The sequence below is a fragment of the Georgenia daeguensis genome (genome assembly GCF_039537705.1).
Taxonomy (GTDB): domain Bacteria; phylum Actinomycetota; class Actinomycetes; order Actinomycetales; family Actinomycetaceae; genus Georgenia; species Georgenia daeguensis.
On the sequence record NZ_BAABBA010000004.1, the window covers coordinates 173,015 to 229,284 of the forward strand.

Sequence of the window (56,270 nt, forward strand, 5' to 3'; positions counted from 1 at the left end):
GCCGCCCGCGGCGGGTCGCTGTGGCGCTTCTCGCTCCATCGCGACCCGCCCCGGCGGCGCGGCGAGCGGGCCCGGGCGGCGTGCCGGGGCTAGTTTGGGCACCATCATGGCTACCCGTACCACTTCTCGCGGACGGTCGGCCTCGACAGCACGAGGGTCCCAGGCGCGCGGCTCCCGGAGCGGCAAAGGAACCCGTGGTGGCGGGCGGTCGACTGCACAGTCACGCCCGAGACGCAGGTCGCTCCCGGTGCGCGCGGTCCGAGGCCTCTGGATGGGAGGAGCGCACCTGGTGGGTGGCACCGCACGCAGCGTCGGATCCGGCGCCAAGGACCTCGACCCGGCCCTGCGCCGCGACGGGCTGGCGTTCCTGCTGCTCGGCGTCGCCATCGTCATCGCGCTCCGGGAGTGGTTCGGCCTCTCCGGCATCGCCGGGGACGTCATCCACCACGTCGCGGCCGGCGTCGTCGGCGTCCTGGGTGTCCTGCTGCCGCTGGTCCTCGTGGGCATGGCGGTCCGGCTCATGCGCCACCCCGAGCGGTCCCAGGCCAACGCCCGCGTCTCCATCGGCCTGACGGCGGTCATCGCCGCCGTCTGCGGCCTCATCCACATCGGCCTCGACCTGCCGAGCCCGCGGGAGGACTTCGCCGCCGTCGAGAGCGCCGGCGGGCTGCTGGGCTGGCTGTTCGGGACCCCGCTGACCATCCTCCTCTCGGAGTGGGGCGCCGTCCCGATCCTCGTCCTCGTCGGTCTGTTCGGGCTTCTCGTGGTGACGGCCACCCCGGTCGCCGCCGTCCCCGGGCGTCTGCGCAACGCGGGTGCCTGGCTGCTGGGCCGCCAGCCGGAGGACGGCGACGGCGGGGCCGCCACCACGGAGGTGGTCGCCGCCGACGGCACGCACCGCCCGCCCGCCCCGCGCCGCCGCCGGAAGAAGGCCGAGGGCGCCGAGGCCGTGGTCCCGGGGGAGTACGCCGCCGACGAGGCCTTCACCGCCGCGGCCGAGCTGGCGCCCGCGGAGGAGGGCGGCGCGACGGCGATGCCCAAGGGCCGCCGCAGGCGCGGCGCGCCCGCGACGCCCGCCACCGCGGCCACCGCGGACTCGACGGCGGAGGCGACCGCCGAGGAGAAGGCCGAGCTCACCGCCCCGCCCACGCAGGCGCTGCCGGCCCGGGCCGAGCAGCTCGAGCTGGCGCCCGACGTCATCTACACGCTGCCGGGCGACGAGATGCTCATCAAGGGCGCCCCGCACAAGGTGCGCTCCGCCGCCAACGACCGCGTCGTCGAGGCCCTGACCCAGGTCCTCACCGACTTCTCCGTCGACGCCAAGGTCACCGGCTTCTCCCGCGGCCCGACGGTGACCCGCTACGAGCTCGAGCTCGGGGCCGGCGTGAAGGTCGAGCGCATCACCGCGCTGAGCAAGAACATCGCCTACGCCGTCGCCAGCGCCGACGTGCGCATCCTCTCGCCCATCCCCGGCAAGTCCGCGATCGGCGTCGAGATCCCCAACGCCGACCGCGAGACCGTCGCCCTGGGCGACGTGCTGCGCTCCTCTGTCGCGCGCCGCACCGAGCACCCGCTCGTCGTCGGCGTCGGCAAGGACGTCGAGGGCGGCTACGTCGTCGCGAACCTCGCCAAGATGCCCCACCTGCTGGTCGCCGGCGCGACCGGTGCCGGCAAGTCGAGCTTCGTCAACTCGATGATCACCTCGATCATGATGCGCTCCACCCCGGAGGAGGTGCGGATGGTGCTGGTCGACCCCAAGCGGGTCGAGCTGACCATCTACGAGGGCATCCCGCACCTGATCACCCCGATCATCACCAGCCCGAAGAAGGCCGCCGAGGCCCTGGAGTGGGTGGTGCGGGAGATGGACGCCCGCTACGACGACCTCTCCGCCTTCGGCTACAAGCACATCGACGACTTCAACGCCGCCGTGCGGGCCGGCAAGGTCAGGCCGCCCGAGGGGTCCGAGCGCAAGATCGCCCCCTACCCGTACCTGCTGGTGATCGTCGACGAGCTCGCCGACCTGATGATGGTCGCCCCGCGCGACGTCGAGGCCTCGATCCAGCGCATCACCCAGCTCGCCCGGGCGGCCGGCATCCACCTGGTGCTGGCCACGCAGCGCCCCTCGGTCGACGTGGTCACGGGCCTGATCAAGGCGAACGTGCCCTCCCGCCTGGCCTTCGCGACCTCCTCGCTCGCGGACTCGCGCGTGGTGCTGGACCAGCCCGGCGCCGAGAAGCTCATCGGCCAGGGCGACGCGCTGTTCCTGCCGATGGGCTCGGCCAAGCCGATGCGCGTGCAGGGCGCCTGGGTCACGGAGTCGGAGATCCACGCGGTCGTCGACCACGTCAAGGCGCAGCTGCAGCCCACCTACCGCGACGACGTCGTCGCCACCGTCGCGAAGAAGCAGGTGGACGAGGACATTGGCGACGACCTCGACCTGCTGCTGCAGGCTGCGGAGCTCGTCGTCACCACGCAGTTCGGGTCCACCTCGATGCTCCAGCGCAAGCTCCGGGTCGGCTTCGCCAAGGCCGGCCGGCTCATGGACCTGCTGGAGTCGCGCGAGATCGTCGGGCCCTCCGAGGGGTCCAAGGCCCGCGACGTCCTCGTCCAGCCCGACGACCTGCCCACCACCCTCGCCATGCTGCGCGGGGAGGAGCCGGCCGAGGCGCCGTACGACCCCGCCGACGCGGCCGACGTCGTCCACGTCGACGAGGCACCGGTGGACCGCTACGCCGACGGCGTGGCGGGGCACCTGCCCGAGGCGGCGGTGGACTACGACGACGAGGACAGCGACGACGGCGAGGACGCCTGGCAGCTCACGGGCCGCTGACCGCCCGGAGCCCCCGGGGCACGACCTCCGGCTCCGGTCCGGTGGGGTCCGCCGCCTCGCGGCGGACCCGGTCGGCGCCCATCACCTCGGTGACCCGGGCCGCGCGGGAGGCGATGGTGGCGTCGTCGAGGCGGAGTCCCGACGGGCCGGCGCCCGCCGCGAGGTCGAGCAGCGGGTAGATGCGGTGCTCGCCGTCCCGGTCCACCGTGACCGGGGCCCAGCCGAGGCCGGTGACCCGGGCCGGCCCGTCGGCCGGGACCTCGACCGTCGTCGTCGTCATGACGCCGGTGGCCGTCTCCATCGTGCAGCACTCGTCGTCCTGGTTGGAGAGGAAGTTCCCCATCGACCAGGCGACCCACATGCCGGCCCCGTCGGGGCCGCCGGGCAGCTGCTCGATCGGCTGCGGGACGTGGGAGTGGTTGCCGAGGACCACGTCGATCTGCCCGCCGTCGGCCAGTGCGGCGGCGATCTCGAGCTGCTCCCGGGTGGGGGAGTGGACGTACTCCACGCCCCAGTGGAGGCTGGCGACGACGACGTCCGCGCCGGCCTCGCGCGCGGCGCGCGCCTGCTCGGTCAGGGCGCCGGCGTCGGCCCTCGTCACCGCCCACGGCGCGGCCGCCGGGGCGGCCGGGCCGTTGAGGAGCGTCGTGGCCGCCAGGTGGGCGACGACGATCTCGCGCTCGCCCCGCCGCAGGACGTACAGCTGGGGCTGGGCCGCCTCGCCGGCGTCCCGCGCCGTGCCCACGTGGCCCAGGCCCGCCGCGTCCAGCATGTCGAGGGTGTGGCTCACGCCCGCGAGGCCGCGGTCCAGGGCGTGGTTGGTGGCCGTGGCGCAGCCGTCCCAGCCCAGCTCGGCGAGCGCCGTGACGAGCTCGCCCGGGGCGCCGAACGCCGGGTAGGCGCTGACCTCCTCGCCGGGCGGGGCGAGCGGCACCTCGAGGCTGCACAGCGCCAGGTCCGCGCCGGCGGTCCACTCCTCGACCCCGGCCATCAGGGGGACGAAGTCGTACCCGCCGCCGGGCAGCGCGGCGCTGCGGTTGACGCTGGCGTGGGGCAGGACGTCCCCGGCAGAGAGGATCGTGAAGGTGACGTCGGGAGCCGGCGTCGGGGTGGACGACGGCGCCGGCCCGGGGGTCGGCGCCGGGGTGGGGGTGAGCACCGGGGCGGGGGTGGCCGCCGGCGGGGCGTCCGGCCCGCCGTCGGGGAGCGGGCGGGCCCCGGCACCCAGCCCCGCGACCGCCGAGGCGAGGGCGACGCCGGTGAGCGCCGAGGCCAGCACCTGCTCCCGGCGCCGACGGCGGTGCGCCTCGCGCTGGCGGCGTGACGCGGACCTCATGCGCGAAGCGTATTGCGCCGCGGGGCCCGCCCGGACCACGGCGGTGACCCCGCGGCGCGGCCGGGTGCGTCCGTGCAGCCGAAGGGGCGCGCGGGTCATAGGGTGGGGGCGTGACGACCGACCCCGCGACGACGCCGGCCGGTGCCGGGCAGCCCGCCCCCGTACCGCTGTGGAACGTGGCCAACATCCTCACGATGGCCCGCATCCTCATGGTGCCCGTCTTCGTGTACCTCTTCCTGCAGGACACCACCGCCACCAGGCTGTGGGCCACCGCCGTGTTCGCCCTCGCGGCGGCCACGGACAAGCTCGACGGGTCCCTGGCCCGCAGCCGCGGGCTGGTGACCGACTTCGGCAAGATCACCGACCCCATCGCCGACAAGGCGCTGGTGATCTCCGCGCTGGTGCTGCTCTCCGCCGACGGCCTCCTGCCCTGGTGGGTGACGGTCGTGATCATCGTGCGCGAGCTCGGCATCACGGCGCTGCGCTTCTTCATGATCCGGCGCGCCGTGATGGCCGCGAGCAAGGGTGGCAAGCTCAAGACGACGCTGCAGATCGCGTTCATCCTGCTCCTGCTGGTGCCGTGGGACGGGATGCTGTCCAACGGCGTCGTGGACGCCATCGCGGTCGTGACCTGGATCGTCGTCCTCGTGGCCGTGGCGGTCACCGTGATCACCGGCATCGACTACGTCGTCCAGGCGGCCCGCATCTCGGCGGCCGCCGAGGACGACGACGCCGCGCGCCCCTGATGCGGGCGGCGGTGGCGCCGTCGCGCGGGGCCGGCGTCGGGCGCGTCGTCGCCGCGCTCCGGGGGTGCGGCGGCACGCTCGCGGTGGCCGAGTCCCTCACCGGGGGCGCCCTGACCGCCCTGCTCGTCACGGTCCCCGGGGTCTCGGCGGTGCTGCGCGGCGGCATCGTCGCCTACGCGACCGACCTCAAGCACGACCTCCTCGGCGTCGACGCGGACCTGCTGGCCGCCGAGGGGCCGGTCCATCCTGAGGTGGCCCGGCAGATGGCGCTCGGCGCGGCGCGGCGGCTCGGGGCGACCCACGCGCTGGCGACGACGGGGGTGGCGGGTCCCGGGCCCGCGGACGGGCGCGCCGTGGGGACGGTGCACGTCGCGGTGGCCGCCCCGGGCGTCGTCCGGGTCCGCTCGCTTCGGCTGGCCGGGGGACGCGCGGCCCTGCGCGCGGCGACCGTCGACGTCGCCCTCGCGCTGCTCGCCGGCACCCTGGCCGGCCCGGGCCCGGAGGGCGGGGAACAACCCGGCCCGCCCCGGCGTTGATCCGGGTGATGACCACAACCAGGTACACCTATCGGGGTGCGGAGCAGAAGCTGCGCCGCCCGCAAGGTCGTCCCGCAGCTCGATCCGGGCAGCGCCCTGCGCCCGGTGCAGGGTACGGTAGGACGACATCGCCCAGCCGGGCAGGGGAGGAGGGCAGCACGATGATCCTGCTTCGACGTGAGATCGGTGACGTGCTCCGTGACGCCCGTCAGCGCCAGGGCCGGACCCTGCGCGAGGTGTCGTCCGCCGCCCGCGTGTCGCTGGGTTACCTCAGCGAGGTGGAGCGCGGTCAGAAGGAGGCGTCCTCCGAGCTGCTCGCCTCCATCTGCGAGGCCCTGAACGTGCCCATGAGCTTCGTGCTGCGCGCCGTCTCCGAGCGCGTCGCCGTGGCCGAGGGCGTGCACGTGCCGGACACCGTGCCGGACGAGCTGCTGCGCCGGGAGAACCTCCTCACCCCGGTGGCCTGACCCACAGCCTCACGCGGCCCTCGGCCGTCCCCGCGAGCCCCGGAGAGATCCGGGGCTCGTGGTCTGTCCGGCTCCGGGCCTCACGGAGCGCGCTGGCACGACGGGCAGTAGAAGACCCGTCGCGCCGTCGGCGCCGTGCCCACCTCCGCACGGAGCACCGGGGTGCCGCACCGCGGGCACGGGCGCCGCTCGCGCCCGAAGACGTTGCTGGTACGGCGCACGTCGCCCGTGGCGGTCGGTGTCCGAGCCGCCACGGAGCGCAGCATCAGCGCCCGGGAGGTCCGCACCAGGCTCTCGGCCACGTCGTCGCCCAGCTCCCCGGCCGGCGTCCACGGCCACACGCGGTGCGCCCACAGGGTCTCCGTCATGTAGATGGTGCCCAGGCCCGCGACCACGGTCTGGTCCAGCAGGACCTCCCCGATCCCGCGGGCGCCCTGCGCGAGGATCCGGGCCCCGGCGGCGGGCGCGTCGAGCTCGGCGGCCAGGACGTCCGGACCGAGGTGGCCGATCACCAGGTGCTCGTCGCGGGTGGGGAGGAGGTCCATCAGGCCCAGGTCGAAGCCCAGGCACGTCCACCGCGCCGTGGCCAGGACCGCCCGGACCTGGGGCGAGCGGTCCGCCCGGCTGGTCCCGCCCGGGGCGAGGTCGGCGGTCCGCACCACGCGCCAGCGTCCTTCCATCCGCAGGTGCGTGTGCAGCGTGCGCCCGTCCGCCAGCCGGGTGAGGAGGTGCTTGCCGTGGGTGGCGTTGCCGACGACGGCGGCCCCGGCCAGGTCGGTCCCGCCCAGGCTCGGCCAGCGCAGCTCCCCGCGCACGAGCACCTGGCCGGCCAGCGCCGCGTCCAGGCGCCGGGCGACCCGCACCACGCTGTCGCCCTCAGGCACCTCCGGGCTCCAGGGTGGCCGGCAGCGCCGCCGGGCGCCGGGTCATGCCCCTGCGTCCGGCACGTGGGCCGCGCTGTGCGGCGCGGGTGCGGCGTCGTCCGGCACGGGTCTCGCGCCGGCGCGCTCGAGAATCTCCAGCACGGTGCGGACGTCGTCCACGTCGAGCTGACCGGGCGCCGAGGCCGTGCCCGCAGCGGCGAAGGTCGCCGCGGAGCCGAAGAGGTGACCCGCGATCCTGGACACCGCACCCAACGGTCCCATCGCCATCGTGACGATCGGGACGCGTGCGTGCTCCTCCGACATCACGCGGGTGGCGTCGAGGAGGGCGAGCACGTCCGCGAGGTTGCGGGGCATGACGGCCATCTTGGCGACGTCGGCACCGAGATCCTGCATCGCGCACAGCCGGGCGACGATCTCGTGCGCGGGCGGCGTGGCAGTGAAGTCGTGGTTCGAGGCGATCACCGGGACCGCGTGGCGGTGGGCCGTCTCGACGACGGCGCCCGCGACGTCGCCGCGCAGGTACTCGACGTCGAGGAGGTCGACCGCGCCGGACGCGGCCAGTGCGGCGAGGAGATCGCGGTACGCGCCGGGCTCCAGCTCGGCGGCCCCGCCCTCGGCGCTCGTGCGGCAGGTGACGAGCAGAGGCGTGGCGGAGAGCAGCCGGCTCAGCTCGTGCGCAGTGGCGACGACGGCGGGGGTGTCCGTCAGCGTGGCGAAGTGGTCGACGCGCCACTCGACCACGTCGGCCCGGTGCCGGCCGAGACCTGCGACCTCCTCCTGCAGCTCGGCCACGCTCGCTCCGAGGACGGGCACGATCACGGCCGGGATGCCCCCACCGATCGTGACGTCGCCGATGCTGACCGTCCGCACCGTGCTGCTGCTCACCGCTGACGCTCCTCGCCGCCGAGTCCCGTGCCCGGCTCCTCCGGGCAGCGTAGACGCCCGGCCTCAGCGCGGGCGTCTCCGGCGGCTGCGGGACCGGGTGCCGTCGCCGCCGGCGCTGCCCCGCCGGCCGCCGGTGCTTCGGCCGCCGGTGCTGCCCTGCCCGCCGCCGCTGCCCCTCCGGCCGCCGGTGCCCTGCCCGCCCCGGCCCGTGTCCTGCTTGCCGCGGTCCCCGTCCACCGCCGGGGAGCTGGCCGACGTGCCGCGGGAGCTGCGTGCGGTCCGGCCGCGGACGACGCCGACGAAGGCCTCGATCCGTGGGTCGTCGTCGTCGCTGCACCATGCGAGCCCGATGCGGGAGCCGGCGACGCCGGTCACCGGCCGGTGCACCACGTCCTTGCGGTGGTGCAGCCGCGCGACGGAGAGCGGGACGATCAGGACGCCCGACCCGGCCGCCGCCACGGCGACTGCCTCCGGCACGCTCATCCGCGGCAGCACGGGTCGCGGACGGTCGGTGGCCACGGCCTCCCACTCCGGGACCGCGCCCGGGTCCTGGAGGAGGTCCTCGTCGGCGAGATCGGCGACGTCGACCTCCTCGAAGGCCGCGACCGGGTGCTCCCTGGCCGCCACGACGACCGGGATCTCCTCGTAGAGCGGGATGACGTGCAGCCCGGCACGGTCCACCGGCAGCCGGAGGAACGCCATCGAGCACTCGCCCGCGCGCAGGGCGGCAGCGGGGTCGTCGTCCTCCTCGACCACCCGCGCGTCGATCGGGCTGTCCGGCATGCGGGCCGCCCACGTGCGCAGCCACTTGTCCGGGGTCACGCCGGGGACGAACCGGACACGGAACTCGTCGTTCATTCGGGCCCCTGGACCGCCCTGGCGGCCGCCCTCTCCGCCTCACGGATCCACCGCGTCCGCTCCTCGGTGCGTGCACGAGAGCGCTGCGCCACGGCCCGACGTTCCTCGCTCATCCGGCCATTGTGCCCCGCACGTCCTCGAACCTCTGATCCTCGCCCCCGTCGGGCGGCACGGCGGCCGCCTGAGGGCGGGCTGTTCGGTCAGAGCGCCGTCGCCGCCTACGCTGGGGCGCATGAGCGCGCCGAAGCAGCAGACCATGAAGCCCCAGACCGCGGCACGCAAGCTCGGTGTGCTGCTCGATGCCACCCCGGAGGAGTTCCGCGGCCGGGACATCAGCCGCGAGGAGTTCAACGAGCTGCAGAGCAACCCGCCCGAGTGGCTGACCGAGCTGCGGCGCAACGGGCCGCACCCGCGGCAGGAGGTCGCCCGAAGGTTGCGGGTCTCCACCTCCGGGCTGGCCCGCGGGGGCCTCACGCAGCCGCTCACGACCGAGCAGATCAAGGCGCTGCTCGAGGAGATGCCCGCGTGGCTCGAGAGCGAGCGGGCGACGGCGGCGCGGGTGCGCGCCGAGGAGGCGCGCCTGCGGGGCCGCGCCGACGAGCAGCCGAGCGACTGACGGGACCTGCGGCGGTGACCGGCGCGCCCCGGCCCGCGCGCCGCGAGCCGGCGGCGAGGACGGATGAGCCCGGCCCGGCGTGGGTCGTCCGGGCGCTCCGGTCGGCCGGCTGCGTGTTCGCCGAGGACGAGGCACGCCTGCTCCAGGCGGCGGCGCGCACGCCGGCTGAGCTCGAGGCGCTCCTGGAGCGCAGGGTCGCCGGCGTCCCCCTCGAGCACGTGCTCGGCTGGGTGGAGTTCTGCGGGCTGCGGATCCTCCTCGACGACGGCGTCTTCGTCCCGCGCCGCCGCACCGGGCTCCTGGTGCGCGAGGGTGTGGCCCACCTGCGTCGGTCCGGTGGGGCCGGGAGAGCTAGGCGCCCGGTGGTCCTCGACCTGTGCTGCGGGTCGGCCGCGGTCGGCGCCGCCGTCGCGGCCTCCGTGGGGGGCGTCGAGCTGCACGCCTCGGACGTGGACGCCGCGGCGGTCGCGTGCGCACGGCGCAACGTCGCCGGCGTCGGCGGTTCGGTCCACCGCGGGGACCTCTACGCGCCGCTGCCGAGGTCGCTCGCCGGCCGCGTGGACCTGCTGGTCGTCAACGCGCCCTACGTGCCCTCGGACGCGATCGCTCTCATGCCGCCCGAGGCCCGCCTGCACGAGCCGCGGGCCGCGCTCGACGGCGGGGCCGACGGGCTGGACGTGCACCGCCGGGTCGCCGCCGGCGTACCCACCTGGCTGAGGCCGGACGGCATCCTCCTCATCGAGACCAGCGCGGTGCAGGCCCCTGCGACCGTCGAGGCGGTCGAACGCCACGGGCTCTCCGCCACCGTGGTCACGGACGACTCGCTCGACGCCACCGCGGTGCTCGGGCGGGTGCCGGAGGACGGGCGCGGTACCGCTCCGGACCTGTCGCCCCGGTGACGGCTAGCGCCGCTGCGGCGAGGTCACGGACGTCCCGGGGTGAGCGGGCCGCAGCCGGAGCCCCCGCGGCGTGGGCCCGAACCCGGCCGCGCGAAGGGCGTCGGCCAGGGGGCCGTCCGCCTCGAGCGCGGGCAGGCCGTCGATCCGGTGCAGGGTCAAGGGCCCGAGGTCGCCCGTGCCCGCCCGCCCGGCCAGCGCGGACGCGGCCGGGCCGAGCACCGCGGCGTCGTCGCTGAACGACAGCAGGGTCCTGCCGCCCCGCTCGACGTAGAGGACGAGGTCCCCCTCCACGAGGACGACGACGGCGCCCGCCTTGCGGCCGGGGCGATGGCCCTCGCCCGCTGTGGTGGGGGGCCAGGCGAGCGCCGCACCGTACGGGTTCGCAGGGTCGGTCGCGGCCATCAGGTGCACGCGCGCCGTGGACGCCTGCCCGTGCGGCGCGGCCTGTCCGTACGGCGAGGTCTGCCCGTACGGCGAGTCCTGCCCGTACGGCGACGGCGGCGCATCACGCGCCGCGGACCGGCGCGACGCCAGATCGGCCGCGTCGGCCCGCAGGCGGTCCACCACCTCCGGCAGCGCGAACTGGGCGGCGCCGAGCCCCTCGACCAGGTAACCGCGCCGCACCTGCCCCGACTCCTCGAGGCGGCGCAGCACCTGGTAGGCGGCGCCGAACCCGCCCGGGAGGTCCTCGAGCCCCGCGGCACCGCGGACCAGCACCCCGTGGCGCTCGAGCAGCGCCGCGGTGAGCACGGCGGTCCTCGTGGTGCGCTCCTCCACCTGGTCGGCGGACGGGACCTGCCCGTCTCTCGGCAGCAGCGACCACCGGCCAGCGGCCGCGGGGAGGTTCACGTTCGTCGCCGACCGCACAGCCCCGGCGAGCCCCGCGCGCGAGAGCGCGCCTCGCCGCAGGCCGGCGCCGGTGCGGAGGGACCGCGGGCGTGCCGACGGTGCCCGCGAGGCGTGCGCCGGGCGGCCGCCCCCGAGGCGGGCACGCACCGGCGCAAGCGTGTCGTTGGTGACCAGGCCCGCCCAGACGAGCTCCCAGAGGGCCTCGAGCACCTCGGGCGGCGGCACGCGGCGGGTGGGGCGTCCGGCGTCGTCGACCTCGTCCGGCGGCAGCAGCTCGCGGAAGAACCGGCCACCGCCGCCCGCGAGCGCCTCGAGCAGGTGGGTGTGGACGGGCCCCGGGGCGTGGTCGCCGACCGGCGGGGCGAGGTCCGTGACGGCGTCGGCGGGGAGCAGGGTGACCAGGCCGTCGACACCGGGCAGGGCGCCGCCCCCAGCCCAGACGACCTCGCCGGCGGCCGTGAGCTCGTCGAGCAGACCTGGCCGGTAGTCCCGCACCCGGGCCGGCAGCACCAGCGACTCGAGCGCGGAGGCGGGGACGAGCGCACCGGCGAGCTGGTCCACGACGGTGAGCACACCGTCGGCGCCGCGCAGCTCCGGGCGCGACCCGACGGGTGCGACGTGCTGCCAGCGCGGGGTGAACACCCCGAGCGTGCGGGGCGGGACGGGCTCGACCTCGCTGCGCAGGTGGGACAGCGAGCGACGCCGGATCCGCCGCATCACCTCGGCGTCGCAGTACTCGACGGCGCCGTCGGCCGGCGGGGGACCGGGGCTCAGCCGGCCCTGGACGAGCAGGCCCGTGCGGACCAGGTCGGCCAGCACGGCATGCACCGCGCCCACGGCCAGCCCCAGACGGTCGGCGACGTCGTGCGCGGTGAACGGGCCGTGCGTGCGGGCGTGCCGCCTCACGAGGTCGCCGAGCGGGTCGGTCACCGGCTCGAGCACCGCCTCCGGCAGGCCCACCGGCAGCGCCGTGCCGAGGGCGTCGCGCAGCCGGGCGGCGTCCTCCAGGACGACCCACTGCTCGGTGCCGGCGACCCGCACGCTCAGCACGCGGCGGCTCGCCTCGAGCTCGTCCAGCCAGGCCGGGACCAGCTCGGGCGAGGTGCAGCGCTCGGCGAGCTCCGCCGTCGTGACCGGGCCCAGGCGTCGCACGAGGTCCACGAGGCCCTCGGCGTCTCTCGCCCGGGTGCTCTCGGTGCGCAGTCCCACCGCCGCCGCGACCTCCGCGAGCGCCTCCGGGTCCAGCAGGTCGGCGAGGTCCCCGAGGTCCGACCCGATCAGCTCGGCCAGCAGTGCGGGGTCCAGCGCGAGGGCGGCCGCGCGACGCTCGGCGAGCGGGGCGTCGTTGGCGTAGAGGAACTGGGCCACGTAGCCCATCAGCAGGGAGCGGGCGAACGGCGACGGCGAGGTCGTGGAGACCTCGACGATCCGGATGTCGCGCCTGGCGATCTCCGTCATGAGCCCCGTCAGCGCGGGGACGTCGAAGTCGTCCTGGAGGCACTCGCGCACCGCCTCGAGCACCACGGGGAAGTCCGGGAAGGCGGATGCGACGGCGAGGAGCTGGGCGGAGCGCTGCCGCTGCTGCCAGAGCGGCTGGCGACGGTCGGGCCGGCGCCGGGGCAGCAGCAGCGACCGCGCCGCCGCCTCCCGGAACCGGGCCGCGAAGTGCGCCGAGCCCGCCAGCGCCTCCACCACGAGCCCGGACACCTCGGCGGGCTCGAGCAGCAGGACGGCCGGGTCCAGCGGCCCGGTGCCCTCGCCGTCGGCGCCCTCGACGTCCGGGAGGCGCAGGACGATCCCGTCGTCGCTCGGCGCGGCGTGCACGTCCATCCCGGTCAGCTCGCGGAGGCGGTCGGCGAGCACCAGGGCCCACGGGGCGTGCACCCGCGCGCCGAAGGGCGAGTGCAGGACCACCCGCCAGTCACCCAGCTCGTCACGGAACCGCTCGAGGACGATGGTGCGGTCGTCCGGCAGGCGCCCCGTCGCCTCGCGCTGCTCGGCGAGGTAGGCCGTGACGTTCTCCACCGCCCACGTGTCGAGTCCCGCCGCCCCCAGGCGCTCGGCCGCGGACCCGTCGTCGAGGCCGGCGAGCAGCTCGCGCGTGGCCCGCCCCAGGGCCCGTCCGAGCTCGGCGGGGCGGCCGGGGGAGTCGCCCTTCCAGAACGGCAGGCGGCCGGGCTGCCCGGGGGCCGGGCTGACGAGGACCCGGTCGGGCGTGATGTCCTCGATGCGCCAGGTGCTGGTCCCGAGCGTGAACGTGTCGCCGACCCGCGACTCGTAGACCATCTCCTCGTCGAGCTCGCCCACCCGTCGCCCCCCGCGCCCGCGGGCGCCCGCGGTGACGCCGCCGGTGCCGCGGCCGCCGTCGTCGGTGGTCGGCCCGCCGGCGAGGTAGACGCCGTACATGCCCCGGTCCGGGATGGTGCCGCCGGAGGTCGTCGCCAGGCGCAGGGCGCCGGGGCGGGCGCTCAGCACCCCCGACGTGCGGTCCCAGACGATCCGTGGCCGCAGCTCGGCGAAGTCCTCGCTGGGGTAGCGCCCGGCGAGCATGTCGAGGACCGCGCCGAGCGAGCGCTCCCCGAGCGAGACGTAGGGGGCCGAGCGGCGCACGACGGCCGTGAGCTCCTCGACGCCGAGATCCTCGACGGCGAGCATCGCCACGATCTGCTGCGCAAGGACGTCGAGGGGGTTGGCTGGGACGTGCACCTCCTCGATCAGGCCCTCCTGCGCCCGGACGGAGGCCACGGCGGAGGGCATGAGGTCACCGCGGTGGGTCGGCAGGACGACGCCGTGGGACACCGCGCCGACCTGGTGACCTGCGCGCCCGATGCGCTGCAGCGCCGACGCCACCGACGGCGGCGAGCCCACCTGGACGACCAGGTCCACCGCGCCCATGTCGATGCCCAGCTCCAGGGACGAGGTGGAGACCACCGCGCGCAGCTGCCCGGACTTCAGGGCTGACTCCGTGCGGACCCGCTCCTCCCGGCTCATCGAGCCGTGGTGGGCGCGGGCCACGACGTCCTCGACCCCCAGCGCGGTGCCCGCCTGGCCCGGCAGGGCGGCGGACCACGTGCCGCCGGCCTCGTCGAGGACCGCGGCGCCGCCGACGCCCTCGTGGCGGGCCTGCCACTCCTCGTTGATCCGCGCGGTGAGCCGCTCGGCTGAACGGCGGGAGTTGGTGAAGACGATCGTCGAGCGGTGCTCGGTGACCAGGTCGACGATGCGCTCGGTGATGTGCGGCCACACGGAGGGCTGGCGGGGTTCGGGCGACGCGCCCGAGGCGTCCCCGGACAGGTCGAGCTCCGCGCCGTCCGCAGCCTCGCGGTCGGCGGCGCGCAGGGGCGTCGCGGAGGGGTCGGAGAGGTCCTCGACCGGGACGACGACGTCGATGCGCAGCTCCTTGCTGCTCTCCGGCTGGACCACGCGCACGTGCCGTCCGCCGTCGTCGAGCGTGCGGTGCCCGGCGAGGAACGTGGCCACCGTGGGGACGGGACGCACGGTCGCCGACAGGCCGACGCGCTGGGCCGGCCGCGGCAGGAGGGCGTCCAGCCGCTCCAGGCTCAGGGCCAGGTGGGCGCCGCGCTTGGTTCCCGCGACCGCGTGGACCTCGTCGACGATCACCGTGCGGATCCCGCGCAGCCCCTCCCGCGCGCCGGAGGTCAGCACCAGGTAGAGCGACTCCGGGGTGGTGATGAGGATGTCCGGCGGGTGGGTGGCGAACCGGCGGCGCTCGTTCGCCGGGGTGTCGCCGGTGCGCACGCCGACGCGCACGTCGTTGACCGGGGTGCCGAGGCGGGCGGCCGCCCGGGAGATCCCCACGAGCGGCGAGCGCAGGTTCCGCTCGACGTCCGCGGCCAGCGCCTTGAGGGGAGAGACGTAGAGCACCCGGCAGCGGTCGAGCGGCTCGGGCACCTCGCCGGTGAGCATCTGGTCGACGGCCCACAGGAAGGCGGCGAGCGTCTTGCCGGACCCCGTGGGCGCGACGACGAGCGCGTGCTCGCCGGAGGCGATGGCGTCCCACGCGCCGGTCTGCGCGGCGGTGGGCGCGGCGAAGGCACCCTCGAACCACGACCGGGTCGCCTCGGAGAACGGGAGCACCCTCGACATTCTGCCGCCAGCCACGGACATCCGCCCCGCGCGGGGCGGAGGGCGCCCCGGCCGTGGCACTCTTGGCGGGTGAAGCACTCGGAGTTCTGGCAGGTGCTGGAGGAGACCTTCGGGCCGGGGTACGGCCGCTCGGTCGCCGAGGACCTCGTCCTGGGCTCGGTCGGGGGGCGCACCGCCGTCCGCGCGCTCGCGGACGGGGTGCCGCCGCGCCAGGTGTGGGACGCCGTCTGCGACGAGATGGACCTCGACGAGGCCACCCGCTGGCGGCACCGGATCGATCCCCGGGAGCGCCCGCAGGGCCCGCGCCGTTCCTAGCACGGCGGGGTGCGGCGTCGTCCGGCGGACCCGTGCAGGGTGGCCCGGCGTGTCGGTGGCCGTCGAACACCCGTTCGTCGTAGTGTCATCCTCAGGCGACGACGTCGGCACCTTTCCACAGCTGTGCGGGGGGCGTCGGACGGATGTCAGTGGTCGGGCATAGCGTCGCCTGCAGGTAGCCGTCCGGCGAGGGCGGGCCCTGCCAAGACCTGCCCTGACCGATCCGAGGGCCGCACCTGCGGCCCGCCTGCCGAAAGGTGACTGACATGCCCGCTCCCGTAGCAGACCGCAGCAAGGCCCTGGAGGCCGCGCTCAGCCAGATCGACCGCCAGTTCGGCAAGGGGTCGGTCATGCGCCTGGGCGACGACACCCGGCCCAAGGTCCAGGTGATCCCCACCGGCTCCGTCGCGCTGGACGTCGCGCTCGGCATCGGCGGCCTCCCGCGCGGCCGCGTCGTCGAGATCTACGGCCCGGAGTCCTCCGGCAAGACGACCGTGGCGCTGCACGCCGTCGCCAACGCCCAGCGGGCCGGCGGGATCGCGGCCTTCATCGACGCCGAGCACGCGCTCGACCCCGAGTACGCGAAGAAGCTCGGCGTGGACACCGACGCGCTCCTGGTCTCCCAGCCCGACACCGGCGAGCAGGCCCTGGAGATCATGGACATGCTGATCCGCTCCGGCGCCCTCGACATCGTGGTCATCGACTCCGTCGCCGCGCTGGTGCCCAAGGCGGAGATCGAGGGCGAGATGGGAGACTCGCACGTGGGTCTGCAGGCCCGTCTGATGTCTCAGGCCCTGCGCAAGATCACCGGTGCGCTCTCGGCCTCGGGCACGACCGCGATCTTCATCAACCAGCTGCGCGAGAAGATCGGCGTCTTCTTCGGCTCGCCCGAGACAACCACGGGCGGCAAGGCGCTGAAGTTCTACGCCTCCGTCCGCCTGGACGTGCGCCGGATCGAGACGCTCAAGGAGGCAGGCGACGCGGTCGGGAACCGTACCCGCGTCAAGGTCGTGAAGAACAAGATGGCCCCGCCCTTCAAGCAGGCCGAGTTCGACATCCTCTACGGGCAGGGCATCTCCCGCGAGGGCGGCCTGATCGACCTCGGGGTGGAGAACGGCATCGTGCGCAAGTCCGGCGCCTGGTTCACCTACGAGGGCGACCAGCTCGGCCAGGGCAAGGAGAAGGCCCGCCAGTTCCTCCGGGACAACCCCGAGCTGGCCGAGGAGATCGAGAAGAAGATCCTCACCAAGCTCGGCATCGGCGAGGCCGCGGCCGAGGCGGAGGCCACCAAGGCTGCCGCCGACGGCGAGGTCCCGGTCGACTTCTGAGCGGCATGACACAGCCCGGAACCGGTCGGCGGCGCGGGGGGCGCCGGCGCGACGAGCTCGAGCCGCCGCCGACCGGTGCGGCCGCCCAGGACACCGAGCCTGACGCTGAGGAGGTGGCGCGCACCATCGCCCTGCGCCAGCTCACGGCGGCGCCCCGCAGCCGCGCCCAGCTCGAGGAGGCGATGGCGCGGCGCGACGTGCCGGCGGACGTCGCCGGACGCGTCCTCGACCGGTTCACCGAGGTGGGCCTGGTCGACGACGCCGCCTACGCCGAGATGCTGGTGCGCACCAGGCACGCGGAGCGTGGGCTCGCCCGGCGCGCCCTGGCGCAGGAGCTGCGTCGCAAGGGCATCGAGCCCGAGGTCGCTGCGCTCGCCCTCGAGCAGGTGGACGAGAGTGACGAGCGTGCGGCGGCCCGCCGGCTGGTCGAGAAGAAGGCACGCTCCACGCGCGGGCTCGACCCGCAGGTCCGCCGTCGCCGCCTCGCGGGCATGCTCGCCCGCAAGGGCTTCTCCGGCGGCGTGGCCATGCGCGCCATCGACGACGTGCTCGCCGAGGAGGGGGTCGACCCGCTGGCCGGGCCCGGCGACTGGGACGCCCTCGACTGACCCCTCAGGTGATGTCGCGCCGCAGGGTGGTGAGGCGCCCGGCCAGCGCGAGGACCAGCGCGTACCCCAGGAGGACCAGCAGGCCCGCCCACGACGGCAGCAGCCCCGCGGCCATGCCGGAGTCGGCGTAGAACGAGCTGCCCGTGATGGCCTCCCCGGCGGCGCCCGGAAGGAACTTCGAGACCCCCTCGAGCAGCTCCACCTGTCCGAGCACGATCCGCAGGACCGGCTCGACGAACTGGGTGAACGCCAGCAGCACCACCACGGCGGCGACCTGGTTCGTCAGCAGCGTCCCGAACCCGACGCCGACCACGGTCCACACCGTCAGGGCGAGGACGGACAGGCCGGCGCTGCGCAGCACCGTGGGCTCGGTCAGGTACGACGGCTCGCCGAGCAGCGCGAGGACTGCCGCGCCGGCACCGACGGTGGCGAGCGTCCCGACGACGCCGAACAGCAGGCCGACCGCGACGCTGGAGAGCATCTTCGCGGCGAGGAAGACGTTGCGCCGCGGCTCGGCCAGCAGGCTCGGCGTGATCGTCTGGTGCCGGAACTCGCCAGTCATGGCGAGCGCGCCGACGATAACGGGGAAGACGTAGCCGAGCGAGGTGGCGAGGGTGTAGACGGTGCTGGCCACCTGCTCCGGGGACATCGGCGGGGCCGGCTCGGACGCCGGCACCCCGGTGCCCATCGACCCCGGCGCCTCCGCCAGCACGAACGCCATCACCCCGGCGAGAAAGGCCATGTACCCGGCCATCGTCAGCAGCAGCACCCACCACAGCCGTGTCGTGACGAGCTTGCGGTGCTCCGTCCGCAGGGCGTCGATCAACGGGCACCGCCCTGCGTCGCCCCGCCGGCGGGCCCTTCCCCGACGAGCCGGAGGAACGTGTCCTCGAGCCCGGCCTCCCGCGTGGCGAGCTCGTGGATCTCCAGCCCCGCGGCGAAGGCCCGCGCGCCGATCTCCGCCGCGCTCACGCGCCGCAGCACCGCGACGCCCGGCGACCCGTTCCGGGCCACGCGATCGGTCCACCCGGCCGAGGCGATCAGCTCGTCCAGGCGTGCGGCGTCGGGAGAGACCACGCGCACGCTCGGTTCCGACAGCGCCGCGAGCTCGGCCAGGGAGGACTGGTGCACCAGGGTTCCGCGGGCGATGATCACCACGTCGTCGACGGTCTGCTGGACCTCCGAGAGCACGTGGCTCGAGACCAGCACCGTGCGCCCCTCGCCGGCGAGGTGCCGCAGGAGAGCCCGCAGCCACGCGATGCCCTCGGGGTCCAGGCCGTTGGCGGGCTCGTCGAGGATCAGCACGCCGGGGTCGCCCAGCAGCGTGGTGGCCAGGCCGAGCCGCTGGCGCATGCCGAGGGAGAACCCGCCGACACGGCGGTCCGCGACAGGGCCGAGACCCACCAGGTCGAGCACCTCCCGGCACCGGGCGTCGTCGACGCCCACCTGGGGGGCGTACACACGCAGGTGGTCCAGCGCGCTGCGGCCCGGGTGGAAGCTTGCGGCCTCCAGCGCCGCCCCGACCGAGCGCATCGGCCGGGTGAGCTCGCCGTAGCGCCGGCCGCCGACGGTGGCCGTGCCGGACGTCGCCCGGACCAGCCCGAGGAGGATGCGCAGGGTGGTGGTCTTGCCGGCCCCGTTGGGGCCCAGGAAACCGGTCACGCGGCCCGGGCGGGCCGTGAAGGACAGGTCGTCCACCGCCCGGACCGCGCCGAACGTCTTGGTGAGGTGGTCGACCGCCACCACCGCACCCTCGTGCGTGCCGCTCACTCGCCGGCGTCCGCGGTCGCGGGGCCGGCCGGGCGGGTCGTGCCCGCGGTGCGGGAGCTGAGGCGCCGGGCCACGCGCTCGGCCACCCAGGTGAGGGTGTAGTTGATGACGATGAAGATCACGGCTGCGACGATCAGGGCAGGGATGTAGTTGGCGAAGGTGGACCCCACGAGCCGCGCGGACCGGAGCAGCTCGCTGTAGGTGATGATGTAGCCGAGGGCGGTGTCCTTCAGGATCACGACGAGCTGGCTGATCATCGACGGCATCATCGCGATCAGCGCCTGCGGCACCTCCACGAGCCGCAGGCTCTTGGACGGGGTCAGGCCGATCGCCAGGCCGGCCTCCCGCTGCCCGCGCGGCAGGTTGTGCACGCCCGAGCGCACGAGCTCCGCGATGACGGAGCCGTTGTACAGCGTGAGGCCGACGACGACGCCGTAGAACGGCGCCTGCCCCTCCCACGGTCCCGGGACGTAGGAGAAGACGTTCCAGAAGAAGATCATCATGATCAGCACCGGGACGGCGCGGAAGAACTCCACCACGGTGCCGCTGACCCCACGCACCAGGCGTGACTGAGCCAGCCGGCCCAGGCCGAAGAGCAGGCCGAAGACGTTGGCTGCGACGATGGAGACGGCGGCCGCGCGGAGCGTGTTCCACAGGCCGACGAGCAGGTAGTCCACCCACACCGACTCGGTGACGAAGGGATTCCACTTGGCTGCGGCCAGCTGGCCTTTCCCGGCCAGGCCCCAGAGCACCCACGCGAGGACCCCGAGGACGATGACGGCGCCGACGACGTTCACGGCGGCGATGCGGCGACGGGTCCGGGGACCCGGCGCGTCGAAGAGGACGGAGCTCATCGGGCGACCCCCAGGCGGCGGGAGAGGTAGGTGGTCACGAGGCCGATCGGCAGGACGATGACGACCCAGCCGAGGGCGACCACGAGGAAGATCGCGACCATGAGGTCGGGCCGGAACTCGATCATCGTGAGCATCACCGAGGCGGCCTGGACCACGCCGGCGGCCTGGGCGACCGTCGTGTTCTTCGCGAGCGCGATGAGCGTGTTGCCCAGCGGGGCGATCGCCCCGCGGATCGCCTGCGGAAGGATGATCATCCGCATCGACTGCCCGAAGCCGAGGCCGATCGCGCGGGCGGCCTCGGCCTGGCCCGCCGGGACGGTGTTGACACCGGAGCGCAGCGACTCGCAGACGAACGCGGCGGTGTAGACGGACAGGCCCAGGACCGCCAGGCGGAAGCTGTTGGCGGTGATGTCGACCCGCCCGGCCTCGTTGCTCGCCAGGATGACCCCCAGCTGGCCCCACAGCCCGAGGGAGCACCCGAGGATGATGAGCGTCAGCGGCGTGTTGCGCACGATGTTGACGTACATCGCGCCCGCCCAGCGCAGGCTCGGCGCAGGGGAGACGCGCATGACGGCGAGCACCGTGCCGATGATGAACGCGAGCACGGCCGACCAGAAGGTCAGCTGGATGTTGACCCAGAACGCTCCGAGGATGTTGTACGTGCCGAGGAGCTCGGCCATGTCGGCCAGGTAGCCGCTCACTCAGGTCTCCTTCCTGCCGCTCGGGCGCGGCCGGACGCGCGGTGCCCGGGGCCGTCGGCCCCGGGCACCTGACGAAGCGCTCAGGCGCAGGGCTGGGGCTCCGGCGGGTTGAGCTCCTCGTTCCACTTGAAGTTGTCGCCGACGTTCTTCTTGATGAGTTCCTCCCAGGTGCCGTCGTCGACCATCTCGGTGATGGCGGCGTTGACGTCCTCGCAGACGTCGTTGTCCTTGGGGAGGCCGACGCCGTAGTTCTCCTCGGAGAACGGGTTGCCGACGACCTTGAACTGACCCTCGTACTCCGGCTGGGCGGCGTAGCCCGCGAGGATGACGTCGTCCGTGGTCACCGCGTCGACGTTGCCCGCGGAGAGCAGCTCCACGCACTCGGAGTACGTCTGTGCCGGGTAGAGCTCGACACCCTCGGAGTGCTCGTCGCGGATGCGCTCGGCCGACGTCGAGCCCTCCACCGAGCACAGCACCTTGCCGTCCAGGGTGTCGGGGCCGGTGATGTCGGAGTTGTCGGCGGCAACCAGCAGGTCCTGGCCGGCCACGAAGTACGGTCCGGCGAAGGCCACGCGCTCCTTGCGGGCGTCCGTGATGGAGTACGTCGCGAAGATCATGTCGACCTGGCCGTTCTCGAGCAGCGTCTCGCGCTGGGCGGAGACGGACTCGACGAACTTGATGTTCTCCTCGGCGTAGCCGAGCTTCTCGGCGACGTACTTGGCGACGTCGACGTCGAAGCCGGTGTACTCGGAGCCCTCCTGGAGGCCGAGGCCGGGCTGGTCGAACTTGATGCCGATGGTGATGGTCTCGCCGCCACCGCCCGCGGTGCCGGTGCCGTCACCGCCCGGCTCCTCCGTGTCGCCCGGCTCGCCGGCCGAGCAGGCGGTCAGGGCCATCGCGGCGGCCAGGGTCATGGCGGCGAATCCGGCCTTGCGTGTGGCTCGCATGTCGTCTCCTTCGGGTTGGTCCCCCGCCCGGGGGATCGGTCTGGTGGTGCGCTTCAGTGGCTGAGCAGCTTGGAGAGGAAGTCCTGGGCCCGCATGGACCGGGGGTTGGTGAAGAACTCCTCGGGCGAGTTCTCCTCGACGATCTGTCCGGCGTCCATGAAGATCACGCGGTCGGCCGCCTTGCGGGCGAAGCCCATCTCGTGGGTGACGACGACCATCGTCATGCCGTCGCGGGCGAGCGCGGTCATGACGTCGAGGACCTCGGTGATCATCTCGGGGTCCAGCGCCGAGGTGGGCTCGTCGAAGAGCATCACCTTGGGCTGCATCGCCAGCGCTCTCGCGATCGCGACGCGCTGCTGCTGGCCGCCGGAGAGCTGCGCCGGGTACTTGCCCGCCTGGTTCGCCACCCCCACGCGCTCCAGCAGCGCCATCGCACGGTCCTTCGCCTCGGACGGCTTGACCCCCTTGGCCTTGATGGGCCCCAGGGTGACGTTGTCGAGGATCGACTTGTGCGCGAAGAGGTTGAAGGACTGGAACACCATCCCGACGTCGGCCCGCAGCTGGGCCAGCTGCTTGCCCTCCTCGGGGAGCTTCTGGCCGTCGATCTCGATGGTGCCGCGGTCGATCGGCTCCAGCCGGTTGATCGCCCGGCACAGGGTCGACTTGCCGGACCCGGAGGGCCCGATGACGACGACCACCTCGCCGCGCGTGACCGTGAGGTTGATGTCCTTCAGGACGTGCAGCTCACCGAAGTGCTTGTTCACGTCGGTCAGCACGACCAGCGGCTCGCCCCGGGCAGCCCCCGGACCTCCCGCCGGCGTTGTGAGGGAGGTCTCGTTCGGTTCCGTCATGGAGGTCAACCTAACGTGCCGAGGCCCCCGCAGCGGCCCGTGCCGGTAACAGAGTGGAAACGAACGGGCGTGAACGGGCGTCTTTCGGCCCGCCTACACTTTGTCCACCATGTCTCTCACCTCCGCCGTCGCCCCCGTGCAGCAGGCCGACCGCCGCACCTATCTGGTGCGGACGCTCGGTTGCCAGATGAACGTCCACGACTCCGAGCGCCTCGCCGGCATGCTCGAGGAGCGGGGCTACGTCCCGGTCGCCGACGTCCCCGAGGCCGCCGCGCGGGCGACCGAGGCGGGAGACGGAGGTGCCGACGTCGTCATCATCAACACCTGCTCCGTGCGCGAGAACGCGGCCACCCGGCTGTTCGGCAACCTCGGCCAGCTCGCCTCGGTGAAGCGGACCCGGCCCGGGATGCAGATCGCCGTCGGCGGATGCCTCGCGCAGCAGATGCGTGAGGGCATCGTGGAGAAGGCGCCGTGGGTCGACGTCGTCCTGGGCACCCACAACCTCGACGTGCTGCCCGCGCTGCTGGAGCGCGCCCGCCACAACGCCGAGGCGCAGGTGGAGATCGAGGAGTCCCTGAAGGTCTTCCCGTCCACCCTGCCCACCCGCCGCGAGTCCGCCTACGCGGCGTTCGTCTCCATCTCGGTGGGCTGCAACAACACCTGCACGTTCTGCATCGTCCCGCACCTGCGCGGCAAGGAGCGCGACCGCCGGCCGGGCGACGTGCTGGCCGAGGTCGAGGCCGTCGTCGCCCAGGGGGCCATCGAGGTGACCCTGCTGGGCCAGAACGTCAACAGCTACGGCGTCGGCTTCGGGGACCGCGGTGCGTTCGCGAAGCTGCTGCGTGCCTGCGGCCGGGTCGAGGGGCTCGAGCGGGTCCGGTTCACCTCGCCGCACCCCGCTGCGTTCACGGACGACGTCATCGACGCCATGGCCCAGACGCCCAACGTCATGCCGAGCCTGCACATGCCCCTGCAGTCCGGCTCCGACACCGTGCTCCGGGCGATGCGCCGCTCGTACCGCCAGGCGAAGTACCTCGGCATCATCGACCGGGTGCGCGCCGCCATCCCCGACGCCGCCATCACCACGGACATCATCGTCGGTTTCCCGGGGGAGACCGAGGAGGACTTCCAGGCCACCCTCGACGTCGTCGAGGCGTCCCGGTTCTCCTCCGCGTTCACCTTCCAGTACTCCCCGCGGCCGGGCACCCCCGCAGCGGACCTGCCGCAGGTGCCCGCGGAGGTCGTCACCGAGCGCTACCAGCGGCTCGCGGCGCTCCAGCAGCGGATCTCCACCGAGGAGAACGAGGCTCAGGTCGGCCGTACCGTCGACGTCCTGGTCGCCGAGGGCGAGGGTCGCAAGGACGGCGCCACCCACCGGGTGACCGGCCGCGCCGCCGACAACCGCCTGGTGCACGTGGCGCTGCCGGCAGGGCTGCCGGAGAGCGAGCGTCCCCGACCGGGCGACATGCTCACCGTCGACGTCACCCACGGCGCCCCGCACCACCTCGTGGCCGACTCCGCGCTCACCGGCGGGACCTACGCGATGCGCCGTACCCGTGCGGGTGACGCGTGGGCACGGCGGGCGGGCCTGGTCGAGGAGGCCCACCCCCACGGCGAGCCCGCACCCGCCGGGCCCGTCACGCTGGGCATGCCCACGCTGCGCCGCTGAGCCGCCGCGCTCAGATCTCCGGCGACGGCTCGTGCGGCGGGGGCATGGAGCCGCCCAGCGCCTGGAAGAACTGCACCCCCGCCGAGAGCCCCGCCTCCACGAGCTCGACGAGCTGGCGGTCGGTGGAGCCCCCGCCGACGTCGGCGAGGATCTCGGTGCGCACGGTCGTGCCGGACTCGTCCGTGAAGGTGAAGACGGTCGGCCAGATCTTGTCGCGGTTCCAGTCGTTGACCGCCTGGGCGACGGCGCCGCGCATCTCCTCGGGCACCTCGCGTCCCCAGGTGCCCAGCACGCTGAGATAGTCCTGCGACGCGCCCGTCAGGCGCAGCTGGAACGGGTAGCCGTCCCACAGCCCGGTGAGCGAGGCGTCCGGTTCCACCCGCACGTGGTAGCCGCGAGCCACCACCACGTCCCGCAGGCGCCCGGGCGTGACCGGCTCGGTGGTCTCGGCGCGCCGGCGCAGGAGGGCCGGCGGGCGGGTCGTCGTGTCCGGCCGGGCGCCGCGCGGTGCGGTCCGGGGCGCCGGTGCCGGCCTGCGCCGGCGGCGCAGCCAGCTCATCATGACGCCCCCGGGGCGCGCGCGGCGGGGTCGGGGTAGAGCTCCTCGAGGTCACGCATCACCCGCATGCCCTGCCCCACGCCGCGTTCGATCAGGCGGACGAGCTGGTTGTCGCTGACCCCCGAGGCGAGCGGGACCGAGGACTCGGCGACGACGGAGAGCAGCCCGTCGTCGAGCACCCGGACGTAGCACTTCGGGCCCACGAACTCCCGGTTCCAGGAGTCCAGCAACGTCAGCACCTCGGGCAGGCGCTCGATGGCCAGGCGCCGGTGCCAGGAGCCGCGCACCTGGAGGACGGACTCGTCCTTGCCCAGGAGGTATAGGTGGAAGACGGCCTGCGCCCACATGGCGCCCAGGTCGCCCGCGGCGTCCCGGAACAGCGGGTAGCCCAGCTCGGTCAGCGCGTCCGCCACCCGCGTGCGGGTCAGCGGCAGCACCACGTCCCGGGCCGCCCGCGCCCCCGCCACGCCGTCCGCCCGCACGGGGCCGAGCGGCGTCCGTCCGTCGTCGAACGTGCCGGGCGGTGCCATGTATCGAGACTAACCGCGCGAGGTGCCTGCCGTCGCTAGCAGCGCCGCCCCCGGGTGCGCGGCCGGCCGCCGTCCGGGGCGGTAGGTTGGCGGACGTGCAGGTCAGCGGAGCGCGTGAGCCGGAGGTGCTCGCCGTCGTCGGCATGACTGCCACCGGCAAGTCCGCCCTCGCCCTCGACCTGGCGGAGGCGCTGGGCGGTCCGGACGCCGTGGAGATCGTCAACGCGGACGCGATGCAGCTCTACCGCGGCATGGACGTCGGGACGGCGAAGCTGCCGCCGGGGGAGCGGCGCGGCGTCGTCCACCACCAGCTCGACGTCCTGGACGTCACCGAGGAGGCGCGGGTGGCCGCCTACCAGGAGGCCGCGCGCGCCGACATCGCCGCCGTCCGGGGCCGGGGGAAGGTGCCGGTGCTGGTCGGCGGATCCGGGCTGTACCTGCGGGCCGTGCTCGATCACCTCGACTTCCCGGGCACCGACCCCGCGGTGCGCGCCGAGCTGGAGGAGCGGGCCGCGCGCCTGGGCACCCGGCCGCTGCACGACGAGCTCGCGGCCCGGGACCCGGAGGCCGCCGCCCGCATCGACCCGCGCAACACCCGGCGGGTGGTCCGCGCCCTGGAGGTCATCGCCCTCACGGGCCGCCCCTACTCCGCCAGCCTGCCGGAGCACGTCTACGCCGTCCCCGCCGTCCAGCTCGCGATCGCCGTCCCCCGCCCCGAGCTCGACGCCCGGATCGCCGCCCGCACGGAGCAGATGATGGCCCAGGGGCTGCTGGAGGAGACCGAACGGCTGCTGGGCCAGGGGCTCTCCGAGGGCGTCACCGCCCGCCGTGCCGTCGGCTACGCGCAGGCTGCGGACGTGCTCGCGGGGCGTATGACCAAGGAGGAGGCCGTGAGCGCGATCTCGGTCGCCACCCGCCAGCTCGCCCGCCGCCAGGAGAAGTGGTTCCGCCGCGACCCCCGCATCCACTGGCTGCCGACGGCGGACGCGGAGGGCCTGCGCGACGCCGCCCTGCGTACCCTGCACCTATGACCCCCACGTTCGGCGTGCTCGCGGGCCGCGCCCTGACCACCGGCCACGGCACGGAGAACGACTTCGTGCTCGTCCCCGACCCCGACGGCGAGCTCGCCCTCGGTGCGGCGGAGGTCGCCGCGGTGTGCGACCGGCACGCCGGCGTCGGGGCGGACGGGCTGATCCGGGTGGTGCGTTCCCGCGCCCTGCCCGAGGGGGCCGCAGTCCTCGCCGAGGAGCCGGCCGCCGAGTGGTTCATGGACTACCGCAACGCCGATGGCTCGCTGGCCGAGATGTGCGGCAACGGGGTGCGGGTCTTCGCCCACTACCTGCGGGTCTCCGGGCTCGTCGACCTTCCCGACGGTGCGAGCGTCGTCGTCGGCACGCGCGGCGGGCCGCGCCGGATCACGCTCGAGGGAGAGCTGTACACGGTCGACATGGGCGTGTGGACCATGCCCGGCGGCCCCCAGGCCGAGGCGGAGGGCTACGACGTCGTCGTCGACGTGCCCGGGCTCGAGGGCCCGCGGGCCGGCCTGCGCGTCACCGTGCCGAACCCGCACACCGTCGTCGCCCTTCCGGACGAGGCCTCGCTCGCCGCCGCGCAGCTCACGCTGCCACCGACGTACGACCCGGTGCCGCCCGAGGGCACGAACCTCGAGCTCGTCGTCCCGCTCGGCGAGGACGACGGCGCCGGCACGTCGGTCGGCACGGTGCGGATGCGGGTCCTCGAGCGTGGCGTCGGGGAGACCCGGTCCTGCGGCACCGGCACGTGCGCGGCCGCGCTCGCGGTGCGGGCCTGGGGCGGGGCGGGCGCACCGGACGTGTGGCGTGTGCTCGTGCCGGGCGGTGAGGTGACGGTGCGGGTCGCCGGCGACCGGGTGTGGCTCACCGGACCGGCGGTCCTGACGGCCGACGTCGTCCTGCGCGGGGACTGACGCCCACCACGGCGGGCGGACCGCCGCCCGCGTGCCGTGCCGACGGGCTCAGGCGCGGGGACGCACGGTGAGCACCCGGAACCCCTTCGCGCTGGCGGTGCGCACGACGTCGGTCCCGAGCTCCTCCGCGAGCCAGCGGTGCAACGAGTCCGCGCCGAGGTTCCGCTGCACGACCAGCTGGGCGTGCCCGTCGGGGCGCAGCCGCCCCAGCCACTCCCGGAGCAGCTCGTGGAGCGGGCCCTTGCCGATCCGGATCGGCGGGTTGGACCAGATCTCGTCGATCCCGTCGACCAGCAGGGCCGGCGCCTCGTCGGGATGCACCACGGTGACGTTGTCGAGCCCCAGGGACCGGGCGTTGCGGGCGGTGAGGTCGCGGGCACGGGCGTTGACGTCGACCGCCACCACCCGCGCGGCAGGGGACGCCTGGGCCATGGCGATCGTCAGCGGGCCCCACCCGCACCCGACGTCCACGAGAGTGCCGGTGGCAGGCGGGTCCTCGACCGCGTCGAGCAGGACGCGGGTGCCGAGGTCGAGCCGGTCGCCCGAGAAGACGCCGCCAGCGACCTGGACGGTGACCTCGCGCCCGCGCAGTCGCACCCTGAGGGGGCGCAGCTCGCCCGGGGAGGCCGGCTCGGCGGAGAAGTAGTGGTCGGGCGCGCTCATCGCGGAAACGCTACCGGCTCGGCGGGCGGGCGCGCCGCACGGCAGCCCGCCGGTCGTCGGCTGCCAGTCCGCCGGCCGCCGGCCGCCCGTCCGCCGGCGGGCCTGCTGCCCGCCGTCCACGCCACGCCGCTGGACCCGGTGGGCGTGCGCCCCGTGTGGAAAGGGATGGCTCCGCCCCGCGCGCCGTGGGACCCTTGAGGGGTACCGACGGAAGGACACCATGACCCGCACCGACCACCACCTCCCGACCGCTGCGGAGCGGGAGCCGAACCCCGGCGACCAGCAGGCGGCTGAGGACGTGGTCGCGCGCATCCTCGCCCGCGCCGGCTCGCTGCGCTCCACCGAGGGGACCGCCCTGCAGGCCGACGACGCCGCCGAGGCCGGGTCCGACCACGACGGCGACCAGCTCGAGCGCGAGGAACGTGCGGCGCTGCGCAGGGTCGCCGGCCTGTCCACCGAGCTCGAGGACGTCACCGAGGTCGAGTACCGGCAGCTGCGCCTCGAGCGCGTCGTGCTCGTCGGCCTCTGGTCGACCGGCACCGCCGAGATGGCGGAGGTCTCGCTGCGCGAGCTCGCGGCGCTCGCGGAGACCGCCGGCTCGGAGGTCCTCGACGGCCTGCTGCAGCGCCGCGTGACGCCGGACCCCGGCACCTACCTCGGCTCCGGCAAGGCCGCCGAGCTCGCCGAGCTCGTGCGCTCCGTCGGGGCCGACACGGTCATCGTCGACGGCGACCTCAGCCCCTCCCAGCGCCGCAGCCTGGAGGACATCGTCCAGGTCAAGGTCATCGACCGCACCGCCCTCATCCTCGACATCTTCGCCCAGCACGCGAAGTCACGGGAGGGCAAGGCGCAGGTGGAGCTCGCCCAGCTCGAGTACCTCCTCCCGCGCCTGCGCGGCTGGGGCGAGTCCATGTCCCGGCAGGCGGGTGGACGCGTCGCCGGTGGTGAGGGCATCGGCTCCCGCGGGCCCGGTGAGACGAAGATCGAGCTCGACCGCCGCCGCATCCGCACCCGCATGGCACGGCTGCGCCGGCAGATCAAGGAGATGGCGCCGGCCCGGGAGACCAAGCGCGGCTCCCGCCGCCACCACCAGATCCCCTCGGTCGCCATCGCCGGCTACACCAACGCCGGCAAGTCCTCGCTGCTCAACCGCCTCACCGGCGCCGGTGTGCTGGTCCAGAACGCCTTGTTCGCCACCCTGGACCCGACCGTCCGGCGCGCCACCACCCCGGACGGGCGCGTCTACACCCTCACCGACACCGTCGGCTTCGTCCGCTCGCTGCCGACCGAGCTCGTCGAGGCGTTCCGCTCCACCCTGGAGGAGGTCGCCGAGGCGGACCTGCTGCTGCACGTGGTGGACGCCGCGCACCCCGACCCCGAGGGGCAGGTGCGGGCCGTGCGCGCCGTCGTCGCGGACATCCCCGGCGGCTCGGACGTGCCCGAGCTCATCGTGCTGAACAAGGCGGACCTCGCCGCGCCGGAGGACCTCGCCGCGTTGCGGACCCGGTACCCCGGCTCCGTCGTGGTGTCCGCCCGCACGGGGGAGGGGGTGGAGGAGCTCGCCGAACGTGTCGCCGAGCTGCTGCCCCGGCCCACCGAGGAGGTCGACGTCGTCGTGCCCTACTCGCGCGGCGACCTCGTCTCCCGCGCGCACACCGACGGGGAGATCAAGGCCGAGCACTACGTCGCCGGCGGCACCCGCCTGCACGCGCTGGTGGACCCGGACCTGGCCGCCGACCTCAGGGCCGTCGCCGTGGCCGACGGCGGGGAGGCGCCCGCCGCCCGCTCGGCGTCCTGACGTGGGCGCCCCTGACACCGACGCCCTCCTCGCCGACGCCGTCGCCGCCCTGGGCGGCACCCCGCGAGAGGGTCAGCAGCGCATGGCCCGGGCCGTGGCCGAGGCCCTGGAGGAGGAGCGGCACCTGCTCGTCCAGGCCGGCACCGGCACGGGCAAGTCGCTCGCCTACCTCGTCCCCACGCTCGCCCACGCGGTGACCACCGGCCGGCGGGCCGTGGTCTCGACGGCGACCCTCGCGCTCCAGCGCCAGGTCCTCGTCCACGACGCGCCCCGGGTCGCGGAGGTCGTGGCCGCGCGGACCGGTGCACGGCCCGACGTCGCCCTCCTCAAGGGGTGGCACAACTACCTGTGCCGGCACAAGGTGGCCGGCGGCTACCCGGTGGACGAGGAGCCCGGCCTCTTCACGGTGTCCGCGGCCACCGGCGTCGACCCCGCGGCGCCCCCACCACCCGCCGGCGGCGCGGACCCGGGCCCCGCCGCCGGGCGCTCGACCCTCGCCGAGCAGGTGCTCCGGCTGCGGGAGTGGGCCGAGGAGACCACGACCGGTGACCGCGACGACCTCGTGCCGGGGGTGAGCGAACGGGCGTGGCGGCAGGTCTCCGTCACGAAGATGGAGTGCCTCGGCGGAAGGTGCCCGATGCTCTCCGAGTGCTTCCCCGAGGCGGCCCGGCAGGCGGCCCGCGACGCGGACGTCGTCGTGACGAACCACGCGATGCTCGGCATCGCGGCGTCGGGCTCCCCGAACGTCCTGCCCGAGCACGACGTGCTCGTCGTCGACGAGGCGCACGAGCTCGCCGACCGGGTCACGGCCCAGGCGACGGGCGAGCTCAGCGCCGGCGTCGTCGAGCGGACCGCGCGGCTCGCGCGCCGGCACGCCGGGGTGAACCTGGACACCCTGGACGCCGCCGCGGCCGCGCTGCGGGCACGGCTCGAGGTCGTCCCCGAGGGCCGGCTGCCGGACGGCCTGCCCGCCGAGCTGCGGGACGCCGTCGTCCTCGTCGAGGCCGGGGCGCGCGAGGCGGTGAGCGCGATGAAGCCCGACGCCGGGGCCCAGTCGGAGGAGGCCGGCGCGCGTGCGATGGCACGCTCGGCGATGGTGGTCCTGCTCGAGGTCGCCGAACGTCTGCTCGGCGACGGTGTCGCCCAGCGCCGGGACGTGCTGTGGTGCGAGCGCCCGCGCGGCGGCCTGGAGCAGCCGCGGCTGCGGCTCGCCCCCCTCGACGTCGCGGGCTCCGTCGCCACGAACCTGCTCGCGGGCCGGGCCGCCGTCCTCACCTCGGCGACGCTCACCCTCGGCGGCACCTTCGACGCGATGGCCCGCTCCCTCGGCCTGACGCTGGACGGGGAGACCCCGTGGCAGGGGCTCGACGTCGGCTCCCCGTTCGACTACCCCCGGCAGGGGATCCTCTACATCGCCCGTCACCTGCCGCAGCCGGGCCGGGACGGCACGTCCGAGCAGGCCCTCGCCGAGCTCGTCGAGCTGGTGCGCGCCGCCGGCGGTGCGACCCTCGGACTCTTCTCCTCCCGGCGGGCGGCGGAGGCCGCCGCCGAGCGCCTGCGCGAGGAGCTGGACACGCCCGTGCTGTGCCAGGGCGACGACCAGCTGCCCACGCTCGTGCGCGCCTTCGCCGCCGACGAGGCCACCAGCCTGATGGGCACGCTCTCGCTGTGGCAGGGCGTCGACGTGCCGGGGCCCACGTGCCGGCTGGTCGTGATCGACCGCATCCCGTTCCCCCGGCCGGACGACCCGGTGAGGTCGGCGCGGTCCGAGGTCGTCGCGGCCGCGGGCGGCAACGGCTTCATGACGGTCGCCGCCACCCATGCCGCCCTCCTCCTCGCCCAGGGGGCCGGGCGGCTCGTCCGCACCACCGCCGACCGCGGGGTGGTCGCGGTGCTCGACCCGCGCCTCGCCACGGCCCGGTACGGCACCTTCCTGACGCGCTCGATGCCGCCCCTGTGGCGCACCCACGACGGCGAGGTCACGCGTGCGGCGCTGCGACGCCTCTCTGCCGGAGCGCCGGCACTCGCCTAGGGTGTTGCCGCAGGGACCGGCACGAAACCCGACAGACGCTGGGAGATGAGCATGAGCGAGCAGGCCGACGTGGGCGGACGCAGCGAGCTGCTGGGCGAGGCGCGGCCGGGGGACCGGCGCCCGAGCAAGGTGGCGATCGTCGGCGCCGGAGCGGTCGGGTCCACGCTCGCCTACGCCTGCCTGCTGCGTGGCGCCGCCCGCGAGGTGGTGCTTTACGACGTGAACAAGGAGAAGGTCAAGGCCGAGGCGCTGGACATCGCCCACGGCATCGCCTTCACCCCGATGGGTACCGTGGCGGGTTCCGACGACATCGAGATCTGCGCCGACGCCGACATCGTGGTCGTCACCGCAGGCGCCAAGCAGAAGCCCGGCCAGTCGCGGCTCGAGCTCGCCGGCGCGACCATCGGCATCATGCGCGATCTTCTCCCGCGCGTGACCGCTGTCGCCCCGAGCGCGACCTACATCATGGTGGCCAACCCGGTGGACGTGGTGACGTACGCGGGGCTGAAGATCTCCGGCCTGCCCGAGAACCGGTTCTTCGGCTCCGGCACGGTGCTCGACACGTCCCGGCTCCGCTACCTCGTGGCCCGGGAGTGCGGCGTGGCGGTGCAGAACGTCCACGCCTACATCGCCGGCGAGCACGGCGATTCCGAGATCCCCCTGTGGAGCTCGGCCATGGTGGGCGCCGTGCCGCTGCTGCAGTGGGGCTTCACCGCCGACGGCCGCCTGCTCGACGAGGCGGTCCGGGCGCGCATCGCCGAGGAGGTCGTGACCTCGGCCTACCGCATCATCGAGGGCAAGGGGGCGACCAACTACGCCGTCGGCCTCGCCGTCGTCCGGATCATCGAGGCGGTGCTGCGGGACGAGCAGCGCGTCCTGTCCGTGTCCTCCCTGCTCGAGGACTACCTCGAGATCTCCGACGTGTGCCTGTCGGTGCCCAGCATCGTCGGCAAGGACGGCGTCGGGCGCCGCCTCGTGCCCGTCGTGACCCCGCACGAGCGCGACGGCCTGCGCCGCAGCGCCGAGTCGGTGCGGGCGGTCATCCGCGAGTTCGGGCTCTGACCTCCTAGAGGCTGCGCAGCACCGTCACGACGCGGCCGAGGATCTGCGACTCGTCGCCGGGGATGGGGGAGAAGGCCGGGTTCTGGGGCAGCAGCCACACGTGGCCGTCCTTGTGCTGGAAGGTCTTCACGGTCGCCTCGCCGTCGATCATGGCGGCCACCACCTCGCCGTTCTCCGCCACCGGCTGACGCCGCACGACGACCCAGTCGCCGTCGCAGATGGCGGCGTCGATCATGGACTCGCCGACCACCTTGAGGAGGAACAGCTCGCCGTCCCCGACGAGCTGACGCGGGAGCGGGAAGACGTCCTCCACGCTCTGCTCGGCCAGGATCGGCCCGCCGGCCGCGATGCGCCCGACGACGGGCACGTACGTGGGCGCTCCGGACGTGAGGCCCTCAGAGTCCACCGAGCCGATCGGGCCTGAGAGGGACGGGACGCCGCGGGCGGTCAGCTCCAGCGCGCGGGGCCGGTTCGGGTCGCGCCGCACGTAGCCCTTGCGCTCGAGCACGCCCAGCTGGTGCTTGACGGACGACGGGCTGGTCAGGCCGACCGCCTCGCCGATCTCGCGCATGCTCGGCGGATAGCCGTGCGCGGCGACCGCCTCGCGGATCGTGTCGAGGATCATGCGCTGGCGGTCCGTCAGCTCCTCGGCGGTCGCTGGCTCCGGCTGCTCGGTCTTCTTCTCGACGCTCACGGCGGCGGTCCTTCCTGGCTCGGCACCCGGCGGCGGATCGGTGCGTACCCGCCGATGTCAGTGGTCGGTGATGGGCTTTCCGAGGTCAGCCTAGAAGGCCTCGCGCCCGATATCAAACAATTGTTCGACGGTGTGTCGACATCGGACGGGTCGGCGGCTAGTCTGCGTACAGACGTTCTACGAACAGCAGTTCGAGGGAGAAGATGATGAGCGCACTCGTCGCACAGCCCGCATGGTCGGCGCCGGCGCGTCCGGCACGCCGCCGGGTCGGCACCCGGCCGGCCGGCCGGGGCAGTCTTCAGCTCGTCGGCCCCGGCTTCGTCCCGCCCGTGGTCGCGCCGGCGGCGCCGGTGCGGCCGGTCGTCTCCCGCCCGCCGCGGGAGGAGGCCCCCGGCCTGCGGCTGACGGCCCGGGGTCGCCGGGTCCTCACGACCCTCGCCCTGCTCGCGGCGACCGGAGCCTCCGTCGGGCTGGGCGCTCTGGTGGGCACCGCCGCAAACCCGGCGTCGTCGTCCGCGACGACGACGGTGACCGTGGCCCCGGGGCAGACGCTGTGGTCGCTGGCGAGCGCCACCGCGGCGCCCGGTGAGGACCCGCGCGACGTCCTCGCGGAGATCACCGAGCTCAACGGCCTCGCCTCGTCGGAGCTGGCCGTCGGCCAGGAGCTGCTGGTGCCGGTGGACTGACCGGGCAGCTGCGGACGGGAGCCGCATGTCGACCGGCGGGGGGTCGGTGGGGCGTGGTTGCGTCGGGGGTCGGCGCGGTCCTACGGTTCCTCAGGTGCCCGTGCCGCCGGTACGTGCGGTCCTCGCAGCGACGGCCGCCCAGGCCGACGCGCGTGGGACGGGCGCAGGGAGGAGCTCCACCGTGCACTGTCCGTTCTGCCGTCACGCCGACACGCGGGTGATCGACTCGCGCACGGCCGAGGACGGCTCGGCCATCCGTCGGCGTCGCCAGTGCCCCTCGTGCGGGCGGCGCTTCAGCACGGTGGAGACGTCGAGCCTGACGGTGGTCAAGCGGTCGGGCGCGAGCGAGCCCTTCAGCCGGGACAAGGTGGTCGCCGGCGTGCGTAAGGCCTGCCAGGGACGTCCCGTCTCGGACGACGACCTCGCGCTGCTCGCCCAGCAGGTGGAGGAGTCACTACGGGCGGCCGGCGCCGCGCAGATCGACGCCCACGAGATCGGCCTGGCCATACTCGGGCCGCTCCGCCAGCTCGACGAGGTCGCCTACCTGCGGTTCGCGAGCGTGTACTCCTCGTTCAGCAGCCTGGAGGACTTCGAGGACGCGATCGCGATCCTGCGGGCCGAGCGCGCAGAGCGTTCGGCGGCTGGGGCGAGGGCGGGGCAGCGCGACGAGGACCTGGGCTCCGCGGAGCGGCCCGACGACACGTCGGCCGACGGACCGCCTCCGGCCGCCGACGCCGCGGCGCCTGCCGTGGCCGACGACATGGCCAGCCTGGGCCCGGGCGGGGCCGCCCAGGAGGCCCCGGCCCGCTGACCGCCGTCGGCGGGGCGGAGGGGAAGCCGCCCGCCGACGACGCCGCGCCTACAGGTTCGACGAGCGCGGCGCCCAGATGTTGATGCCGGCGTCGACGGCGTGCCCGTCGATCCGGGCCAGCTCCTCCTCGCTGAACGCGAGGTTGTCCAGCGCCTGCACCGAGCTCTCGAGCTGAGCCACGCTGGAGGCGCCGACCAGCGCCGTGGTGACGCGCGGGTCGCGCAGCACCCACGCGATGGCCATCTGGGCGAGAGTCTGGCCCCGCTCCGCAGCGATCTCGTTGAGCGCACGGACGTGGGTGAGCGTGGTCTCCTCGAGGAACTCCCGCCGGAGCGAGCCGCCGCGCGCGGCCCTCGAGCCCTCCGGGATGCCGTCGAGGTACTTGTCCGTGAGCATCCCCTGGGCCAGCGGGGAGAAGACCACCGCGCCCATGCCGGCGTCGCCGAGGACGTCGAGCAGGCTCGGCTCGCCCTCCTCCACCCACCGGTTCAGCAGCGAGTACGAGGGCTGGTGGACGAGGATGTCCAGCCCGATCTCCGCGGCGATCTCGAGCGCCTCACGGGTGCGCTCGGCGGAGTAGGACGAGATGCCGGCGTACAGGGCGCGGCCGGAGTCGACGGCCGTCTTGAGCGCGCCCATGGTCTCGCGCAGCGGCGTCGTCGCGTCGAAGCGGTGCGAGTAGAACAGGTCCACGTAGTCCAGCCCCATGCGCTCGAGCGAGGCGTCGAGGGAGGCCAGCAGGTACTTGCGCGAGCCGCCGTTCCCGTAGGGGCCGGGCCACATGTCGTACCCGGCCTTGGTCGAGATGACCAGCTCGTCCCGCAGGCCGGCGAGGTCCTCGGCGAGCATGCGCCCGAAGTGCTTCTCCGCCGAGCCGGGGGGCGGCCCGTAGTTGTTCGCCAGGTCGATGTGGGTGATGCCCAGGTCGACCGCGCGCAGCACGATGTCGCGCTGGGTGGCGTAGGGGTTCGCCTCGCCGAAGTTCTGCCAGAGCCCGAGGGCGATCGCGGGCAGGTCGAGGCCGCTGCGGCCGCAGCGGCGGTAGGTCATGGTGTCGTAGCGCTCGGGCGCGGGGGTGAACATGCCCCCGACGGTACTGCGAGCAGGGCGGGGGCCGCCGCCTCGCCCGGGAGGGGCGGCCGAAGATCCGGCCCGGCCGCCGGCGCGGCCCGGCCGTCAGGCCTCGCCGCCGTCGGCGTCCTCGTAGCCCGGCCGGACCATGACCCGCAGCCGCAGCGTGTCCTCCATCTCGCGGACCGCCTCGATCGCCTCGCGGGGCAGCTCCGAGCCGATGTCCGTGACCACGTACCCGATCTCGCCGAGCGTGCCGAGGATCTGCCCCTCGATGTTCGCGCCGTGCTCGGCGAAGGTCTGGTTCACCAGCGCGAGGACGCCGGGGGTGTTGCGGTGCACGAACGCCACGCGGTAACGGGCGGCGTCGGAGGGCTGGAGCGTGAGGCGCGGGAGGTTCACCGACAGGTCGGTGGACCCGGCACGCACGTACTTGCTCAGCTTGTTCGCCACGAAGTGCCCGATGTTCTCCTGCGCCTCCTGGGTCGACCCGCCGACGTGCGGGGTCAGGATCACGTTCGGCAGCCCGCGCAGCTCGGAGTCGAACGGGTCGCCGTTCTTGCGCGGCTCGCTGGGGAAGACGTCGACGGCGGCGCCGGAGATGGAGCCGTCGAGGATCTTCTCCCGCAGCACGGAGTAGTCCACGAGGAACCCGCGCGAGAGGTTGAGGAACGAGGCGCCGTGCTTCATCTGCTCGAACTGCTCGCGGCCGAACATGCCGGCGTTGCCGGCCCGACCGTCGACGTGGAGCGTGACGACGTCGGACACGGCGAGCACCTCGGCCAGCGAGCCCATGCGGTGCGCGTTGCCGAGCGCCAGCTTCTCCGCGGTGTCGAAGAACACCACGCGCATACCGAGGGCCTCGGCGACGACGGAGAGCTGGGTGCCGATGTTGCCGTACCCGACGATGCCCAGGGTGCGTCCGCGCACCTCGTGCGAGCCCGACGCGGTCTTGTCCCAGACGCCGCCGTGCAGGGCCTTGTCGCGCACCGTCAGCCGGCGGGTCAGGGCGATGATCTCGGCCACCGCGAGCTCGACGACGGAGCGGGTGTTGGAGAAGGGGGCGTTGAACACCGCGATGCCGCGCCGGGCGGCCGCGCGCAGGTCGATCTGGTTCGTGCCGATGCAGAACGCGCCGATCGCCGTCAGACCGGGGTGGGCCGCGAGGACCCGCTCGGTCACGTGGGTGGTGGAGCGGATCCCGAGGAGGTCGACGCCCTCGAGGGCCTCGATCAGCTCGTCCTCCTCCATGGCGCCGGCGTGCCGGACCACCTCGAACCCGGCATCGGCCAGGATCGGGTCGGCGTCGGGGTGCGGGTTCTCGAGAAGCAGTGCGCGGGCCACCGACCCATGGTCCGCCTGTCTCGGGATGCGGAGCAAGCCGGTCCACCACGTGGGCGCGTGGTGTTGCTCACCACGGCGCTCGGCGCTCGACGCGGGGCGCTCGGCGCCCGCCGCCGCCCCGCGTCAGGCGCCGGAAGGGAACCCCGCCGGCAGGTCGGCCGAGTGGACGACGTGCAGGCGCCGGGTGGGGCGTGTCATCGCCACGTACAGGTCCCCCGTGCCGCCCTCGAGCACGGCGGCCGGCTCGGCGAGCACGACGACGTCGTACTCCAGACCCTTGGCCTCGACCGGGTCGACGACGGCCACGCGCGCACCCAGCGGGTCGCCGTGGCCGGACGTCAGCGCCTCCCGCAGGTCGTGCTCGGCGAGGAGTGCCGCGCCCACGGCGCGCTCGGAGCCCGGGGGGACGATGACGGCGACGCGTCCGGCTCCGCGTCCGGCCCCGGCGTCGAGGGCAGCGAGCTCGTCGCGCAGCACGGCCGCCGTGACGGCCGCGAGCTCGGCGGGCTCGGCGCGGGTGGTCGCCAGGGAGTCCGGCAGGTCGCGGGCGGCGCGCACCGGGTACGCGGGCTCGGCGCCGAGCGCCGTCATGACCGCGGTGGCGGTGTCCATCACCGTGGCGGGCGTGCGGTAGCTGACGGTCAGGACAGCCTCCCGGACATGCTCGCTGCCGGCCGCGCCGAGCACCTCCTCCCAGGAGCGTGCCGGCCGGTGCCCGCTGCGCTGGGCGAGGTCGCCCACGACCGTCATCGACCGGGACGGGCACCGCCGCAGCAGCGCGCGCCACGCCATGGGGGAGAGCTCCTGCGCCTCGTCGACCACGACGTGCCCGTAGGTCCACGTCCGGTCGGCGGCCGCGCGCTCCGCCGTCGTCAGCCGCGGGCCGGTGGCGGCGAAGCGCTCCGCGAGCATCTCGGCGCTGACCATCCCCATGCCCAGGCCCTGGGAGGTGATGGCCTCCTGCGCGTAGCGCACCTCCTCGGCGGCCTGGAGGCGGGCCTCCGCCGCCGCGCGGGCCGACTCCGCCTGCTCGTGGTGGCCGAGCAGCTCGGCGAGCTCGTCCAGCAGCGGCACGTCCGCCACCGTCCACGGCGAGCCCTTCTCGCGCCGCAGCAGCTCGCGGTCACGCGGGGACAGCCCGCGGGCGTGGGGGGCGAGCAGGTCGGGGCGCGCGTACAGCCGCTCGAGCAGGCCGTGCGCGGTGGTGGGCATCCAGCACAGGTTCACGGCGCGGCGCACGTCCCGGGCGGTGCGCACGTCCTCACGCAGCCACGCGCGGTCCTCGGGGTCGTCCCCGTCGTTGCCCCGGGCGGCGGCGTACTCGCGCACGAGCGTGTCGAGGATCGTCAGGGCGAAGGTCTCCCGAGCCTGGTTGTGGGGCAGACCGCTGCGGCGGGCCCGCGCCATGGCGGTGCGCACGTCCTCCGGGCGCAGGTGGAGCGTCACGCCCTCGACGTCGAGCTCCTGCACCTCGCCGGGGACTCGCTGCAGCGCGCGTACGGCCCGGCCGAGGACGTGCGCCATGGTGGTGCGGCCCTTGACCTCGGCGACCTCGGCCCGCTCCGGGGCGGTCGCCGTCGTGCCCGGGAGCAGCTCGGCCATGGTGGTCGCGACGACGTCCGTCTCGCCGAGGGACGGCAGGACCTGCTCGATGTAGCGCAGGAACACCCGCGAGGGTCCCACGAGCAGCACGCCGGAGCGCTCGAGCCGCTCGCGGTGGGCGTAGAGGAGGTAGGCGGCGCGGTGCAGCGCGACCGCCGTCTTGCCGGTGCCCGGCCCACCCTGCACCACCAGGACGCCGTCGAGGGGGGAGCGGATCACCGCGTCCTGCTCGGACTGGATGGTGGCGACGATGTCGCTCATCCGGCCCTCGCGGGCGGCCGACATCGCCGCGAAGAGCGCACCCTCGCCGGTGAGGCCGTCGGCCACGTCCTCGTCGAGGTGCGCGTGGTCCAGCAGCTCGTCCTCCACCCCCACCACCGTGCGGGCGCGGGTCATGAGGTGGCGACGGCGCACGACGTCGCCGGGGTGGGCGGCGGTCGCCTGGTAGAACGGGCGTGCGCTGGGCGCGCGCCAGTCGATCAGCAGCTGGTCGTGCTCGGCGTCCGACATCCCGATGCGCCCGACGTAGCGCGGGTCCCGCCCGCCGCGCAGGTCGAGCCGGCCGAAGACGAGCCGGTTCTCCACGTGGTCCAGGCGCGCGACGGTGTCCTCGTAGTGCGCCGCGAACGCGTCACGCTCGGAGCGGTTCTGCGGCGAGCCGGACGGCCCGCCCCGGCGTACCTCCGCCAGCCTCCGGCGGTAGGCGGCGCGCAGCTCGTCGAGCCTGGCGTACACGACGTCCAGGTACTTCTGCTCCTCGGCGACGGCCGCCTGGGCGGTCGCGGCGGGCACGGCCTGCTCGGGCGTGGTGGCCTCTCGTGGCACGCAAGCTCCTCGTGGTCTGCGGTGTGTGACGGCGGCACGGGTGTGTGACAGCGGCACACGGCCATCCATTATCGGCCACGAAGCCACGCGCCGCAGGCGGTCCGCCAGCTGGACCGCACCTTTCGGACCGTTCCCGCCCGCCCGGGCCCGTGCGTGGAATGATGCGGACGCCCCCGACGTTAGGAATGGCAGAGACCGACCGACGTGACGAAGAGGAGAGGAGCGCCGAGCATGCGCGATCCCCAGGAGCTGTACTCCGTGAGCCCGGAGGCGTTCGACAACGGGCCCGTGCCGGTGCTCGTCCACGCCCTTCGCGGGGCGCTCGACGCCGGGCACGCCGGTGAGATGGTGGCTCGTCACCTGCTCGAGTCCCTGCCCGCCGAGCGCGTGGTGACCTTCGACTCCGACGCCCTCGTCGACTACCGCTCGCGCCGGCCAGCCATGACGTTCGAGGACTGGCGCTACACCGACTACGACGAGCCCGTGATCGCGCTGGACCGCCTGCGCGACGACGAGGGCACCGAGCTGCTGCTCCTGCACGGCCCGGAGCCGGACCTGCAGTGGGACCGGTTCACGGCCGCGGTGGTCGACCTCGTCGAGGCCCTCGGCGTGCAGCGGACCATCGGCCTGCAGGGCATCCCGATGGCCGTCCCGCACACCCGCCCGATCAGCGTCACCGCGCACGCCAGCCGCGACGGCCTCGTCGACCCGCAGCGCCACCTCATGGGCCGCGTGCAGATCCCGGGCAGCGTGGCCGGGCTCCTCGAGCTTCGTCTCGGGCGAACCGGGCACGACGCGCTCGGCTTCGCCGCGAACGTCCCGCACTACCTCGCGCAGTCCGAGTACCCGCAGGCCGCCGCGGAGCTCGTCCGGCAGGTGGCCGCGAGCACCGGGCTCGCCCTGCCGGTGGGCGAGCTCGAGGCGGCCGCGGCGGAGACCGCCCGCCTGATCGAGGCGCAGGTCTCCGCCTCGGCCGAGGTCGGCGCCGTCGTGCACGCGCTCGAGCAGCAGTACGACGCCTTCATGGAGGCGGCGGCGCAGCCGACGCACAAGACGCTGCTGGCCGAGCCGGACTCCATCCCGACGGCGGACCAGATCGGCGCCGAGCTCGAGGCCTTCCTGGCCGAGCAGCAGGGCGACGACGGCGGGCGGCCCGAGCAGGCCTGACCCCGCCCGGCCGCGGGCTGTGAGCAGACTCATCACCCGCGGCCCGTGCCCTGGCCGCGCCGTGCGCGCCTGCCTGGGACAATGGCAGCCGTGTCCCCGTTCCAGGCCCCTGCCCCCTCGCGAGTGGCCGCCACGGTGTGGGGGGCCGGCCTGGCGGCCTACATCGTCGCCACCACCGGTCGTACGTCCCTGGGCGTCGCCGGCCTGCAGGCCGTGGAGCGCTTCGACATCTCGGCGTCGGTGCTCTCCCTCTTCGTGGTGGTCCAGCTCGGCGTCTACGCCGCGGCCCAGGTCCCGGTGGGGATCGTCCTGGACCGGGTCGGCAGCAGGAAGGTCATCTTCACCGGTGCGCTGATCCTGGCCGCCGGCCAGCTCATGCTCGGACTGGTCGACACACTCCCGCTCGCCCTCGTGGCGCGGGTGCTGGTGGGCGTCGGCGACGCGACCGCGTTCGTCTCCGTCCTCCGGCTGGTCCCCGCGTGGTTCCCCAGCCAGCGCGTCCCGCTGCTCACCCAGATGACGGGGATCATCGGGCAGACCGGTCAGATCATCTCCGCCGTCCCGTTCCTGGCGCTGCTGCTGGGAGCCGGCTGGACGACCGCCTTCGCGTCACTGGCGGCCCTGGGCGTCTTCGTGGCGCTGCTCGTCCTCGCCGTCGTGCGTGACCATCCGGCGCGCCCGTCGCGCCCGGCCCGCCGGTCCGAGTCGGTGCAGCCGGTGGGGACCGGCGCCGAGGTGCCCGCCGCGCCGGTGGCGGCCGAGCCCACCCGGGTGCCGATCTCCGCCGTCGTCCGGGAGCCGGGCACCTGGCTCGGGTTCTTCACCCACTTCGTCTGCCTGTTCCCCACGAACACCTTCCTGCTGCTCTGGGGCGTGCCCTTCCTCACGGCGGGGCAGGGGGTGAGCACGGCCGGCGCGAGCTCACTGCTGACGCTCGCCGCGCTCGCGGGCGTGGTCACGGGTCCCGTCACCGGCTACCTCCAGGGCCGGCACCCGCTGCGTCGCTCCTGGCTGGTGCTCGGGGCGGTCGTCGCCACGATCGTGGTGTGGGCCTCGGTGCTGGTCCCGACCACCCCGCGCCCGGTGTGGCAGCTGGCGCTCCTCGTGGTCGTCCTGACCGTCTCGGCCACCGCGTCGAACATCGGCTTCGACTTCGCCCGCTCCTTCGTCCCCGCCGCCCGGCTCGGGACGGCGACCGGCCTGGTCAACGTCGGCGGCTTCGTGGCCTCCCTCGTCTCGATCTTCCTCGTCGGGAGCGTTCTCGACGTCGTCCGCCCGGACGGCGCCTACACCCTCGCCGACTTCCGGCTCGCCATGTCCTCCCAGGTGCTCCTGTGGGCGGTCGGTCTCGCCGGGCTGCTGGTCTGCCGCCGGGCGACCCGGCGCCGCATGGCCGAGGGGGGCGTCGTCGTGCCGCCGGTGCGCGAGGTGCTGGAGCGTCTACGGCGGCCCCGGCGTCGTCACGGCTGACCGCTCCCGGGAGCCTCCGGCCGGCCAGGACGACCCTCGATCCGCAGGTTCCGGCGACGGTCCGGAATTCGTCCCCAGATCCCTGGTCCGCCGACGTGACTTCTGCCATGCTGTGGCCGTTGCAACGGCGTTTCCCTGACGTGCGGTCCGGGGCGGGTCACGGCCAGCCCCACGGGCACCGTCCGCTCCGCGGGTCGGTTCCCGGGCAAGGAAGTGGGACGAGGTGCGGCGAGAACGGGGTCCGGCACAGGGCTGGCCCACGACGTCCCGGAAGGACACAGCAAGATGGCACAGGGAACCGTGAAGTGGTTCAACTCCGAGAAGGGCTACGGCTTCATCGAGCAGGACGGTGGCAACGCCCCCGACGTGTTCGTCCACTACTCGGCGATCCAGTCCGACGGCTACCGCTCCCTCGAGGACGCCCAGCGCGTCGAGTTCGAGATCACCCAGGGCCCCAAGGGGCCGCAGGCTGAGAACGTCCGCGCTCTCTGACCTCCGGGTCGGTCATGCCGGCCCACCCGCACGGGCCCGCACCTGAGGGTGCGGGCCCGTCGTTCTTCCCGGGTGACTCATCGCCCCGGCGGGACGGCCTCGGCTGCGGGCGGGGCAGGGTTGGTTGCCGGCGGCGCGGCGTCGGGCCCCGGCCGGTCCGGTCCTTCGGTCCCGGGTCCCGGGTCGTCCCGCACCGGCGGCACCGTGCCACGGAAGCTGTCGAGCTCCGCCCCGTGGAGCAGCCGGACCGGCAGCGGAAGCCGGCGCAGCCCCCGCTCGACCGCGGTCACGGGCAGCGGCACGTCCGACGCCGCGAGCACGACGTTCCCGTACCGCCGGCCCCGCAGGATGGCGGGGTCGGCCACCAGCTGGACGTCGGCGAAAACCTCCTGCAGCGTCGCGACCTCCGCGCGTGCCTTGTACAGCGGCGGATGGTCGGTCAGATTGACCAGGTACAGCCCCCCGGGCACGAGGGCGCGGCGGACCTCGGCCGCGGCCTCCAGCGTCCGCACGTGACGGGGGACCTCGGCGTGGGCGAAGACGTCCCGCACGACCACCTCCCAGGACGCGGGTCGCTGCGCGGCCGTCACGGCGCGGGCGTCGCCCGTCCGGATGCGCAGCCGGGGCGCCCGCGGCAGGTCGAACCACTGGCGCACCAGGGCCGCGAGCACCTTGTCGATCTCGACGGCGAGCTGGGTCGAACCCGGACGGCGGGCCTCGAGGGCGCGCGGGAAGGCGCAGCCGGCGCCGCCGAGGTGGAGCGCACGGACGGGCCCGGCAGGACGCGAGGCGTCGAGGAGCACCGCCATCTGCTGCATGTACTCGAACTCGAGGTACCCGGGGTCCTCGAGGTCGAGGTGGGAGCTCTCCGTGCTGCCGAGCAGCAAGGTGACCCTGTTCGGGGCGCCGGGGTCCCGGCGCAGGCTCGCCGTGCCGAGCGAGGTCTGCACCGGTTCGGTGGGCAGGTCGTGCACCTTCGGTGCGGAGGGGGCGGGACGACGACGGCGGTCTGGCACCCAGCCACGTTAGCCTGGGCCCGGACCGGAGCCTGGGCCCGGACCGGCGAGAGGGGTGGTGAGGGTGAGCAGAGCCCCGCGCAGCGCCGCCGCGCGCCGGTCCTGGGGCGAGGACGACACGGGCTGCACCATCCTCCACGTCGACATGGACGCCTTCTTCGTCTCCGTGGAGATCCTCGACCGGCCCGAGCTCCGCGGGCTGCCCGTCATCGTCGGCGGGGAGCACCGCGGTGTGGTGGCCGCCGCGAGCTACGAGGCTCGTGCGTTCGGCGTCCACTCGGCGATGCCCGCCAGTCGCGCCAAGGTGCTGTGCCCGCAGGCGGTCGTGCTGCCCGGCCGGCACGCGCGCTACGCGGAGGTCTCCCGCGAGGTCATGTCCGTCCTGGCCGACGTGACACCGGTCATGGAGCAGGTGAGCATCGACGAGGCCTTCCTCGACGTCTCCGGGGCTGTGCGGCGGATGGGGTCCCCGGTCGAGATCGCCCGCTGGATCCGTGCCGAGGTCCGCCGACGCTCGGGCGTGCCTGCCTCCGTGGGCGTCGCGTCCAGCAAGCACGTCGCGAAGCTGGCGTCGACGCACGCGAAGCCGGACGGCCTGCTTCTCGTGCCGGCCGACGCCACGGTGCCCTTCCTGCACTCCCTGCCCGTCGGCGCGCTGTGGGGGGTGGGGGAGAAGACGCAGCAGGTGCTCGAGCGGCACGGCATCGACACGGTCGCCGAGCTGGCCGCCACGCCCCTGACGGTCCTTCACCGGACGCTGGGGGTGGCCGCCGGTCAGCGTCTGCACGAGCTCGCCTGGGGCGTGGACGCGCGCCGGGTGGAACCGACCCGCGTGGAGAAGTCGGTCGGCACGGAGACGACCTTCGCGGAGGACATCGCCGACCGGGCGCAGCTCGAGCGGGTGCTTCTCCGTCAGAGCCACGAGTGCGCCGCCCGGCTGCGGGCCGACGGCATGGTCGCGTGGACCGTGGCCATCAAGGTCCGGCACGCCGACTTCACCACGCTGACACGATCGCGGACCCTGGCGGTGCCGACCGACCTGGCGCACGACGTCCACTCGGCTGCGCGCGACCTCCTGGCCGGCGTCGAGATCCCGCAGGCGGGCATCCGCCTGCTGGGCGTCCGCGCCGAGCGGCTGACCGCTGCCGCCACCACGGGCGTGCAGTCGGCGCTGGACGATGACCCGCAGCAGGCGCGCGCCGAGCGCGCGATGGACGGGGTCAGGGCCCGCTTCGGCTCGCAGATCCTCCGGCCGGCATCCCTGCTGGGCAACAATCGGCACTCCGCTTTCAAGAGCGGGTCGGGGGACCTATCCTGATCCATACACCGTCGGTGCGGCGGGACGTGGCGAGACTGGAGGTCCGATGCCTCTCTCCGAATATGAGCAGCGCATGCTTCAGCAGATGGAGCAGCAGCTGCGCTCTGATGACCCCCGGCTCGCCAACACGCTCGCTGACCGGCCTCGGCCGAACGTGCGCCGGCTAAGCCTGGGCATCCTGCTCTTCCTGCTGGGCCTCGGCGGTCTGATCGGTGGTGTCGCCACCGGTTACATCTGGCTCGGGGTGCTCGGTTTCGTCGCGATGCTCGGGGGCGTGCTGCTCGCCATCACCGGGCCGCGCGGTGGTGCGTCCCGCGGCGGTGGCCGAGGTGGCATCCGTCGGCCGGGTGGGAAGGTGCCGCCCTCGGGCGGGTTCATGCAGCGTCAGGAAGACAGGTGGAACCGGCGTAACGAGGAGCGAGGGCGCTGAGGCCCACGCATCGAACGAAACGCTGAAGCAGCCCGTCGCCGATCGGTGACGGGCTGTGTGCTTTCCGGGCCGACCGCGAGCCGGGCCGCCCCGGCGCCGGTGGCAGCCGGCGCCATGACACCCGCCGTGGCTCGTCGCCGCTGAGGTAGCGCACCCGATCCCGGACCCCGGACCGATCTGGTTGGGCCCTCCACCTCGCTCCACGCGGTGTCCTCCATCTCGTTCCACGCGGCGTCCTCCACCCCGCTCCATGCGGCGTCCTCCACCCCGCTCCACGCGGCGTCCTCCACCCCGCTCCACGCGGCGTCCTCCACCCCGCTCCACGCAGCGTCTCCGTCCCGAACCGCAGGGCCTCTCCACTTCGCTCCACGACGGCTCGCCGCCGCCGCTCCACGCTCGGCGCACGGCTGCGGCGAGCGGCCTGCCCGAACCGCCGATCGGTGGCACTACGCCGTTCCCACCGGTGTCGCGACCAGGAGCACACAGGTCGGCAGGGGAGGTGATGGTGCGCGGTTCGTCCGCACCGGCGTACCCACGACGCAGAGGGCGGAATTTCCCTCCACCGGCCACTCCCCGCGCTGATCTGCGGATTCAGGCGGGTCGCTGCCCAAAATACCCGCGCTAAACCCTGCGCAGGGGAGGGAAGTGGAGTAATGTGGGGCTCACTGGTGGCGAGCGGAGAAGGAGGGGGGTGCAGATGTGTTCCTGGGCACCCACGCGCCCCGCCTCGACGACAAGGGCCGGCTCATCCTTCCCGCGAAGTTCCGCGACCAGCTGGCGGCCGGCATCGTGCTCACCCGCGGTCAGGAACGTTGCCTCTACGCCTTCCCCATGCGGGAGTTCGAGGAGATGCACACGAAGCTCCGCCAGGCGCCCGTCACCAGCAAGCAGGCCCGGGACTACCTGCGCGTCTTCCTCTCCGGCGCCGCCGACGAGGTCCCGGACAAGCAGGGCCGCATCACGGTCCCGCCGGCGCTGCGCCAGTACGCGGGCCTCACGAAGGACCTGGCAGTGATCGGCGCGGGCACCCGCATCGAGATCTGGGACGCGGCGGCCTGGGAGACCTACCTGGCCGAGCAGGAGCAGGCCTTCGCCGAGACCGCGGAGGAGGTGGTCCCCGGACTGTTCTGAGCGCCACCCGTTCCGTTCTCACCCCGACCCGGCCCGACCCCCCGCACGACGAGGTCTCTCACCGCGACTCTGGCGCACTTCCCCGGCGCCAGAGCAGGCGGAGGGAGTCCTGGTCGGGCGGCGGAGGGCCCCCGACCAGCAACCACCAGCAGTGCACAGAACCCGAACGGACCAGGAGCCCCGCATGAGCCAGGCGGACGCGGACGCGTTGCACGTCCCCGTGCTCGTGGGCCGCTGCCTCGACCTTCTGGCCCCCGCCGTCGACGCGCCCGGCGCCGTCATGATCGACGCCACGCTGGGCATGGGCGGGCACACCGAGGCGGCGCTGCGCCGGTTCCCCGGCCTTCACGTCGTCGGCATCGACCGCGACCCCAGGGCCCTGGAGCTCGCCGGGGCGCGTCTGGCCCCCTTCGCCGGTCGCTTCACCCCGGTCCGCGCGACGTACGACCACATCGACGACGTCGCGGCGGAGCACGGACGCGACGGGCACGTCCAGGGCGTCCTGATGGACCTGGGGGTCTCGTCCCTCCAGCTCGACGACGCCTCTCGCGGCTTCTCCTACGCGCAGGACGCCCCGCTGGACATGCGGATGGACCAGTCGAGCGGCGTCTCCGCCGCCGAGCTGCTCGCCACCGCCGACGAGGCCGAGCTGCGCCGCATCCTCCGCGTCTACGGCGAGGAGAAGTTCGCGGGACGGATCGCCGCCGCCATCGTGCGTCGCCGCGCCACGGCCCCGCTGGAGCGCACGGGCGAGCTGGTGGAGATCGTCCGCGAGAACATCCCCCAGGCCGCCCGCCGGACGGGCGGCAACCCGGCCAAGCGCACGTTCCAGGCGCTGCGGATCGCCGTCAACGGTGAGCTCGAGGTCCTGGAGCGCGCCCTGCCCCGTGCGGTCGAGGCGCTCGCCGTCGACGGCCGGATCGTCGTCGAGTCCTACCACTCGCTCGAGGACCGCGCCGTCAAGACCGTCCTGGCCCGCGGGGCGCGCAGCTCCGCCCCGCCGGACCTGCCGGTGGAGCCCGAGACCCACCGTCCGTACCTCGAGCTGCTGACCCGAGGGGCGGAGGAGGCGGACGACGAGGAGCGCGCGCGCAACCCGCGCGCCGCCTCGGTCCGGCTCCGCGCCGCCCGACGAATCCGCCCGACCCCCGACCACCTGCTCCCGCCCCCCGACCGGAGCACCAGGAGGAATGCCGCATGAGCGCTGCACCAGCACGCGTGACCAGAGCGACTGCGCCACGAGTCTCGTGGCGACCCCGCCTGGAGGTGGTGCCCAGCCCGGCCCCCGCGCGCAGCGTCGTCCCCTTCATCGTGCTGTGCGTCGGGATCCTCGCCGCGGCGCTCCTCGGGGTCCTCCTGCTCAACACGCAGATGGCCGCCACGGCCTATGAGATCCACGACAAGCAGATCGCCCTGAACCGCCTCGACGAGGGCGAGGCGTCCCTGCGCGCCCAGGTGGAGGAGGCCGGCTCGCCGGCCGCCCTCCAGACCAGGGCCACCGAGCTGGGCATGGTCCCGGCCGAGGACATCCGCTTCGTGCTCCTCTCCGAGGGCAGCATCCTGGGGGCGGAGGCCGAGGGATGAGCGCACGGACCGTCGCGGAGCGCGGCCAGCGGGTACGCCTCCAGGCCATCCTCGTCCTCGTCCTGACGGTCCTGCTCGTCTTCGGCGGACGGCTCGTCTACGTCCAGGCCTTCCAGGGGCCCGAGCTCGCGCAGCAGGCGCGGGAGGACCGCACGCGCACCTCGGCGATCCGCGCACCCCGCGGCGACATCGTCGACAGCGACGGCGAGATCCTCGCCACCTCCGTCGAGCGGTACAACGTCGGCGTCAACCAGCTGCTCGTGCGCAACTACGAGCTCGAGGACGAGAAGACCGGCGAGGTCGTCTCCACCGGCGCGGCCGCGGCCGCCGAGGTCCTCGCCCCCCTGCTCGGCCGCGACAAGGCGGAGCTCGGCGCGCAGATGGTGGGTGAGTCGACCTTCGTCTACCTCGCCAAGGGCCTCACCCCGGAGCAGTGGCGCGAGATCGACGCCCTGAACATCCCCGGCATCGAGCCCGAGGAGACCACCCAGCGGATCTACCCGAACGGCACCACCGCGGGCAACGTCATCGGCTACGTCGGCCGCGACCGGCAGGGTCTGGCCGGGCTCGAGCTCACGATGGACGACGTCCTCACCGGCAAGGACGGTTCGCTCACCGTCGAGATCGGCGGCACGGGGCAGGTCATCCCCACCGGTCACCGCGAGGAGGTGCCCGCCGTCCAGGGGCACACCGTGCACACGACCATCGACCGCGATCTGCAGCACGTCGCCCAGACCAGCATCGACGGTGCCGTCGAGAAGTTCGGCGCGGCGTGGGGCGCCGTGGTCGTCGAGGAGATCGGCACGGGCCGCATCCTCGCCCTGGCCGACTCGAACACCGTCGACCCGGGCAACTACCAGGACTGGGCGCCGGAGGACCGCGGCTCACGCGCCGTCTCCAGCCCCTACGAGCCCGGCTCGACCGGCAAGCTCCCCACCTTCGCCCTCGGCCTCGAGAAGGGTGTCATCGACACCGACACGCCCTTCACCGTGCCCGACACCCTCACCATGCCCAACGGCCAGACCTTCCGGGACAACAGCCCGCACGAGACCTTCCACCTCACCACCACCGGCGCGCTGCAGATGTCCTCCAACACCGCCACGGTGCAGATCGGCGACATGGTCGACGATCGCGAACGCTTCAACCTCCTGCGCGGCTTCGGGTTCGGCGAGAAGACCGGCATCGAGCTGCCCGGCGAGGCCTCCGGCGTGGTCCGCGACCCGGACGCCTGGGACGGGCGCACCCGCTACACCACGATGTTCGGCCAGGGCATGTCCGTCACTCTCCTGCAGAACACGTCGATGGCCGCGACCCTCGGCAACGGCGGGGTCCGGGTCGACCCGCACATCGTCGACGGCACCACCGACGGCGAGGGCACCTTCACGCCCACGGAGGTCGACGAGGGCGAGCAGATCCTCTCCGAGGAGACCACCGCCAAGATGCTGGCCATGATGGAGACCGTCGTCCAGAAGGGCGGCACGGGCCCCCAGGGCGCCGTGCCCGGCTACCGGGTGGCCGCCAAGACCGGCACCGCTCAGATCCTCGACGACGCCGGTGGCATCAGCAACCGCCTCGGCTCCTTCGTGGGCGTGGCGCCCGCCGAGAACCCCCGCGTCGCGGTGGGCGTGGTCGTGTACCGCGGTGCGGGCACCTCCTACGGCGGCACCGTCGCGGCTCCCACGTTCCGCGAGGTGATGGGCTTCGCGCTCCGGGACATGGGCGTGCCGCCGTCGACGGAGCCCACGCCGAACCTGCCGCTCGAGCCGGAGCAGTGAGCGCCCCGAATGGACGCGGCCGCGAGAGGGACAACAATGGGGCGGTGACTTTCGCCGTACCGAGCCCTTCTTCCGCCGTGCCCGCGCCCACCCGGCTGGGCGACCTCGCCGCCACTTTCGGGCTGGCCGTCGCGGACGGGAGCGGGCCCGACTGGGCGGAGGTCGGCGTCCGGGGGGTGCGCGCGGACAACCGGGAGATCGCCGACGGTGATCTCTTCGCGGCCCACACGGGCGGGCGGGTCCACGGCGCCCGCTACGCCGGCGCCGCGGTCAGCGCCGGCGCGGCCGCGGTCCTCACCGACCCGGCAGGCGCGCGTCTGCTCGCCGGGACCGGCCCGCTCGGCGTGCCGGTCCTGGTCGCGCCGGACGTCCCGGCGCTGCTCGGTGAGCTCGCCGCGACGGTCTACGGCCGGCCCGCGGAGGCGCTCGGCACGTTCGCCGTCACCGGCACGAACGGCAAGACCACGACCGTCTTCATGCTCGACCACGCTCTCCGCGCGCTCGGCCGGCGCACCGGTCTCATCGGTACCGTGGAGGTCCGCGTGGGCGGGCGCGCCGTTCCTGCCACCCTGACGACGCCGCAGCCCGCGGACCTGCAGGCGCTCCTCGCGCAGATGGTCGCCGAGGACGTCGACGACCTCGTGATGGAGGTCTCCTCGCACGCCCTGGCCCTGGGCCGCGTGAACCCCGTGGTGTTCGACGTCGCGGGCTTCACCAACCTCACCCAGGACCACCTGGACTTCCACGCCACCCTGGAGGAGTACTTCGAGGCCAAGGCGGACCTGTTCACCCCGGCCCGCTCGCACCGCGGCGTGGTCCTCGTCGACGACGAGTGGGGCTGGCGGCTCGCCGAGCGCTCCGCCACGGCCCGCCCGGGCGCCGTCGTCTCCCTCTCCGCCACCGGTGCGCACGAGGCCGACTGGCGCGTCCACGAGGTCACCGCTGACGCCTCCGGCACCGCCTTCACGCTCACCCACCGCGACGGCCGCACCCTGCGCACGCGCACCGCCCTGCCCGGCGGGTTCAACCTCGCCAACGCCGCCCTGGCCGCCGCGATGGTGCTCGAGAGCGGGGTCGGCGCCGCCGAGCTCGAGGACGCCCTCGCCGCTGCCGGCGGGCTGAGCCCCCGGGTGCCCGGCCGGATGGAGCAGCTGGCCGAGCGCCCGCGGGTGATCGTCGACTTCGCGCACAACCCCGGCGCGCTCGCCCAGGCCCTCGCCGCGCTGCGGCCGACGACGGCGGGCCGGCTGGTCCTGGTGTTCGGCGCCACGGGCTCCCGCGACCGGACCAAGCGCCCGGAGATGGCGCGCCTGGCCGTCGAGGGGGCCGACGTGGTCGTGGTCACGGACGACGACCCGCACGACGAGCCGCCGGAGCAGATCAGGGCCGAGGTGCTCGCCGCCGCCCGGGGGCATGTGCCCGACACCACCGTGGTCGAGATTGCCAGCAGGGCCGAGGCCATCCGTACGGTGGTCCTCGAGGCCGGCGAGGACGACACGGTGCTCGTGGCCGGCCGTGGGCACGAGACCGTCCAGGAGATCGCCGGCGTGGACCACCACCTGGACGACCGCGAAGAGGTGCGCGCCGCTCTCGCGCTGCGCGCCGGAGGACTGAACTGATGATCACGATGACGCTCGCGCAGGTCGCCGCAGTGACGGGGGGCGAGCTCGCGGGGGAGGGACGCACGCCCGTCACCGGCGACGTCGTCACCGACTCGCGCGCGGTCGGCCACGGCACGCTGTTCGCCGCCTTCGACGGCGAGCACGTCGACGGGCACGACTTCGTCGCGGCTGCCCTGGACGCGGGCGCCGCCGGGGCGCTCGTCACCCGCGCCGTCCCCGGCACCGACCCGGGGCGGACGGTCCTCGTCGACGACGTCGCCGCCGCCCTGGGCCGTCTCGCCCGGCACGTGCTCGCCGAGCTGCGGTCACGGCGCACCCCCGCGGACCCGCTGCGTGTGGTCGCCGTGACCGGCTCGGTCGGCAAGACCACCACGAAGGACCTCCTCGCGCGCCTGCTCGCACCGCTCGGGGAGCACATCGCCCCGCCCGGCTCGTTCAACAACGAGATCGGCCTGCCGCTGACCGTGCTCCGCGCGACCGGCACCACCCGGACCCTCGTCCTGGAGATGGGCGCCGACCACGTCGGCAACCTCGAGTACCTCACCTCCGTCGCGCCGCCCGACGTCGCGGTCGTCCTCGCCGTCGGCCGCGCCCACCTCGGGGAGTTCGGCGGCATCGAGAACGTCGCCCGCGCCAAGTCTGAGCTCGTGGCCGGCCTGGCCCCCGGCGGCACCGCCGTCCTCAACGCAGACGACGCCCGCGTCGCCGCCATGGCGTCCCTCGCGCCGGGCCGCGTGCTCACCTTCGGCCGGTCCGCCCGCGCCGACGTCCGCGCGGAGGACGTGCGCCTCGACGACGCCGGACGGGCCGCCTTCCGCCTCCACGCCCCCCAGGCGTCGGCGGACGTCCACCTCGCCCTGGTGGGCGAGCACCACGTCACCAACGCCCTGGCCGCGGCGGCCGTCGCCCTCGACCTCGGCGTCGCCCCGGAGACCGTCGTGGACGTCCTCGCCGGCGCCGGGGCCGCGAGCCCGCACCGGATGGACGTGCGCGACCGCCCGGACGGCGTGCGCGTGGTCGACGACTCCTACAACGCCAACCCCGACTCGGTGCGTGCCGGTCTGCGCGCCCTCGTCGGGCTCGCGGCCGGGCGGCGCAGCGTCGCCGTGCTGGGCGAGATGCTCGAGCTGGGGGAGTACTCCGCCGACGAGCACCGCGCCGTCGGCGCGGACGCGGCGGGCCTCGGCGTGGACGTCGTCGTCGCCGTCGGGGAGGGCACCGCCCCGCTGGCCGACGGCGCGCGGGAGGCGGACGGTGACGCGACCGCCGTCGTGCACGTCCCCGACGTCGACGCCGCGCGGACGCTCCTGGGCGAGCGGCTGCGGCCGGGCGACGTCGTCCTGCTGAAGGGGTCGAACGGCTCCGGCATCTGGCGGCTGGCCGACGCGCTGCTCGAGGGCACCACCGGGAGGACCGCCTCATGATGTCCGTGCTGATCGCCGGGGCCGTCGCGCTCGTCGTGGCCATGGCCGGCACGCCGCTGTTCATCCGGCTCCTCGTGGCCAAGAACTACGGCCAGTTCATCCGGCAGGACGGCCCGACCGCCCACTTCACCAAGCGCGGCACGCCCACCATGGGCGGCGTCGTCATCATCGGCGCCACGCTGCTGGGGTACACGATCTCCAACATGGCCAGCGGCCGGCTGCCCAACGCCTCCGGCCTGCTGCTGCTCTTCCTCATGGTCGGCATGGGCCTGATCGGCTTCCTCGACGACTACATCAAGATCTCGCGGCAGCGCTCCCTGGGCCTCGACGAGCGCAGCAAGCTCATCGGCCAGGCCGTCATCGGCATCACCTTCGCCGTGCTCGCCCTGCAGTTCGAGAACGAGAACTACCGCACGCCCGCCTCGACCCAGATCTCCTTCATCCGCGACACCGGGATCGACCTCGCGTGGGCCGGCGCCGGCCTCGGGCTGGTGCTCTTCGTGCTGTGGGCGAACTTCCTCATCACGGCCTGGAGCAACGCCGTCAACCTCACCGACGGCCTCGACGGGCTCGCCACCGGCGCCTCGATGTTCGTCTTCGGTGCCTACACCGTGATCACCATCTGGCAGTCCAACCAGTCGTGCCAGTACCTCGCCGAGCCGGGTCCCGGCTGCTACGAGGTGCGGGACCCCCGCGACCTGGCGATCGTCACGGCCGCCATCGTCGGCGCATGCTTCGGCTTCCTGTGGTGGAACACCTCCCCGGCGCAGATCTTCATGGGCGACACCGGCTCCCTGGCGCTCGGCGGCGCGCTGGCCGGGCTGTCGATCCTCACGCGCACCGAGTTCCTCGCTGTCATCCTCGGCGGCCTGTTCGTCATCATCGTCATGAGCGACGTCATCCAGATCGGCTTCTTCAAGATGACCGGCAAGCGTGTGTTCCGCATGGCCCCGCTCCACCACCACTTCGAGCTCAAGGGCTGGGGCGAGGTCACCATCGTGGTGCGCTTCTGGATCATCGCCGCCCTGTGCGTGGCGCTGGGCCTGGGCCTGTTCTACGCCGAGTGGGTCTCGGTGGCGCCGTCATGACCGGCCGTCCGCCCGCGCAGGACCTCGACGGCGCCCGCGTCGCCGTCGTCGGCCTCGGGGCCTCCGGCCGGGCTGCCCTCGAGGTCCTCGGCACCACCGGGGCGACGCTGTGGGGCCACGACGCCGCCGAGTCCGCGCTCGACGCCGCCCGCGAGAGCGGCGAGGTGCCCGCGGCCACGACGCTGTCCGCGGCCGCCGACCCGGCCGAGCTGGCCGAGCGGGTTCTCGCCGCCCGGCCCGACGTCGTCGTCGTCTCGCCCGGCATCCCCGCCGTCTCGCCGCTGCACGTGCGCGCGGCCGCCGCGGGCGTGCCCGTGTGGAGCGAGGTCGAGCTCGCGTGGCGCCTGCAGGCGCGGCGCCCCGACGGGTCGCGGGCGCCGTGGCTGACCCTGACCGGCACCAACGGCAAGACCACCACGGTCTCGATGCTCGCCTCCATCATCACCGCCGCCGGGGAGAACGCCCCCGCGGTCGGCAACGTCGGCACCCCCATCGTGCGGGTCGCCGCCGCCGGGGGAGCGGACGTCCTCGCGGTGGAGCTGTCGAGCTTCCAGCTGCACTCCACCCACACCGTCAGCCCGCAGGCCAGCGCCTGCCTGAACCTCGCGCCCGACCACATCGACTGGCACGGCTCCTACGAGGCCTACCGGGCGGACAAGGCACGGGTGTACGAGCGCACCCAGGTGGCCTGCGTGTACAACGAGGCCGACCCGGTCACACGCGCGATGGTCGAGGAGGCGGAGGTCGTCGAGGGCGCCCGCGCCGTCGGCACCACGTTGCGCACCCCGGCCGTGGGCCAGCTCGGCCTGGTGGAGGAGTTCCTCGTCGACCGGGCGTTCATCGCCGAGCGGCACAACGCCGCCGCCGAGCTCGCGACCCGCGCCGACCTCGCCCACCTCGCCCCCGCCGGCGCCGACGTGCCGGACCACGTGCTCGCGAACGCCCTCGCGGCCGCCGCGCTCGCCCGCGCCCACGGGGTGGCGCCGGAGCACGTGCGCCAGGGGCTGCGCGACTACGCCCCCGGCGCCCACCGGATCGAGCTCGTGGCCACCGTCGACGGCGTCGCCTACGTCGACGACTCCAAGGCCACCAACGCCCACGCCGCCGCGGCGTCGCTCGGCGCCCTGCCGGCCGGGACCGTCGTGTGGATCGCGGGCGGGCTCGCCAAGGGCGCCACGTTCGACGACCTCGTCGCCGCCCACCGCGACCGGCTGCGCGCCGCCGTCCTCATCGGGGTCGACCGTGAGCCGCTGCGCGGGGCGCTGGCACGACACGCGGCCGACGTCCCGGTGATCGAGGTCGACGCTGGCGAGGATGGGGACGTGATGACGCGGGCGGTCGCGGAGGCGGCGCGGCTCGCCCGGCCGGGCGACACCGTGCTGATGGCACCCGCGTGCGCATCGATGGACCAGTTCCGCGACTACGCCGAGCGCGGCGACGCCTTCGCCCGCGCGGCACGAGAGCTTCGGGGGAGCAGATGACCACGCTCGACGGCGTCCGGCGCCCCCGCCCGGCCCGCTCCTCGCGCCCCGGGGGGCGCCCGGCCCGCCCGGCCGCGCAGGCGGCCCGGCCCGCCGGCCGCGGCCGCGCGCCCCGCGGCGCCACGGGCGCCGCCGCCCGCTCCGGCGAGGTGGCCGCGCTGAGCTACTACCTCGTCGCCGTCGCCGCGCTGCTCCTGCTCGCTCTCGGCGTGGTCATGGTGCTGTCCGCGTCGACGATCTCCTCCATCCGCGACAACGACGGCAACCCCTACGCGGAGTTCCTCGGCCAGGCGAAGTTCGTCATCATCGGCCTGCCCCTGGCGCTGGTGGCCTCACGCATCCCCGTCGCCTGGTACAAGCGGCTGGCCTGGCCGGCCATGGGCGGCGCGCTGGCGCTGCAGCTGCTCATCTTCACGCCCCTCGGGCTCGAGGAGAACGGCAACGTCAACTGGATCATCATCCCCGGCCTGGGCCAGACGATGCAGCCCTCGGAGTTCCTCAAGCTCGCCCTGGCGCTGTGGCTGGGCCTGGTGCTCTCCCGCAAGGCCCACCTCCTCGACGACTGGAAGCACGTCCTCGTCCCCGCCGGCATCG

At 74.4% G+C, this 56,270-nt stretch carries 49 protein-coding genes and 1 pseudogene (1 of these 50 cut by a window edge); 31 read left to right on the forward strand and 19 right to left on the reverse strand.

Annotated elements, in window-relative coordinates; all coding sequences use genetic code 11:
* Positions 1-271: 271 nt before the first annotated feature.
* Positions 272-2,830: a DNA translocase FtsK gene (locus tag ABD774_RS05640; RefSeq protein WP_345038603.1), complete on the forward strand. Its 2,559-nt coding sequence runs from the start codon at positions 272-274 to the stop codon at positions 2,828-2,830.
* On the opposite strand, the gene ABD774_RS05645 is transcribed toward ABD774_RS05640, so the two are convergent.
* Positions 2,817-4,166 (reverse strand): CapA family protein, encoded by a 1,350-nt coding sequence (locus ABD774_RS05645; protein WP_345038605.1) that lies wholly within the window; start codon positions 4,164-4,166, stop codon positions 2,817-2,819. The genes ABD774_RS05640 and ABD774_RS05645 overlap by 14 nt on opposite strands.
* Positions 4,167-4,276: 110 nt before the next feature.
* On the opposite strand from ABD774_RS05645, the gene pgsA reads away from it, so the two are divergent.
* The 3 genes from pgsA (at position 4,277) to ABD774_RS05660 (ending at position 5,915) form a co-directional block, all read left to right on the forward strand.
* Positions 4,277-4,912, forward strand: a complete 636-nt coding sequence (gene pgsA / locus ABD774_RS05650; RefSeq protein ID WP_345038607.1) for a CDP-diacylglycerol--glycerol-3-phosphate 3-phosphatidyltransferase — start codon at positions 4,277-4,279, stop codon at positions 4,910-4,912.
* Positions 4,912-5,448, forward strand: a complete 537-nt coding sequence (locus ABD774_RS05655) for a CinA family protein (RefSeq protein ID WP_345038609.1) — start codon at positions 4,912-4,914, stop codon at positions 5,446-5,448. Before pgsA ends, ABD774_RS05655 begins: the two co-directional genes overlap by 1 nt.
* A 161-nt stretch (positions 5,449-5,609) precedes the next feature.
* A complete protein-coding gene (locus ABD774_RS05660; RefSeq protein ID WP_345038611.1) occupies positions 5,610-5,915 on the forward strand; it encodes a helix-turn-helix domain-containing protein in 306 nt (101 codons plus the stop codon).
* A gap of 80 nt (positions 5,916-5,995) precedes the next feature.
* Here the strand turns inward: ABD774_RS05660 and ABD774_RS05665 are convergent, their stop codons facing one another.
* The 3 genes from ABD774_RS05665 to ABD774_RS05675 all read right to left on the reverse strand — a co-directional run bounded on the left by ABD774_RS05665 (position 5,996) and on the right by ABD774_RS05675 (position 8,542).
* Positions 5,996-6,799 carry an Fpg/Nei family DNA glycosylase gene (locus ABD774_RS05665; RefSeq protein ID WP_345038614.1) on the reverse strand — a complete coding sequence of 268 codons (804 nt, stop codon included), beginning with the start codon at positions 6,797-6,799 and terminating at the stop codon, positions 5,996-5,998.
* 42 nt (positions 6,800-6,841) lie between these two features.
* The gene (gene aroD, locus ABD774_RS05670) at positions 6,842-7,684 is read right to left on the reverse strand and encodes a type I 3-dehydroquinate dehydratase (RefSeq protein WP_345038616.1); all 843 of its coding nucleotides are present in this window, start codon (positions 7,682-7,684) and stop codon (positions 6,842-6,844) included.
* Between the two features lie 63 nt (positions 7,685-7,747).
* Positions 7,748-8,542, reverse strand: coding sequence for a LysR substrate-binding domain-containing protein (locus ABD774_RS05675; protein ID WP_345038618.1), 795 nt, complete (start codon positions 8,540-8,542; stop codon positions 7,748-7,750).
* A gap of 232 nt (positions 8,543-8,774) precedes the next feature.
* Here ABD774_RS05675 and ABD774_RS05680 point away from each other — a divergent pair, with 232 nt between their 5' ends.
* A complete protein-coding gene (locus tag ABD774_RS05680) occupies positions 8,775-9,158 on the forward strand; it encodes a DUF5997 family protein (RefSeq protein WP_345038620.1) in 384 nt (127 codons plus the stop codon).
* 14 nt (positions 9,159-9,172) lie between these two features.
* Complete coding sequence (locus tag ABD774_RS05685; RefSeq protein ID WP_345038622.1) at positions 9,173-10,057, forward strand: putative protein N(5)-glutamine methyltransferase; 885 nt, start codon at positions 9,173-9,175, stop codon at positions 10,055-10,057.
* Positions 10,058-10,060: 3 nt separating this feature from the next.
* Here ABD774_RS05685 and ABD774_RS05690 read toward each other — a convergent pair whose 3' ends face one another.
* Positions 10,061-15,013: an Lhr family ATP-dependent helicase gene (locus ABD774_RS05690; RefSeq protein ID WP_345038625.1), complete on the reverse strand. Its 4,953-nt coding sequence runs from the start codon at positions 15,011-15,013 to the stop codon at positions 10,061-10,063.
* Between the two features lie 69 nt (positions 15,014-15,082).
* Here ABD774_RS05690 and ABD774_RS05695 point away from each other — a divergent pair, with 69 nt between their 5' ends.
* The 3 genes from ABD774_RS05695 (at position 15,083) to ABD774_RS05705 (ending at position 17,264) form a co-directional block, all read left to right on the forward strand.
* On the forward strand, positions 15,083-15,328 hold the full coding sequence (locus ABD774_RS05695) for a DUF3046 domain-containing protein (protein WP_345038627.1): 246 nt from the start codon (positions 15,083-15,085) through the stop codon (positions 15,326-15,328).
* Positions 15,329-15,594: 266 nt separating this feature from the next.
* Positions 15,595-16,656, forward strand: coding sequence for a recombinase RecA (recA, locus tag ABD774_RS05700; RefSeq protein WP_345038629.1), 1,062 nt, complete (start codon positions 15,595-15,597; stop codon positions 16,654-16,656).
* A 5-nt stretch (positions 16,657-16,661) separates the two neighbouring features.
* Positions 16,662-17,264, forward strand: coding sequence for a regulatory protein RecX (locus ABD774_RS05705; RefSeq protein WP_345038631.1), 603 nt, complete (start codon positions 16,662-16,664; stop codon positions 17,262-17,264).
* Positions 17,265-17,268: 4 nt separating this feature from the next.
* Here the strand turns inward: ABD774_RS05705 and ABD774_RS05710 are convergent, their stop codons facing one another.
* From ABD774_RS05710 to ABD774_RS05735, 6 genes are all read right to left on the reverse strand, one after another.
* Complete coding sequence (locus tag ABD774_RS05710; protein ID WP_345038633.1) at positions 17,269-18,090, reverse strand: ABC transporter permease subunit; 822 nt, start codon at positions 18,088-18,090, stop codon at positions 17,269-17,271.
* The gene (locus tag ABD774_RS05715; protein ID WP_345038635.1) at positions 18,087-19,034 is read right to left on the reverse strand and encodes an ATP-binding cassette domain-containing protein; all 948 of its coding nucleotides are present in this window, start codon (positions 19,032-19,034) and stop codon (positions 18,087-18,089) included. The genes ABD774_RS05710 and ABD774_RS05715 overlap by 4 nt, the downstream gene beginning before the upstream one ends.
* On the reverse strand, positions 19,031-19,888 hold the full coding sequence (locus ABD774_RS05720; protein ID WP_345038638.1) for an amino acid ABC transporter permease: 858 nt from the start codon (positions 19,886-19,888) through the stop codon (positions 19,031-19,033). Before ABD774_RS05720 ends, ABD774_RS05715 begins: the two co-directional genes overlap by 4 nt.
* Positions 19,885-20,589, reverse strand: a complete 705-nt coding sequence (locus ABD774_RS05725) for an amino acid ABC transporter permease (protein ID WP_425554476.1) — start codon at positions 20,587-20,589, stop codon at positions 19,885-19,887. Before ABD774_RS05725 ends, ABD774_RS05720 begins: the two co-directional genes overlap by 4 nt.
* 80 nt (positions 20,590-20,669) lie before the next feature.
* Positions 20,670-21,536, reverse strand: a complete 867-nt coding sequence (locus ABD774_RS05730) for a glutamate ABC transporter substrate-binding protein (protein ID WP_345038640.1) — start codon at positions 21,534-21,536, stop codon at positions 20,670-20,672.
* Between the two features lie 53 nt (positions 21,537-21,589).
* The gene (locus tag ABD774_RS05735; RefSeq protein WP_425554477.1) at positions 21,590-22,387 is read right to left on the reverse strand and encodes an amino acid ABC transporter ATP-binding protein; all 798 of its coding nucleotides are present in this window, start codon (positions 22,385-22,387) and stop codon (positions 21,590-21,592) included.
* A gap of 109 nt (positions 22,388-22,496) precedes the next feature.
* Between ABD774_RS05735 and miaB the strand changes: the two genes are divergently transcribed.
* On the forward strand, positions 22,497-24,056 hold the full coding sequence (gene miaB, locus ABD774_RS05740) for a tRNA (N6-isopentenyl adenosine(37)-C2)-methylthiotransferase MiaB (protein ID WP_345038642.1): 1,560 nt from the start codon (positions 22,497-22,499) through the stop codon (positions 24,054-24,056).
* A 10-nt stretch (positions 24,057-24,066) separates the two neighbouring features.
* On the opposite strand, the gene ABD774_RS05745 is transcribed toward miaB, so the two are convergent.
* Together ABD774_RS05745 and ABD774_RS05750 are read right to left on the reverse strand one after the other, a co-directional pair.
* Positions 24,067-24,615 (reverse strand): type III secretion system chaperone family protein, encoded by a 549-nt coding sequence (locus ABD774_RS05745; RefSeq protein WP_345038645.1) that lies wholly within the window; start codon positions 24,613-24,615, stop codon positions 24,067-24,069.
* Positions 24,615-25,145 (reverse strand): type III secretion system chaperone family protein, encoded by a 531-nt coding sequence (locus ABD774_RS05750; RefSeq protein WP_345038647.1) that lies wholly within the window; start codon positions 25,143-25,145, stop codon positions 24,615-24,617. The genes ABD774_RS05745 and ABD774_RS05750 overlap by 1 nt, the downstream gene beginning before the upstream one ends.
* 95 nt (positions 25,146-25,240) lie before the next feature.
* Here ABD774_RS05750 and miaA point away from each other — a divergent pair, with 95 nt between their 5' ends.
* Positions 25,241-26,176, forward strand: coding sequence for a tRNA (adenosine(37)-N6)-dimethylallyltransferase MiaA (gene miaA, locus ABD774_RS05755; protein ID WP_345038650.1), 936 nt, complete (start codon positions 25,241-25,243; stop codon positions 26,174-26,176).
* Positions 26,173-27,090, forward strand: a complete 918-nt coding sequence (dapF, locus tag ABD774_RS05760) for a diaminopimelate epimerase (RefSeq protein ID WP_345038652.1) — start codon at positions 26,173-26,175, stop codon at positions 27,088-27,090. Before miaA ends, dapF begins: the two co-directional genes overlap by 4 nt.
* A 48-nt stretch (positions 27,091-27,138) precedes the next feature.
* On the opposite strand, the gene ABD774_RS05765 is transcribed toward dapF, so the two are convergent.
* Entirely contained in the window at positions 27,139-27,753 is a 615-nt protein-coding gene (locus ABD774_RS05765; RefSeq protein WP_345038655.1) for a class I SAM-dependent methyltransferase, read from the reverse strand.
* Positions 27,754-27,973: 220 nt separating this feature from the next.
* Between ABD774_RS05765 and hflX the strand changes: the two genes are divergently transcribed.
* Genes hflX through ABD774_RS05780 form a run of 3 tightly spaced genes read left to right on the forward strand, consistent with a single transcriptional unit; the run spans position 27,974 to position 32,645 of the window.
* Positions 27,974-29,551 (forward strand): GTPase HflX, encoded by a 1,578-nt coding sequence (gene hflX / locus ABD774_RS05770; RefSeq protein ID WP_345038657.1) that lies wholly within the window; start codon positions 27,974-27,976, stop codon positions 29,549-29,551.
* A 1-nt stretch (position 29,552) separates the two neighbouring features.
* Positions 29,553-31,583 (forward strand): ATP-dependent DNA helicase, encoded by a 2,031-nt coding sequence (locus tag ABD774_RS05775; protein WP_345038659.1) that lies wholly within the window; start codon positions 29,553-29,555, stop codon positions 31,581-31,583.
* 51 nt (positions 31,584-31,634) lie between these two features.
* Positions 31,635-32,645, forward strand: a complete 1,011-nt coding sequence (locus ABD774_RS05780) for an L-lactate dehydrogenase (RefSeq protein WP_345038661.1) — start codon at positions 31,635-31,637, stop codon at positions 32,643-32,645.
* A 4-nt stretch (positions 32,646-32,649) separates the two neighbouring features.
* On the opposite strand, the gene lexA is transcribed toward ABD774_RS05780, so the two are convergent.
* The gene (lexA, locus tag ABD774_RS05785; protein WP_345038664.1) at positions 32,650-33,339 is read right to left on the reverse strand and encodes a transcriptional repressor LexA; all 690 of its coding nucleotides are present in this window, start codon (positions 33,337-33,339) and stop codon (positions 32,650-32,652) included.
* A gap of 206 nt (positions 33,340-33,545) precedes the next feature.
* On the opposite strand from lexA, the gene ABD774_RS05790 reads away from it, so the two are divergent.
* Entirely contained in the window at positions 33,546-34,025 is a 480-nt protein-coding gene (locus ABD774_RS05790) for a LysM peptidoglycan-binding domain-containing protein (protein ID WP_345038666.1), read from the forward strand.
* A gap of 181 nt (positions 34,026-34,206) precedes the next feature.
* Positions 34,207-34,695, forward strand: a pseudogene (nrdR, locus tag ABD774_RS05795) (transcriptional regulator NrdR); the annotation flags it as partial.
* 189 nt (positions 34,696-34,884) lie between these two features.
* Here the strand turns inward: nrdR and mgrA are convergent.
* The 3 genes from mgrA to ABD774_RS05810 all read right to left on the reverse strand — a co-directional run bounded on the left by mgrA (position 34,885) and on the right by ABD774_RS05810 (position 39,678).
* The gene (gene mgrA / locus ABD774_RS05800; protein WP_345038670.1) at positions 34,885-35,919 is read right to left on the reverse strand and encodes an L-glyceraldehyde 3-phosphate reductase; all 1,035 of its coding nucleotides are present in this window, start codon (positions 35,917-35,919) and stop codon (positions 34,885-34,887) included.
* 93 nt (positions 35,920-36,012) lie between these two features.
* A complete protein-coding gene (serA, locus tag ABD774_RS05805; RefSeq protein WP_345038672.1) occupies positions 36,013-37,251 on the reverse strand; it encodes a phosphoglycerate dehydrogenase in 1,239 nt (412 codons plus the stop codon).
* Between the two features lie 123 nt (positions 37,252-37,374).
* Positions 37,375-39,678, reverse strand: a complete 2,304-nt coding sequence (locus ABD774_RS05810) for a HelD family protein (RefSeq protein WP_345038674.1) — start codon at positions 39,676-39,678, stop codon at positions 37,375-37,377.
* Between the two features lie 231 nt (positions 39,679-39,909).
* Between ABD774_RS05810 and ABD774_RS05815 the strand changes: the two genes are divergently transcribed.
* The 3 genes from ABD774_RS05815 (at position 39,910) to ABD774_RS05825 (ending at position 42,807) form a co-directional block, all read left to right on the forward strand.
* The gene (locus ABD774_RS05815) at positions 39,910-40,845 is read left to right on the forward strand and encodes a PAC2 family protein (RefSeq protein ID WP_345038677.1); all 936 of its coding nucleotides are present in this window, start codon (positions 39,910-39,912) and stop codon (positions 40,843-40,845) included.
* An 81-nt stretch (positions 40,846-40,926) separates the two neighbouring features.
* Positions 40,927-42,315 (forward strand): MFS transporter, encoded by a 1,389-nt coding sequence (locus ABD774_RS05820; RefSeq protein ID WP_345038679.1) that lies wholly within the window; start codon positions 40,927-40,929, stop codon positions 42,313-42,315.
* A gap of 285 nt (positions 42,316-42,600) precedes the next feature.
* Complete coding sequence (locus tag ABD774_RS05825; RefSeq protein ID WP_248259021.1) at positions 42,601-42,807, forward strand: cold-shock protein; 207 nt, start codon at positions 42,601-42,603, stop codon at positions 42,805-42,807.
* Between the two features lie 77 nt (positions 42,808-42,884).
* Here the strand turns inward: ABD774_RS05825 and ABD774_RS05830 are convergent, their stop codons facing one another.
* Positions 42,885-43,823: a spermidine synthase gene (locus ABD774_RS05830; RefSeq protein WP_345038685.1), complete on the reverse strand. Its 939-nt coding sequence runs from the start codon at positions 43,821-43,823 to the stop codon at positions 42,885-42,887.
* Positions 43,824-43,887: 64 nt separating this feature from the next.
* Between ABD774_RS05830 and dinB the strand changes: the two genes are divergently transcribed.
* The 11 genes from dinB to ftsW all read left to right on the forward strand — a co-directional run.
* Positions 43,888-45,141, forward strand: coding sequence for a DNA polymerase IV (dinB, locus tag ABD774_RS05835; RefSeq protein ID WP_345038687.1), 1,254 nt, complete (start codon positions 43,888-43,890; stop codon positions 45,139-45,141).
* Between the two features lie 46 nt (positions 45,142-45,187).
* On the forward strand, positions 45,188-45,571 hold the full coding sequence (locus tag ABD774_RS05840; protein WP_345038688.1) for a DUF3040 domain-containing protein: 384 nt from the start codon (positions 45,188-45,190) through the stop codon (positions 45,569-45,571).
* A gap of 699 nt (positions 45,572-46,270) precedes the next feature.
* Positions 46,271-46,702, forward strand: coding sequence for a division/cell wall cluster transcriptional repressor MraZ (mraZ, locus tag ABD774_RS05845; RefSeq protein ID WP_345038690.1), 432 nt, complete (start codon positions 46,271-46,273; stop codon positions 46,700-46,702).
* 184 nt (positions 46,703-46,886) lie between these two features.
* Positions 46,887-47,903 carry a 16S rRNA (cytosine(1402)-N(4))-methyltransferase RsmH gene (gene rsmH, locus ABD774_RS05850; RefSeq protein ID WP_345038693.1) on the forward strand — a complete coding sequence of 339 codons (1,017 nt, stop codon included), beginning with the start codon at positions 46,887-46,889 and terminating at the stop codon, positions 47,901-47,903.
* Positions 47,900-48,286: a cell division protein FtsL gene (gene ftsL, locus ABD774_RS05855; RefSeq protein WP_345038695.1), complete on the forward strand. Its 387-nt coding sequence runs from the start codon at positions 47,900-47,902 to the stop codon at positions 48,284-48,286. Before rsmH ends, ftsL begins: the two co-directional genes overlap by 4 nt.
* On the forward strand, positions 48,283-50,061 hold the full coding sequence (locus ABD774_RS05860; protein WP_345038697.1) for a peptidoglycan D,D-transpeptidase FtsI family protein: 1,779 nt from the start codon (positions 48,283-48,285) through the stop codon (positions 50,059-50,061). Before ftsL ends, ABD774_RS05860 begins: the two co-directional genes overlap by 4 nt.
* A 44-nt stretch (positions 50,062-50,105) precedes the next feature.
* Positions 50,106-51,680, forward strand: coding sequence for a UDP-N-acetylmuramoyl-L-alanyl-D-glutamate--2,6-diaminopimelate ligase (locus ABD774_RS05865; RefSeq protein ID WP_345038699.1), 1,575 nt, complete (start codon positions 50,106-50,108; stop codon positions 51,678-51,680).
* On the forward strand, positions 51,680-53,107 hold the full coding sequence (locus tag ABD774_RS05870; protein WP_345038701.1) for a UDP-N-acetylmuramoyl-tripeptide--D-alanyl-D-alanine ligase: 1,428 nt from the start codon (positions 51,680-51,682) through the stop codon (positions 53,105-53,107). The genes ABD774_RS05865 and ABD774_RS05870 overlap by 1 nt, the downstream gene beginning before the upstream one ends.
* Positions 53,104-54,195: a phospho-N-acetylmuramoyl-pentapeptide-transferase gene (gene mraY / locus ABD774_RS05875; protein WP_345038703.1), complete on the forward strand. Its 1,092-nt coding sequence runs from the start codon at positions 53,104-53,106 to the stop codon at positions 54,193-54,195. The genes ABD774_RS05870 and mraY overlap by 4 nt, the downstream gene beginning before the upstream one ends.
* Complete coding sequence (gene murD / locus ABD774_RS05880) at positions 54,192-55,676, forward strand: UDP-N-acetylmuramoyl-L-alanine--D-glutamate ligase (protein ID WP_345038705.1); 1,485 nt, start codon at positions 54,192-54,194, stop codon at positions 55,674-55,676. Before mraY ends, murD begins: the two co-directional genes overlap by 4 nt.
* Positions 55,673-56,270 carry the 5' portion of a putative lipid II flippase FtsW gene (ftsW, locus tag ABD774_RS05885; RefSeq protein ID WP_345038707.1) on the forward strand. Its footprint extends 731 nt past the window's final position, so only the first 598 of its 1,329 coding nucleotides appear in the window; the start codon lies at positions 55,673-55,675; its stop codon lies off the right edge, out of view. The genes murD and ftsW overlap by 4 nt, the downstream gene beginning before the upstream one ends.

What these genes read in the sequence shown, in the direction of transcription:
- miaB (WP_345038642.1), top strand. Translation starts at nt 22,497, where the DNA reads ATGTCTCTCACCTCCGCCGTCGCCCCCGTGCAGCAGGCCGACCGCCGC.
- mraY (WP_345038703.1), top strand. Translation starts at nt 53,104, where the DNA reads ATGATGTCCGTGCTGATCGCCGGGGCCGTCGCGCTCGTCGTGGCCATG.
- recA (WP_345038629.1), top strand. Translation starts at nt 15,595, where the DNA reads ATGCCCGCTCCCGTAGCAGACCGCAGCAAGGCCCTGGAGGCCGCGCTC.
- ABD774_RS05660 (WP_345038611.1), top strand. Translation starts at nt 5,610, where the DNA reads ATGATCCTGCTTCGACGTGAGATCGGTGACGTGCTCCGTGACGCCCGT.
- ABD774_RS05675 (WP_345038618.1), bottom strand. Translation starts at nt 8,542, where the DNA reads ATGAACGACGAGTTCCGTGTCCGGTTCGTCCCCGGCGTGACCCCGGAC.
- ABD774_RS05680 (WP_345038620.1), top strand. Translation starts at nt 8,775, where the DNA reads ATGAGCGCGCCGAAGCAGCAGACCATGAAGCCCCAGACCGCGGCACGC.
- ABD774_RS05860 (WP_345038697.1), top strand. Translation starts at nt 48,283, where the DNA reads ATGAGCGCACGGACCGTCGCGGAGCGCGGCCAGCGGGTACGCCTCCAG.
- ABD774_RS05745 (WP_345038645.1), bottom strand. Translation starts at nt 24,615, where the DNA reads ATGAGCTGGCTGCGCCGCCGGCGCAGGCCGGCACCGGCGCCCCGGACC.
- ABD774_RS05640 (WP_345038603.1), top strand. Translation starts at nt 272, where the DNA reads ATGGGAGGAGCGCACCTGGTGGGTGGCACCGCACGCAGCGTCGGATCC.
- ABD774_RS05765 (WP_345038655.1), bottom strand. Translation starts at nt 27,753, where the DNA reads ATGAGCGCGCCCGACCACTACTTCTCCGCCGAGCCGGCCTCCCCGGGC.
- ABD774_RS05645 (WP_345038605.1), bottom strand. Translation starts at nt 4,166, where the DNA reads ATGAGGTCCGCGTCACGCCGCCAGCGCGAGGCGCACCGCCGTCGGCGC.
- hflX (WP_345038657.1), top strand. Translation starts at nt 27,974, where the DNA reads ATGACCCGCACCGACCACCACCTCCCGACCGCTGCGGAGCGGGAGCCG.
- ABD774_RS05840 (WP_345038688.1), top strand. Translation starts at nt 45,188, where the DNA reads ATGCCTCTCTCCGAATATGAGCAGCGCATGCTTCAGCAGATGGAGCAG.
- ABD774_RS05705 (WP_345038631.1), top strand. Translation starts at nt 16,662, where the DNA reads ATGACACAGCCCGGAACCGGTCGGCGGCGCGGGGGGCGCCGGCGCGAC.
- mgrA (WP_345038670.1), bottom strand. Translation starts at nt 35,919, where the DNA reads ATGTTCACCCCCGCGCCCGAGCGCTACGACACCATGACCTACCGCCGC.
- murD (WP_345038705.1), top strand. Translation starts at nt 54,192, where the DNA reads ATGACCGGCCGTCCGCCCGCGCAGGACCTCGACGGCGCCCGCGTCGCC.
- ABD774_RS05870 (WP_345038701.1), top strand. Translation starts at nt 51,680, where the DNA reads ATGATCACGATGACGCTCGCGCAGGTCGCCGCAGTGACGGGGGGCGAG.
- rsmH (WP_345038693.1), top strand. Translation starts at nt 46,887, where the DNA reads ATGAGCCAGGCGGACGCGGACGCGTTGCACGTCCCCGTGCTCGTGGGC.
- ABD774_RS05780 (WP_345038661.1), top strand. Translation starts at nt 31,635, where the DNA reads ATGAGCGAGCAGGCCGACGTGGGCGGACGCAGCGAGCTGCTGGGCGAG.
- dapF (WP_345038652.1), top strand. Translation starts at nt 26,173, where the DNA reads ATGACCCCCACGTTCGGCGTGCTCGCGGGCCGCGCCCTGACCACCGGC.
- ABD774_RS05790 (WP_345038666.1), top strand. Translation starts at nt 33,546, where the DNA reads ATGAGCGCACTCGTCGCACAGCCCGCATGGTCGGCGCCGGCGCGTCCG.
- ABD774_RS05720 (WP_345038638.1), bottom strand. Translation starts at nt 19,888, where the DNA reads ATGAGCTCCGTCCTCTTCGACGCGCCGGGTCCCCGGACCCGTCGCCGC.
- ABD774_RS05750 (WP_345038647.1), bottom strand. Translation starts at nt 25,145, where the DNA reads ATGGCACCGCCCGGCACGTTCGACGACGGACGGACGCCGCTCGGCCCC.
- ABD774_RS05655 (WP_345038609.1), top strand. Translation starts at nt 4,912, where the DNA reads ATGCGGGCGGCGGTGGCGCCGTCGCGCGGGGCCGGCGTCGGGCGCGTC.
- ABD774_RS05735 (WP_425554477.1), bottom strand. Translation starts at nt 22,387, where the DNA reads ATGACGGAACCGAACGAGACCTCCCTCACAACGCCGGCGGGAGGTCCG.
- ABD774_RS05690 (WP_345038625.1), bottom strand. Translation starts at nt 15,013, where the DNA reads ATGTCGAGGGTGCTCCCGTTCTCCGAGGCGACCCGGTCGTGGTTCGAG.
- ABD774_RS05815 (WP_345038677.1), top strand. Translation starts at nt 39,910, where the DNA reads ATGCGCGATCCCCAGGAGCTGTACTCCGTGAGCCCGGAGGCGTTCGAC.
- ABD774_RS05825 (WP_248259021.1), top strand. Translation starts at nt 42,601, where the DNA reads ATGGCACAGGGAACCGTGAAGTGGTTCAACTCCGAGAAGGGCTACGGC.
- ABD774_RS05820 (WP_345038679.1), top strand. Translation starts at nt 40,927, where the DNA reads ATGGCAGCCGTGTCCCCGTTCCAGGCCCCTGCCCCCTCGCGAGTGGCC.
- ABD774_RS05730 (WP_345038640.1), bottom strand. Translation starts at nt 21,536, where the DNA reads ATGCGAGCCACACGCAAGGCCGGATTCGCCGCCATGACCCTGGCCGCC.
- ftsL (WP_345038695.1), top strand. Translation starts at nt 47,900, where the DNA reads ATGAGCGCTGCACCAGCACGCGTGACCAGAGCGACTGCGCCACGAGTC.